This window comes from Glycomyces harbinensis, assembly GCF_900101745.1.
Classification (GTDB): domain Bacteria; phylum Actinomycetota; class Actinomycetes; order Mycobacteriales; family Micromonosporaceae; genus Glycomyces; species Glycomyces harbinensis.
In genome coordinates, this window is sequence record NZ_FNAD01000005.1 from 225670 (window position 1) to 281155 (window position 55486).

General features: G+C 71.4%; 52 protein-coding genes (2 of these 52 running past the window's edge). 32 read left to right on the top strand and 20 right to left on the bottom strand.

Translation table 11 applies throughout. The features are described 5' to 3' along the window. From BLQ63_RS10935 to BLQ63_RS10945, 3 genes are all read right to left on the bottom strand, one after another. Window positions 1-724: the 5' portion of a class I SAM-dependent methyltransferase gene (locus tag BLQ63_RS10935; protein ID WP_091033452.1), read on the bottom strand. Its footprint begins 89 nt before the window's first position; 724 of the gene's 813 nt are visible here — the first part of the coding sequence; its start codon is at window positions 722-724; its stop codon lies off the left edge, out of view. A gap of 225 nt (window positions 725-949) precedes the next feature. Next, complete coding sequence (locus tag BLQ63_RS10940) at window positions 950-2203, bottom strand: arginine deiminase (RefSeq protein WP_091033460.1); 1254 nt, start codon at window positions 2201-2203, stop codon at window positions 950-952. 52 nt (window positions 2204-2255) lie between these two features. Continuing rightward, window positions 2256-3737: a basic amino acid/polyamine antiporter gene (locus BLQ63_RS10945; protein WP_091033463.1), complete on the bottom strand. Its 1482-nt coding sequence runs from the start codon at window positions 3735-3737 to the stop codon at window positions 2256-2258. 166 nt (window positions 3738-3903) lie between these two features. Here BLQ63_RS10945 and BLQ63_RS10950 point away from each other — a divergent pair, with 166 nt between their 5' ends. The 3 genes from BLQ63_RS10950 to BLQ63_RS10960 all read left to right on the top strand — a co-directional run bounded on the left by BLQ63_RS10950 (window position 3904) and on the right by BLQ63_RS10960 (window position 5319). Continuing rightward, on the top strand, window positions 3904-4344 hold the full coding sequence (locus tag BLQ63_RS10950; protein ID WP_245680939.1) for a helix-turn-helix domain-containing protein: 441 nt from the start codon (window positions 3904-3906) through the stop codon (window positions 4342-4344). A gap of 9 nt (window positions 4345-4353) precedes the next feature. Then, window positions 4354-4761: a VOC family protein gene (locus BLQ63_RS10955; RefSeq protein ID WP_091033473.1), complete on the top strand. Its 408-nt coding sequence runs from the start codon at window positions 4354-4356 to the stop codon at window positions 4759-4761. A gap of 111 nt (window positions 4762-4872) precedes the next feature. Next, the gene (locus tag BLQ63_RS10960) at window positions 4873-5319 is read left to right on the top strand and encodes a universal stress protein (protein ID WP_091033477.1); all 447 of its coding nucleotides are present in this window, start codon (window positions 4873-4875) and stop codon (window positions 5317-5319) included. An 87-nt stretch (window positions 5320-5406) separates the two neighbouring features. On the opposite strand, the gene BLQ63_RS10965 is transcribed toward BLQ63_RS10960, so the two are convergent. After that, entirely contained in the window at window positions 5407-6867 is a 1461-nt protein-coding gene (locus BLQ63_RS10965; protein WP_218125204.1) for a glycoside hydrolase family 43 protein, read from the bottom strand. Window positions 6868-7155: 288 nt separating this feature from the next. Here BLQ63_RS10965 and BLQ63_RS10970 point away from each other — a divergent pair, with 288 nt between their 5' ends. Further along, window positions 7156-9231 (top strand): PhoX family protein, encoded by a 2076-nt coding sequence (locus BLQ63_RS10970; protein ID WP_091033481.1) that lies wholly within the window; start codon window positions 7156-7158, stop codon window positions 9229-9231. A 226-nt stretch (window positions 9232-9457) separates the two neighbouring features. Further along, entirely contained in the window at window positions 9458-10189 is a 732-nt protein-coding gene (locus BLQ63_RS10975) for a helix-turn-helix domain-containing protein (RefSeq protein WP_091033484.1), read from the top strand. A gap of 253 nt (window positions 10190-10442) precedes the next feature. Here BLQ63_RS10975 and BLQ63_RS10980 read toward each other — a convergent pair whose 3' ends face one another. Then, window positions 10443-11354, bottom strand: a complete 912-nt coding sequence (locus BLQ63_RS10980; RefSeq protein ID WP_091033488.1) for a prenyltransferase/squalene oxidase repeat-containing protein — start codon at window positions 11352-11354, stop codon at window positions 10443-10445. 248 nt (window positions 11355-11602) lie between these two features. On the opposite strand from BLQ63_RS10980, the gene BLQ63_RS10985 reads away from it, so the two are divergent. The 5 genes from BLQ63_RS10985 to helR all read left to right on the top strand — a co-directional run bounded on the left by BLQ63_RS10985 (window position 11603) and on the right by helR (window position 17422). Beyond that, window positions 11603-13552, top strand: a complete 1950-nt coding sequence (locus BLQ63_RS10985) for a potassium transporter Kup (RefSeq protein ID WP_091033491.1) — start codon at window positions 11603-11605, stop codon at window positions 13550-13552. 55 nt (window positions 13553-13607) lie between these two features. After that, window positions 13608-13943 (top strand): ArsR/SmtB family transcription factor, encoded by a 336-nt coding sequence (locus BLQ63_RS10990; RefSeq protein WP_091033494.1) that lies wholly within the window; start codon window positions 13608-13610, stop codon window positions 13941-13943. Then, window positions 13940-14404 carry an SRPBCC domain-containing protein gene (locus BLQ63_RS10995; protein ID WP_091033498.1) on the top strand — a complete coding sequence of 155 codons (465 nt, stop codon included), beginning with the start codon at window positions 13940-13942 and terminating at the stop codon, window positions 14402-14404. The genes BLQ63_RS10990 and BLQ63_RS10995 overlap by 4 nt, the downstream gene beginning before the upstream one ends. Next, complete coding sequence (locus tag BLQ63_RS11000; RefSeq protein ID WP_091033503.1) at window positions 14401-15027, top strand: dihydrofolate reductase family protein; 627 nt, start codon at window positions 14401-14403, stop codon at window positions 15025-15027. Before BLQ63_RS10995 ends, BLQ63_RS11000 begins: the two co-directional genes overlap by 4 nt. A 220-nt stretch (window positions 15028-15247) precedes the next feature. Beyond that, the gene (gene helR / locus BLQ63_RS11005) at window positions 15248-17422 is read left to right on the top strand and encodes an RNA polymerase recycling motor ATPase HelR (protein ID WP_091033507.1); all 2175 of its coding nucleotides are present in this window, start codon (window positions 15248-15250) and stop codon (window positions 17420-17422) included. A gap of 33 nt (window positions 17423-17455) precedes the next feature. Here helR and BLQ63_RS11010 read toward each other — a convergent pair whose 3' ends face one another. Further along, window positions 17456-18064, bottom strand: coding sequence for an NADPH-dependent FMN reductase (locus BLQ63_RS11010; protein ID WP_218125205.1), 609 nt, complete (start codon window positions 18062-18064; stop codon window positions 17456-17458). Window positions 18065-18149: 85 nt separating this feature from the next. Here BLQ63_RS11010 and BLQ63_RS11015 point away from each other — a divergent pair, with 85 nt between their 5' ends. Both BLQ63_RS11015 and BLQ63_RS11020 read left to right on the top strand, forming a co-directional pair. After that, on the top strand, window positions 18150-18605 hold the full coding sequence (locus BLQ63_RS11015) for a MarR family winged helix-turn-helix transcriptional regulator (RefSeq protein WP_091033510.1): 456 nt from the start codon (window positions 18150-18152) through the stop codon (window positions 18603-18605). Between the two features lie 56 nt (window positions 18606-18661). Next, window positions 18662-20083 (top strand): dihydrolipoyl dehydrogenase family protein, encoded by a 1422-nt coding sequence (locus tag BLQ63_RS11020; protein ID WP_091033513.1) that lies wholly within the window; start codon window positions 18662-18664, stop codon window positions 20081-20083. 63 nt (window positions 20084-20146) lie between these two features. Here the strand turns inward: BLQ63_RS11020 and BLQ63_RS11025 are convergent, their stop codons facing one another. Next, window positions 20147-20656 (bottom strand): mycothiol transferase, encoded by a 510-nt coding sequence (locus BLQ63_RS11025; protein ID WP_091033518.1) that lies wholly within the window; start codon window positions 20654-20656, stop codon window positions 20147-20149. A 76-nt stretch (window positions 20657-20732) separates the two neighbouring features. After that, complete coding sequence (locus tag BLQ63_RS11030; RefSeq protein ID WP_091033522.1) at window positions 20733-21218, bottom strand: AAA family ATPase; 486 nt, start codon at window positions 21216-21218, stop codon at window positions 20733-20735. 171 nt (window positions 21219-21389) lie between these two features. Here BLQ63_RS11030 and BLQ63_RS11035 point away from each other — a divergent pair, with 171 nt between their 5' ends. After that, on the top strand, window positions 21390-22226 hold the full coding sequence (locus BLQ63_RS11035) for a DUF4097 family beta strand repeat-containing protein (protein ID WP_091033525.1): 837 nt from the start codon (window positions 21390-21392) through the stop codon (window positions 22224-22226). Window positions 22227-22401: 175 nt separating this feature from the next. Here BLQ63_RS11035 and BLQ63_RS11040 read toward each other — a convergent pair whose 3' ends face one another. After that, window positions 22402-25542: a BTAD domain-containing putative transcriptional regulator gene (locus tag BLQ63_RS11040; RefSeq protein ID WP_091033528.1), complete on the bottom strand. Its 3141-nt coding sequence runs from the start codon at window positions 25540-25542 to the stop codon at window positions 22402-22404. 157 nt (window positions 25543-25699) lie between these two features. Beyond that, a complete protein-coding gene (locus BLQ63_RS11045; RefSeq protein WP_091033531.1) occupies window positions 25700-26107 on the bottom strand; it encodes a hypothetical protein in 408 nt (135 codons plus the stop codon). 585 nt (window positions 26108-26692) lie between these two features. Between BLQ63_RS11045 and BLQ63_RS11050 the strand changes: the two genes are divergently transcribed. The 4 genes from BLQ63_RS11050 to BLQ63_RS11065 are packed head-to-tail and all read left to right on the top strand — an operon-like array spanning window position 26693 to window position 31278. Further along, window positions 26693-27607: a 5'-methylthioadenosine/S-adenosylhomocysteine nucleosidase family protein gene (locus BLQ63_RS11050; RefSeq protein WP_177154880.1), complete on the top strand. Its 915-nt coding sequence runs from the start codon at window positions 26693-26695 to the stop codon at window positions 27605-27607. Further along, window positions 27597-29735 (top strand): hypothetical protein, encoded by a 2139-nt coding sequence (locus BLQ63_RS11055; protein WP_091033540.1) that lies wholly within the window; start codon window positions 27597-27599, stop codon window positions 29733-29735. Before BLQ63_RS11050 ends, BLQ63_RS11055 begins: the two co-directional genes overlap by 11 nt. Window positions 29736-29784: 49 nt before the next feature. Next, window positions 29785-30741, top strand: coding sequence for a hypothetical protein (locus BLQ63_RS11060; RefSeq protein WP_091033543.1), 957 nt, complete (start codon window positions 29785-29787; stop codon window positions 30739-30741). A gap of 9 nt (window positions 30742-30750) precedes the next feature. Next, entirely contained in the window at window positions 30751-31278 is a 528-nt protein-coding gene (locus BLQ63_RS11065; RefSeq protein WP_091033546.1) for a hypothetical protein, read from the top strand. A 66-nt stretch (window positions 31279-31344) separates the two neighbouring features. Here BLQ63_RS11065 and BLQ63_RS11070 read toward each other — a convergent pair whose 3' ends face one another. Next, a complete protein-coding gene (locus tag BLQ63_RS11070; RefSeq protein ID WP_245680940.1) occupies window positions 31345-31965 on the bottom strand; it encodes a TetR/AcrR family transcriptional regulator in 621 nt (206 codons plus the stop codon). A gap of 49 nt (window positions 31966-32014) precedes the next feature. Between BLQ63_RS11070 and BLQ63_RS11075 the strand changes: the two genes are divergently transcribed. The 9 genes from BLQ63_RS11075 to BLQ63_RS11115 all read left to right on the top strand — a co-directional run bounded on the left by BLQ63_RS11075 (window position 32015) and on the right by BLQ63_RS11115 (window position 40219). Next, on the top strand, window positions 32015-32986 hold the full coding sequence (locus BLQ63_RS11075) for a zinc-binding dehydrogenase (RefSeq protein ID WP_091033552.1): 972 nt from the start codon (window positions 32015-32017) through the stop codon (window positions 32984-32986). Window positions 32987-33135: 149 nt separating this feature from the next. Further along, window positions 33136-34131: an NADP-dependent oxidoreductase gene (locus BLQ63_RS11080; protein WP_091033557.1), complete on the top strand. Its 996-nt coding sequence runs from the start codon at window positions 33136-33138 to the stop codon at window positions 34129-34131. A gap of 203 nt (window positions 34132-34334) precedes the next feature. After that, window positions 34335-35324 (top strand): phosphoglycerate dehydrogenase, encoded by a 990-nt coding sequence (locus tag BLQ63_RS11085; RefSeq protein WP_091033561.1) that lies wholly within the window; start codon window positions 34335-34337, stop codon window positions 35322-35324. Between the two features lie 15 nt (window positions 35325-35339). Continuing rightward, window positions 35340-36128, top strand: a complete 789-nt coding sequence (locus BLQ63_RS11090; protein ID WP_091033564.1) for a hydroxypyruvate isomerase family protein — start codon at window positions 35340-35342, stop codon at window positions 36126-36128. After that, window positions 36125-36790, top strand: coding sequence for an aspartate/glutamate racemase family protein (locus tag BLQ63_RS11095; RefSeq protein WP_091033567.1), 666 nt, complete (start codon window positions 36125-36127; stop codon window positions 36788-36790). Before BLQ63_RS11090 ends, BLQ63_RS11095 begins: the two co-directional genes overlap by 4 nt. A gap of 68 nt (window positions 36791-36858) precedes the next feature. Further along, window positions 36859-37548: a molybdate ABC transporter substrate-binding protein gene (locus tag BLQ63_RS11100; RefSeq protein ID WP_091033571.1), complete on the top strand. Its 690-nt coding sequence runs from the start codon at window positions 36859-36861 to the stop codon at window positions 37546-37548. Window positions 37549-37710: 162 nt separating this feature from the next. Next, on the top strand, window positions 37711-38331 hold the full coding sequence (locus BLQ63_RS11105) for an FCD domain-containing protein (protein WP_091033936.1): 621 nt from the start codon (window positions 37711-37713) through the stop codon (window positions 38329-38331). 255 nt (window positions 38332-38586) lie between these two features. Beyond that, window positions 38587-39939, top strand: coding sequence for a TRAP transporter large permease subunit (locus tag BLQ63_RS11110; RefSeq protein WP_091033575.1), 1353 nt, complete (start codon window positions 38587-38589; stop codon window positions 39937-39939). 25 nt (window positions 39940-39964) lie between these two features. Beyond that, window positions 39965-40219, top strand: coding sequence for a hypothetical protein (locus BLQ63_RS11115; protein WP_091033580.1), 255 nt, complete (start codon window positions 39965-39967; stop codon window positions 40217-40219). Between the two features lie 104 nt (window positions 40220-40323). Here BLQ63_RS11115 and BLQ63_RS11120 read toward each other — a convergent pair whose 3' ends face one another. Then, window positions 40324-41484, bottom strand: a complete 1161-nt coding sequence (locus BLQ63_RS11120) for an ROK family transcriptional regulator (RefSeq protein WP_091033585.1) — start codon at window positions 41482-41484, stop codon at window positions 40324-40326. Window positions 41485-41727: 243 nt separating this feature from the next. Between BLQ63_RS11120 and BLQ63_RS11125 the strand changes: the two genes are divergently transcribed. The 3 genes from BLQ63_RS11125 to BLQ63_RS11135 all read left to right on the top strand — a co-directional run bounded on the left by BLQ63_RS11125 (window position 41728) and on the right by BLQ63_RS11135 (window position 45439). After that, the gene (locus BLQ63_RS11125) at window positions 41728-43428 is read left to right on the top strand and encodes a type 2 periplasmic-binding domain-containing protein (protein ID WP_091033590.1); all 1701 of its coding nucleotides are present in this window, start codon (window positions 41728-41730) and stop codon (window positions 43426-43428) included. 74 nt (window positions 43429-43502) lie between these two features. Next, window positions 43503-44498: an ABC transporter permease subunit gene (locus tag BLQ63_RS11130; RefSeq protein WP_091033941.1), complete on the top strand. Its 996-nt coding sequence runs from the start codon at window positions 43503-43505 to the stop codon at window positions 44496-44498. Then, a complete protein-coding gene (locus BLQ63_RS11135) occupies window positions 44495-45439 on the top strand; it encodes a carbohydrate ABC transporter permease (RefSeq protein WP_091033597.1) in 945 nt (314 codons plus the stop codon). Before BLQ63_RS11130 ends, BLQ63_RS11135 begins: the two co-directional genes overlap by 4 nt. A gap of 2 nt (window positions 45440-45441) precedes the next feature. Here the strand turns inward: BLQ63_RS11135 and BLQ63_RS11140 are convergent, their stop codons facing one another. Then, window positions 45442-46122 carry an alpha/beta fold hydrolase gene (locus BLQ63_RS11140; protein WP_091033601.1) on the bottom strand — a complete coding sequence of 227 codons (681 nt, stop codon included), beginning with the start codon at window positions 46120-46122 and terminating at the stop codon, window positions 45442-45444. Between the two features lie 155 nt (window positions 46123-46277). Then, window positions 46278-46991: an SDR family oxidoreductase gene (locus BLQ63_RS11145; RefSeq protein ID WP_091033606.1), complete on the bottom strand. Its 714-nt coding sequence runs from the start codon at window positions 46989-46991 to the stop codon at window positions 46278-46280. Window positions 46992-47069: 78 nt separating this feature from the next. On the opposite strand from BLQ63_RS11145, the gene BLQ63_RS11150 reads away from it, so the two are divergent. Next, complete coding sequence (locus tag BLQ63_RS11150; RefSeq protein ID WP_177154881.1) at window positions 47070-47423, top strand: MerR family transcriptional regulator; 354 nt, start codon at window positions 47070-47072, stop codon at window positions 47421-47423. Between the two features lie 38 nt (window positions 47424-47461). Here BLQ63_RS11150 and BLQ63_RS11155 read toward each other — a convergent pair whose 3' ends face one another. From BLQ63_RS11155 to BLQ63_RS11170, 4 genes are all read right to left on the bottom strand, one after another. After that, window positions 47462-48220 (bottom strand): hypothetical protein, encoded by a 759-nt coding sequence (locus tag BLQ63_RS11155; RefSeq protein WP_091033613.1) that lies wholly within the window; start codon window positions 48218-48220, stop codon window positions 47462-47464. A gap of 18 nt (window positions 48221-48238) precedes the next feature. Beyond that, window positions 48239-49123 carry a serine hydrolase domain-containing protein gene (locus BLQ63_RS11160; RefSeq protein ID WP_091033616.1) on the bottom strand — a complete coding sequence of 295 codons (885 nt, stop codon included), beginning with the start codon at window positions 49121-49123 and terminating at the stop codon, window positions 48239-48241. A 189-nt stretch (window positions 49124-49312) separates the two neighbouring features. Continuing rightward, the gene (locus BLQ63_RS11165) at window positions 49313-50074 is read right to left on the bottom strand and encodes an SDR family oxidoreductase (RefSeq protein WP_091033619.1); all 762 of its coding nucleotides are present in this window, start codon (window positions 50072-50074) and stop codon (window positions 49313-49315) included. Between the two features lie 13 nt (window positions 50075-50087). After that, on the bottom strand, window positions 50088-50582 hold the full coding sequence (locus BLQ63_RS11170) for a carboxymuconolactone decarboxylase family protein (protein ID WP_218125206.1): 495 nt from the start codon (window positions 50580-50582) through the stop codon (window positions 50088-50090). A 186-nt stretch (window positions 50583-50768) separates the two neighbouring features. Between BLQ63_RS11170 and BLQ63_RS11175 the strand changes: the two genes are divergently transcribed. Both BLQ63_RS11175 and BLQ63_RS11180 read left to right on the top strand, forming a co-directional pair. Next, a complete protein-coding gene (locus tag BLQ63_RS11175) occupies window positions 50769-51704 on the top strand; it encodes an RNA polymerase sigma-70 factor (protein WP_091033626.1) in 936 nt (311 codons plus the stop codon). A gap of 299 nt (window positions 51705-52003) precedes the next feature. Continuing rightward, on the top strand, window positions 52004-53047 hold the full coding sequence (locus BLQ63_RS11180; RefSeq protein WP_177154882.1) for a phosphotransferase enzyme family protein: 1044 nt from the start codon (window positions 52004-52006) through the stop codon (window positions 53045-53047). Here the strand turns inward: BLQ63_RS11180 and BLQ63_RS27775 are convergent. Both BLQ63_RS27775 and BLQ63_RS11185 read right to left on the bottom strand, forming a co-directional pair. Next, the gene (locus BLQ63_RS27775; protein WP_143014842.1) at window positions 52999-54108 is read right to left on the bottom strand and encodes a hypothetical protein; all 1110 of its coding nucleotides are present in this window, start codon (window positions 54106-54108) and stop codon (window positions 52999-53001) included. The genes BLQ63_RS11180 and BLQ63_RS27775 overlap by 49 nt on opposite strands. Window positions 54109-55215: 1107 nt before the next feature. Next, window positions 55216-55486: the 3' end of a transposase gene (locus BLQ63_RS11185; RefSeq protein ID WP_091033632.1), read on the bottom strand. 458 nt of this gene lie beyond the right edge of the window; the window shows 271 of its 729 coding nt (coding positions 459-729); its start codon lies beyond the right edge, outside the window — the gene reads right to left on this strand; it ends in the stop codon at window positions 55216-55218.

The window sequence follows — 55486 nt, forward strand, 5'->3', positions numbered from 1 at the left end:
CCCAGAAGCGTTCCAGGCGTTCGGGTGCGACGCCCCCCTGGACGAGTTCGGTCCGGAGCTGGCGGGTGTTGACCCGGTGCAGGGCGATGCCGTCGCCGCCGCCGCGCCAGGTCTCGGTGAACACCGAGGTCCGCAGGTCGGTGAGGCCGACCTCGCGGGCCGCGGCGAAGGACCGCTCGGCCCAGCGGATGTCGGCCCCGGCGCCGGCCATGACCCGCACGAACGCGTCGTGGACCTCAGCGAACAGCGCGGTCGACTCCGTGTCGGGGGTTTCGAGCACCGGCGCGTGCGCGAGCGCGAAGTCCTCGACGAGCAGGCCGCCTCCAGGACGCAGGGCCCTGACCATGTTCGCGAGCGCGGTGAGCCGGTCGGGCAGGTGCATCAGGACGAGGCGGGCGTGCGCGATGTCGAACTCGCCCTCGGGGAGCGGGTCGCGGACGATGTCGTGGCGCCGCACGGCGAGGTTCGCCCGGGGCGTCGTGGAGGGCGCGGGCTTGAGGTCGGTCGCGAGGACCGACCCGTCGGGGGCGACGCGGTCGGCCATCCACGCGGCGACCGATCCGGCCCCGGCGCCCACTTCGAGGCACCGCGCGCCGGGGGCGAGGCCGAGCCGGTCGAGGCAGTCGCGGGTGTGGGCGTCGTAGCGGCGCGCCAGCACCGCGAACCGGTCGGGCGCCTCGGCGCCGTCGTTGTCGAGCATGTACCGGCGTTCGGGCGTCTCCACGGGTGCTCCTCACTGCGGCCGTCCTTCGGGGGAGGGCCGGCACGGGCGCGGCCCGTGCCTTCGAATCGTAGGGACCCTGCGGCGCGAGCGCAGGCAGAAAGCGGTCAGATCGTATATGCGACACGGCGCTTGACGGGAGGCGCGGGAGGCGGGACCGTGCCCCGGCCCCGCCCGCCGCTCTGCGGACCGCGCTTGCGGCCGCCGGTGCGCTCGGCGGCCGGCCTGCTAGAAGTCGACGGGGTCGCGGACGATCGGGCAGGTCATGCAGTGGCCGCCGCCGCGCCCGCGCCCCAGTTCGGCGCCGACGATGGTGACGACCTCGATGCCGGCCTCGCGCAGCAGCGTGTTCGTCTGCGTGTTCCGGTCGTACGTCATGACGACGCCGGGTTCGAGCGCGACCGCGTTGTTCCCCGAGTCCCACTGCTGGCGTTCGGAGGCGTACTCGTCGCCGCCGGTCTCGATGACCCGCAGCCGGGGCAGGCCGAGGGCCCCGGCGACCACGTCGGTGAACGCGGCCGTGCCGTGGTCGACCAGTTCGACGCCCGGCTCGCGGTCGGCGGGCAGGAGCGAGAACGTGTGGACCGCGTCCATGATGCGCGGGTACAGGGTCACCACGTCCCGGTCGGCGAACGTGAACACCGTGTCCAGGTGCATGGCCGAACGCAGCTTCGGCATCCCCGCGACGACGACGCGCTCGGCCGCGCCGCGCGCGAACAGGGCCCGCGCGACCTGCGTGATCGCCTGGCGCGACGTGCGCTCGCTCATGCCCGCGAGGACGACGCCGTTGCCGACGGGCATGATGTCGCCGCCCTCGAACGTGGCCTGGCCCCAGGACTCGTCCGGGTCGCCCCACCAGATCTCGGACCCCGTGAAGTCCGGGTGGAACAGGTAGACCGCCTTCATCAGCAGCGTCTCGTCGTGGCGGGCCGGCCAGTACAGCGGGTTGAGCGTCAGGCCGCCGTAGAGCCAGCACGTGGTGTCCCTGGTGTACAGGGTGTTCGGCAGCGGCGGCATCAGGTACTCGCGCGCGCCGGTCGACTCCCGCGCCAGCGCGATGTAGGGCGGGCGCAGGTCCTCGGGCAGGTCGGCGGTGGACAGGCCGCCGATGAGGAACTCGGCGAGGTCGGCCGGGGCCAGCGACTCCAGGTGGGCGCGGGTCGGCTCGACGAGGCCCAGGCCGACCTCGTTCGCGGTGATCTTGCGGTCGAGGAGCCACGACCGGGCGGCCGGGTCGGACACGGTGGCGGCGAGCAGGTCGTGCAGCTCGACGACCTCGACGCCCCTGGCGCGCATCTTGTCGACGAAGTCGGCGTGGTCGCGCTGGGCGTTCTCGACCCACATGACGTCGTCGAAGAGGAGCCCGTCGGCGTTCGTCGGGGTCAGGCGCCGGTGCGCCAGGCCCGGCCTGCACACGAGCACCTTCCGCAGTCTCCCGACCTCGGAGTGGACTCCGTGGGCGGCCTGGTCCCGATCGGTCATGTCGGTTCTCCTCCGTTGCGGCGCGGTGTTCTCAAGGATCGGATCTCCCGGCTCAGATGGTGAGCCAGCCGGCGGCGAGGGCGGCGACGCCGAGGACGGCCCCGGCGATGGCGACGGCGAACAGGACCATCTCGCCGGGGGTGAAGACGCGGCGGCCCTGCTCGCGGCGGGCCATGGCGAACAGGACCGTGGCGGGCGCGTAGATGATGAACGAGACGAGCAGGAACTCCAGGCCCGCCGCGAACAGCAGGAACGCCGTGTAGGCGGAGGCCAGGAGCGCGACCGTCATCTCGCCGCCCGTTCCGCGCCCTGGCGGGCCGGCGTCCGCGGCGGCGCCCTCGAGCGCGCCGTTCACCGTGCCGCCGTACCCGAACGCGACCTTGACGGCGAACAGGGCCGCGAGCAGGAACGGGATGAGCGTCAGGGCGCTGGTCATGTCGAGCGCGAAGTTGAACGCGTCCTCGGAGAAGTAGGTGACGACCAGGAACAGCTGGCTGAGCGCGGTGGACATGACCAGCGCCGGGACCGGGACGTCGTCCTTCGTGGCGCGGGCCAGGAACCGCGGCATGTCCTTGTCCTTGGCGGCCACGAACAGGACCTCGGCGGCCATGAGCGTCCACGCCAGGTAGGCGCCGAGCACCGAGACGATCAGGCCGATCGAGACGAACACCATGCCCCAGGTGCCGACCGCGTGCTCCAGGACCCCGGCCATCGACGGCTGGCGCAGCTCGGCGATCTGCTCCATCGGCATGACGCCGTAGGACACGATCGTGACCGACGCGAAGATCGCGAACACCGAGAGGAACCCGGTGACCGTGGCCCGGCCGACGTCCTCGCGGCGCTTGGCGTGCCGCGAGTACACCGAGGCGCCCTCGATGCCCAGGAACACGAACACGGTGACGAGCATCGTGCCCTTCACCTGGCCGAACAGGGAGCCCGCGTAGTCGGCGCCGCCCCAGTTGTCGGCGAACACGCCGGGGTCGAACAGGAACAGCACCAGGAGGATGAACACGCAGATGGGGACGAGCTTGGCGACCGTGACGACCCGGTTGATCGCCGCGGCCTCCTTCACGCCCTGCTTGATGAGCAGGAAGAACCCCCACAGGCCCACCGTGGAGAGTGCGATCGCGAGGATCGTGTCGCCCTTGCCGAGCGCGGGGACGAGCGCGCCCGCGGTCGACATGATGAGGACCCAGTAGGTCACGTTGCCCACGCACGCCGACGCCCAGTAGCCGATCGCGGAGAAGAACCCGGGGTATTCGCCGAACCCGGCCTTCGCGTACGCGTACACCCCGGCGTCGAGGTCGGGGCGGCGCATCGCCAGGCGCTGGAACACGAACGCGAGCATGAGCATGCCGGTGCCCGCGATCGCCCACGAGATGAGCGCGCCCGCGACGCCGGTCTCCTGCGCGAACCGGCCCGGGAGCGAGAACACGCCCGCGCCGACCATCGAGCCGACCACCATCGCGGTGAGCGTCCAGTAGCCGAGTTTCGCGGCGGGCGGGTTCGTGATCTCGGTGTCGGAGTGCGCCATGGCGTCCTCGCAGGTCGAGCGCCCGTGGCCGGGCGGCCTCGGGCATCGCTGGCCTGAATATAACGCCGCCCGTACCGTTTTCAGGTGGTTTCGCCGCGAAGCCCGCGGGGCGCGGGCCGCGCTCGGACACCCGTGCGATCATCGGCGGGAACCCTTGGAGGAGTCCGTGGCGAAGAGCCCGACAGAGGACGAGAACCGCCGCCTGCTGCGCGCCCGCGACGCCGTGGACCGCGACTTCGCGAAACCGCTCGACGTGCCCGCGCTCGCGCGCGTCGCCCTCATGTCCCCCGCGCACTTCAGCCGCCGGTTCCGCCTCGCGTTCGGCGAGACCCCGCACCGCTACCTCCAGCGCCGCCGCATCGAGCGCGCCTGCGCGATGCTCCGCGACACCGGCGCCACCGTCACCGCGATCGCCCTCGCGGTCGGCTTCGACAGCTTCGGGACGTTCAGCCGCACGTTCACCGCGATCATCGGCCGCTCCCCCACGCGGTACCGGGCCGACACCGCCCCGTTCCACGCCCCGGTCTGCTTCGTCAAGTCCTGGACCCGGCCGGCGGGTGCCGACCGAGCAGTTTCGGATAAGCCCGGGCCCCCGCAGCGGCCATAGGCTGGGCGCATGTTCACAGGAATCAGCATTCACACCGTGTTCGTCCTCGACCAGGAGGAGGCGATCGACTTCTACGTCGGCAAGCTCGGCTTCGCGGTCGTCGAGGACGTCGACCTCGGCTTCATGCGCTGGCTCACCGTCTCGGTGCCCGGGAAGCCCGAGCAGCGCATCCTCCTCGAGGTGCCCGGCCCGCCCTCGCACGGCGAGGAGGTCGCCGCCGCGGTCCGCGACCTGCTCACCAAGGGCGCCCTGGGCGCGACCATCCTCACCACCGACGACTGCCGCGGCACCTTCAAGCGCCTCTCCGACCTCGGCGTCGAGTTCACCGAGGAGCCCGTCGAGCAGCCCTACGGCATCGACTGCGCGCTGCGGGACCCGTTCGGCAACCACCTGCGCATCACCCAGCCCGCCGGCTGACCGCCGGTCCGGACGGCCGGGCGCCCGGCGGCCCGCCGTCCGCGGCGTCCGGAAACGGTTGAACCGCCCCCTCCCGGGTACCCGACGGACCAGCGAGACAAGGGGGACGACATGGACCAGTCAGCACAGGCGCAACAGCGGATCGTCGTGGGCGTCGACGGCTCCCCGGCATCGGTCAAGGCGCTCGGATGGGCCCTGGGGCAGGCCGAGTTGACCGGCGCGAAGGTCGAGGCCGTCCAGGCCTGGGAAGTGCCCGTCATGTACGGCACCGGGATGATGGTGCTCCCCGGCGGCGAGGAGTTCGACGCGGCCGCGAAGCGGTCGCTGGAGGCGTCCATCGCCCAGGCCGCCGAAGGCCGGCCGAACGTCCAGGTCGAGGCGACCACCGTCGCGGGCCACCCGGCCAAGACCGTCATCGACCTGGCCGAAGGCGCCGACCTCCTCGTCGTCGGCAGCCGCGGGCACGGCGGGTTTGTCGGGACGCTCGTCGGCTCGGTGAGCCAGTACTGCGTCGCCCACGCGACCTGCCCCGTGGTCGTGGTCCGCGACCAGGACTAGGAAGACCAGGCACGAACACAGCGGTCGGCGTGCACCGAAGCGAAGCGGCCCCGGGGTCACCCCCGGGGCCGCTTCGGCATGGGGGCCTTACGTTCCGGGCGTGTACGCGATCCGGTGCAGCCGCGAGGAGCCGCCGACCGCGCCCGCGCCGATCACCCGGCCGGTGAAACCGGTCGCGACCTCCGTGGAGAGATAGCGCCCGTCCAGGCGCGCCAACTCCACCGCGCCCCCGGCCTCCTGCACCGAGAGCACGATGTCGTCGGGGCCGTAAGCGGTCAACGTCGCCGCGTCGCACTCGACCGCGTCGATGCGCAGCGTCGCCGGGCCCTCGGGCGCCGGCGCCGAACCGAGGTCGGCGCTCACGCCGCCGATGCGCGCGTACGCCGTGACCCGCCCGTCCGCGAAGAGCAGGCCGTACTTGTGCCGGTCGTCGATGCGGACCTCGAACCGGCCCGACCCGGTGAACTGCGCCGTCGCCGTCCAGCGGAGATCGCGCACCCGCGCGCACAGCAGCCCCGGCGACGGGTCCCCCGGCTCGCGCAGCTCCAGGCCGCCCTCCGGGTGCGGCGCCGCGACGGCCGCCGGCTCGCCCCCGGGGGAGACCCAGCGCTGATCCAGCCCGCCCGAGAAGTCGTCGGCGAACGCCGTGTCCGCCGGGGTCAGCTCGTAGCGTCCCGCGTCGAAGACCGGCCAGCCGTCGACCCAGTCGACGCCCGCCAGGAACGTCTCGCGGCCGATCACGTGGAACTGCGGCGTGAACCCGCCCGGCCGCACGCCCAGGTAGACCGCGGCCCAATCGCCCGCGGCCGTCTCGACCAGGTCGGCGTGCCCGGTGTTCTGGACCGGCAGCGCGGTCGAGCGGTGGGTGAAGACCGGGTTGGCCGGGCAGGCCTCGTACGGGCCCTCGGGGCGTTCGGCGCGCGCGATCGTGACCGTGTGGCCGCGCTCGGTCCCGCCCTCGGCGAGCATGAGATACCAGTGGCCGCCGATGCGGTACAGGTGCGGCGCTTCGGGAGCGGCCAGCCCGGTGCCCTGCCACACCGGGTACGGGTCGCCGACGAACTCGCCGGTCTTGAGGTCCAGGCGGCCCTGGTGGATTCCGTTGACCTCCTCGCCGGCGACCGTGCCCGCCCACGTCAGGTAGCACTCGCCGTCCTCGTCCCAGGCCAGGTCGGGGTCGACGCCGACCGCCTGCGGCACGAACACCGGGTCGCTCCAAGGCCCTGCGGGGTCCTCAGCGGTCACGATCGTCTGGCCCGAGCCGGCGTCGCTGCCGTTGGTCGTGACGTAGTGGAAGCGCCCGTCGTGGTGGCGCAGCGTCGGCCCGTAGATCCCTCCCGAGGCCCGCCGGTCGCCGGGCAGGAACTGCCCGCGCCGGGTCAGGATGTTCCCGATCTGCTTCCACGACACCAGGTCGCGGCTGTGGAAGATCGGGGCGCCGGGGAAGTACTCGAAGCTGGAATGGGCGAGGTAGTAGTCCTCGCCGACGCGGCAGATCGTCGGGTCGGGGTAGAAGCCCGGCATGATCGGGTACTCGGCTGCGGACACGGTCTGACGCTGCAATGCGCTGGCCTTTCCTCGGAGCGGCGGTTTTTCGCCGCCGGGGTCCGGCGGCTGACCAACGCTAAGTTGCGTCGGTAAACATTGTCAACCGGTAACACCCCCGCGCACGCCGCCTGCCCGATTCGGGGATTCGCCCGCCCGCGGCCGTTTGCCCGGAGTTCACTCGAGGTTGGTGGAACCGCGCACCTGCGGCGCATAGCTTCCACACAGGTGAGAGACAACCACAACACGAGCCGCCCCCGCTCGTTCACACCGGACTGATTTGGAGTCGCGATGCAATCCCCATCCGATCGCCGTCGACTGCCGCTGTTCGCCCCCCATGAGGGCGGACGCTCGGCGATGACCTGCGCCTACCGCTGCGGCAACGCCTGCAGCCACCCGGTGCCCAACACCTCGCAGAACCCGTACCTCGGCGACCTCATCGCCCAGGCCGTCTCGCGGCGCTCGCTCCTGCGCAGCGGCGTCGTCGCCTCCGTGGCCGCCGGTGCCGCCGGGGTCTTCGCGGCCCCCGCCGCCGCCGGCGAGAACGGGGCGGACACCGCCTCGGCGAACTGGGGCCGGGGCCCGCGCGGCCTGGACTTCGAGCCGGTCGAGCCCAACCAGGCCGACCAGGTCTCCATCCCGGACGGCTACGAGCAGCACGTCGTGATCGCCTGGGGCGACCCGATCTTCGAGGACGTCCCGGAGTTCGACCCCGAGCACCAGACCCCCGAGTCGCAGGCCGGCCAGTTCGGCTACAACAACGACTACGCCGCGCTCCTGGAGCACCCCGACAGCCGCCGCCGGAAGGTCCTCGTGGCCAACCACGAGTACACCAGCGAGTCGATGATGTTCCCGGCCTACGACGAGGTCGCCCCGACCCGCGACCAGGTCGAGACCGCTTGGGCCGCACACGGCATGACCGTGGTCGCCCTCGACGAGGACCGCCGCTCCGGCGAGCTCACGGTTCGCCTCGGCGACGACCTCAACCGCCGCGTCACCGTCACCACGCCGTTCACGGTCACCGGCCCCGCCGCCGGATCGGACCTGCTCAAGACCACCGCCGACCCCGACGGCGAGACCGTCCTGGGCACCCTCAACAACTGCGCGGGCGGCACCACCCCGTGGGGCACGATCCTCTCCGGCGAGGAGAACTTCAACCAGTACTTCGCCAACGCCGGCACCGTGACCGACCCGGACGCCAAGGCCCGCCTCGCGCGCTACGGCCTCTCCGGCGCCGCCAGCGCCCGCAAGTGGGAGCAGTTCGACCCGCGCTTCGACATCGCGCAGGAGCCCAACGAGCCCAACCGGTTCGGCTGGATCGTCGAGATCGACCCGTACGACCCCGACTGGGCGCCGCGCAAGCGCACCGCCCTGGGCCGCTTCAAGCACGAGGGCGCCGACACGCGCCTGACCCGCGACGGCCGCGTCGTCGCCTACATGGGCGACGACGAGCGCTTCGACTACATGTACAAGTTCGTCTCCGACAAGAAGATGAAGACCGGCAACAGCCGCCGCGCCCGCGAGCACAACCGCACGCTCCTGGACGAGGGCACGCTCTACGTCGCCAAGTTCACCGGCGACAGCCCGGCGTCGGAGATCGACGGCACCGGCGCGCTCCCCTCCGACGGGAAGTTCGACGGCTCGGGCGAGTGGATCAAGCTCGCCTCCGGCGACAAGTCTTTCGTGGACGGCATGACCGCCGAAGAGGTGTACGTCTTCACCCGCCAGGCCGGCGACATGGTCGGGGCGACGAAGATGGACCGCCCCGAGGACGTCCAGCCGAACCCCAAGACCGGCAAGGTCTACGTCGCGCTCACCAACAACACTGCGCGCGGCACCGGCACGAACGCGAAGGCCGACGAGGCCAACCCGCGCAGCTCGAACAAGCACGGCCAGGTCCTGGAGCTCACCGAGCGCCACGACGACCCGACCGCGCTCAAGTTCAGCTGGAACCTGCTGCTGGTCTGCGGCGACCCCGAGGACCCGTCGACCTACTTCGGCGGGTTCCCCAAGGACCAGGTCTCCCCGATCTCCTGCCCGGACAACGTCGCCTTCGACCCGTACGGGAACCTGTGGATCTCCACCGACGGCAACGCCCTGGGCACCAACGACGGCCTGTTCGCCGTCCCGCTCGAGGGCTCCCACCGCGGCCAGGTCAAGCAGTTCCTCACCGTGCCGCGCGGCGCGGAGACCTGCGGGCCGGTCGTCCAGGAGAAGCACGTGCTCGTCGCGGCCCAGCACCCGGGCGAGATCGACGGCGCGAGCTACGAGAACCCGCTCTCGGAGTGGCCCGACGGACCCGGGCGCATCCCGCGGCCCGCGGTGATCAACGTGACCCGTGAGGATTTCGGCCGCATCGGCTGCTAGAACGGCGGGTCGGCGCTCCTCCAGACGCCGGTCCGTGCTGTGAAGGCGCGAGACGAGGGAACCGCCGCCCTCGTCTCGCGCTGTTTTCACCGGCGGCCGCCAGAGCTCGGCGCGCACCGCGAACGGCCCGGGCGCCGCGAGCGCCCCGAGCGCGCGGTGCGCTCCCGGCGCTTCCCGGTTCGCGGAGGCGGGCGCTCCTGTCACACCGCGGCGCTACGTTGGAGGTGTGGCGACCGGTTCGAGCTACGAGGAGCGCGCCGTCCGGGGGGACATGGGCGCCTGGTCCCCGTGCGTGTGGACGCGCCGGGCCGGGGACGAGGCGGCCCGCATCGTCCCCGACGGGTGCGTCGACCTGATCTGGATGCGCGGGCGCCTGGAGATCGCCGGACCCGACTCGGCCCACCGCGAGGTCGCGCTCGGGCCGGGCGAGCCGATCACCGGCGTGCGGCTGCGGCCGGGCGCCGCGCGGGTCCTGCTGGGCGAGACCCCGGCGAGCGAGGTCCGCGACGCGCAGCCGGCGCTGACCGAGGTGTGGGGGACCGCCGCGAGCCGCCTCGAGGACCGGGTCGGCGGCGAGCCCGACCCGTGGCGGGTCGCCGGTCATCTCGCGCAGGCGCTGCACGCCAGGGCGGCGCGGTTCGCGCCCGACCCGGTGGCGGTCGCCGTCGCCGAAGCGCTCGACCGGCCCAGGCCGCCCGCGATCGGCGACATGGCCTGGGAGTTCGGCTACTCGGAACGCCAGCTGCGGCGTCGTGTGATCGCGGCGGTCGGCTACGGCCCCAAGACCCTCGAGCAGATCCTGCGCTTCCGCCGCACCGCCGCGCTCGCGGAGGACGGCCCGGACTGGGCCCGCCTCGCCGCCGAGCAGGGCTACGCCGATCAGGCGCACCTCAGCCGCCAGATGCGGCGCTGGTCGGGCCGGCCCCCAAGGGAACTGGTGGTCGGCGCACCCGCCTGAGCGCGCCCGGCCGGCAGGCGGGCCGAAGGCCGCCCGGGCCGCGGTGCGCGTGCAGGGTCCGCGCTGCGATCGCCCGTCCACAAACCCCCACCCACCACGAGAGGGGAAACGAAACGACTGTCGCGCCGCTCGATCCTTCCGCGGGGGTCCGACAGGATCCGGGCCCTTTCGGGCCCGGATCGCTCGCTTTCACCCGAACGTGTCGCGCCGGGGCCGCAGCGGGTACCGGTGCGCCGGCCGAGCGGCGTTGCCCTCAGACAACGCCCTCCCAGGCCTTCAGGATCTTCAGCGCCGCGATGGTCGCCCGCGGCCTCGCCTGCTGTTCGATCGCCGGGTTCCACAGCTTGTAGTGGATCGGCCAGCCGCCGTCCTCCCGCTGCTCGGAGACGAGATGGTCGAGCGCGGCCCGCATCTCGTCCCTGGTGAACCACGCCGCCGCGACGCCGTCCGGCGTCCCCGCGAAATCGCACGCGAAGGTGAACTCGTGCTCGGCGTACCCGGGCGGCGTCGCGATCCCGTCCGGGTTCGCCGGGTCGAGCAGTACGAGCGGGGCCTCGCGCACGATCGCCCCCACGCGCTTCGCCGCGGCCTCGGCCCAGGCCCGGTCCGGGCAGTGCTCCAGGAACGCGAGCACGCTGAACACCTCGTACGGGTGCGAGGTCTCGATCGCGTCGATCCTGCTGCGGCAGAACGCGGTCGCCCCCTCGACCCACGGGTGGTCGATCCGGTGCTTCAGCAGCATTCCGACCGCCCGCGCGGTCGTCAGCAGCCCTCCCTCGTCCTGCGGGGGCGCCTCGACCCACGGCGGGCGCGGGTACGCGGTGATCGTGGTCAGCAGGTCGGGCACGCCGCCGTCGGCAGCGGTGTACCGGGCCAGCCAGTCGCAGACGCCCGCGCCCGCGGTCTGGTCGAGCGCGCCGATCTCGTCGAGGATCTCCAGCGCGGTCATCGCCGTCAGCGGCTGCGGATCGGGCCCCTTCACGTCGGCTTCGAGCGCGAACGCGAAGCCGCCGTCGGTCGTGCGGTGGGCGTCGAGGGCGGCCAGCGCCGCCTCCCGACTCCCGCCGCCGCTCCAGAGCGCGTACCGGTGCTGGTCGAGAACACTGCCGGTCAGCCAGACGAACTCGGCGGACCGTTCGGTCATGGTGTCGGTGATGCGTGTCATGGCTCCACGCTATGGCCGCACCGGCGCCCCCGTCTTGAACAGAACGGACACGAGCCGTCGCCGCCGACGGGCGGGAGCGCCGATCGGGGCGGGCCGCCGCGCCCGGCCCGGGTGTGAAATGGCCCAATCGGGGAATCCGACGGCGCCCACCTGGAAGGCTTCCAGGTCAGCGGGCGTAATTCGCGAGCTATGGTCCATCGGTCGGACGGACCTCCGGCGCCCGGACAGCCCTGAGAAGGAGTACTGCAGTGACCGCTGCGAGCAGCGCGAGTGAGCCCGCACTCGCCCACTCGTCCCCCCGCGGCCCCGGCGCGCGCCGGACCGCCGGCCTCGCCGTGGCCGTCGGCGCGCTCGGCGTGGTCTTCGGCGACATCGGCACCAGCCCGATCTACGCCCTCCAGACCGTGTTCAACCCGGCCGACCCGCACCCCGTGCCCGTGGACCAGGCGAGCATCTACGGCGTCATCTCGCTCATGTTCTGGTCGATGACCATCATCGTCACGGTCACCTACGTGCTCCTGGCGATGCGCGTCGACAACGACGGCGAGGGCGGCATCATGGCCCTCATCACGCTCCTGCGCCGGTGGAAGGCCGGGCGCGGGCGCAAGGCCGCGCTGACCCTCGCGGCCCTGGGCATCTTCGGCGCCTCCCTGTTCCTGGGCGACAGCATGATCACCCCGGCGATCTCGGTCCTGTCGGCCGTCGAGGGCCTCAAGGTCGTCGAACCGTCCCTGGAGACCGCGGTCGTCCCGATCACGGCGGTCATCATCGTGGCGCTGTTCGCCGTCCAGCGCAAGGGCACCGCCGCGGTCGGGCGCCTGTTCGGACCGGTCATGATCGTCTGGTTCACCACCATCGCGGCCCTCGGCATCGGCGGCATCGGCCACCACCCCGACATTCTCAAGGCCCTGTCGCCGACGTACGCGGCCGCGTTCCTGTTCGGCCACTTCCACATCGCGTTCTTCGCCCTCGCCGCGATCGTCCTGTGCATCACCGGCGCCGAGGCCCTGTACGCCGACATGGGGCACTTCGGCCGCAAGGCCATCAGCAAGGCGTGGCTGCTCGTCGTCTTCCCCGCGTGCCTGCTCAGCTACATGGGCCAGGGCGCTTTGATCCTGGAGGACCCCGCGAACGTCTCGGGCCCGTTCTTCCTGCTCGCGCCCGAATGGGCGCGCCTGCCGCTGTCGATCCTCGCGACCGCCGCGACCGTGATCGCCGCGCAGGCGGTCATCACCGGCGCGTACTCGGTCGCCTCGCAGGCCTCGCGGCTGGGCTACCTGCCGCGGCTGCGCATCGACCACACCTCCGCGCAGCAGTACGGGCAGATCTACGTGCCGTGGATCAACTGGCTGCTCATGGTCTCGGTGCTGACCCTGGTGTTCGCGTTCCGCAGCTCGGCCTCGCTCGCGTACGCCTACGGCATGGCCGTCATGGGCACGATCGCGATCATGACCCTCCTGTTCCTGTACATCATCAAGCCGCGCTGGAACCTGCCGCTGTGGGCGGTCCTGGGCTTCGGCGGCCCGCTGCTCGCGTTCGAGCTCCTGTTCGTGGCCGCGAACTTCACCAAGCTCGTCCACGGCGCGTGGCTGCCGCTGCTCATCGGCGTCACCGCGTTCACCGTCATGGTCACCTGGCAGCACGGCCGGGTCATCGTGACCGCCGAACGCGACCGCCTCGAAGGGCCGATGCGCGGGTTCGTCAAGCGGATGCGCGCGGAGCTGCCGAAGTCCCAGTGCGTGAGCGGCACGGCCGTGTTCCTCAACCGCGGCAAGCTCACCGCGCCGCTGGCGCTGCGGGCGAACCTCGAGCACAACCACGTGCGCCACAAGCACATCGTGATCGTCTCGATCGAGACCGAGCCGGTGCCGCGCATCGCGGACACTGATCGCGTGCAGGTCAGCTACCTCGGGTACGCCGACGACGGGATCATCCACGTCACCGCCCGCTTCGGCTACATGGAGACCCAGGACGTGCCGCACGCGCTGAGCCTGCTGGAGGAGCAGGAGCACCTGCACCTCGACCAGGCCTCGTACTTCCTGTCGACGATCCAGCTGCGGTGCGGCGGCGAACCGACCATGGCGGCCTGGCGCAAGAAGCTGTTCATCGCGACCTCCCACATCACCGCCGACGCGGCCGAGCACTTCCGGCTCCCGCGCGACCGCACCGTCATCATGGGCTCCCAGATCGAGGTCTAGGAACGAGAACGGCGAGCCCTTGCGCTCACCGTCCTCCGGTGCAATACTTAGCCTCATGGCAAACTATTCGGCGGCGCTGGACGGCGTGTTCACCGCCCTGGCCGACCCGACCCGGCGCGACGTGGTCCGCCGCCTCGGCCGCGGCCCCAGGAGCGTGGGCGACCTCGCCCGCGAGTTCCCGATGACCCTCCCGTCGTTCATGAAACACGTGCGGACCCTCGAATCGTGCGGCATGATCCGCACCGTCAAGTCCGGCCGGGTGCGCACCTGCGAACTCAGGCGCGAGCGCCTCGCCGTCCTCGACGACTGGCTCGGGGAGCAGCGCCGGATCTGGGAAGAGCGCACCGACCGCCTCGAACAGCACGTCACCGACCCGAAGGAGCCGTCATGAATCCCGACCTCGACCTGACCCTCGAACGCGTCATCCGCGCGCCGCGCGCCGCCGTGTGGGACGCGTGGACCGACCCGTCCCGCTTCGAGCAGTGGTGGCTGCCGGCCCCCATGCGCTGCAAGGTCGACCGCCTGGAGGTCCGGCCCGGAGGCGCGATGGTCACGCGCATGAGCGAGGACGGCGAGACGTTCCTCCCGCACCTGGACGCGAGCTTCCTCGTCGTCGACGACCTCGAGCGGATCGTCTTCACCAACGCGATCGACAGCGCCTGGCGCCCGGTCGATCCGGCGCCGGTCGCCATGACCGCCGAGATCACCCTCGCCGACCACCCCGACGGCACCGACTACCGGGTCGTCGTGCGCCACGGCACCCCCGAATCCCGCACGCGCCACGAGGAGCTCGGCTTCTTCGAAGGCTGGGGCACGGTCACCGCGCAGCTCGCGAAGGCGGCCGAGGGATGAGGCTCTCGCTCACCGAGTTCGTCAGCCTCGACGGCGTCAGCCAGGGCCCCGGTTCGCCGGAGGAGGACACCAGCGACGGCTTCACCCGCGGCGGCTGGCTCGTGCCGTACATGGACGAGCACTTCATCCGCCGCGCCTCCGAGTGGCTCGGCCTGGCCGACGGCCTGCTGCTCGGCAGGCGCACCTACGAGGCGTTCGCCCGCGACTGGCCGCAGATCACCGACCCGGACGACCCGTTCACCGAGCGGATGAACGCGCTGCCGAAGTACGTCGTCACCGGCACGCTCGAGCAGGGCGACTGGCATCCGACCACCGTCCTGCGCGGCGACCCGGTCCGGACCGTGGGGGAGCTCAAGGCGCGGCCGGGCCGCGAACTGCAGATCCACGGCAGCGCCCGGCTGGGGAACGCGCTGCTAGCCGCGGGCCTGGTCGACGCGCTCCGCCTCGTGGTCGCGCCGACCGTGGTCGGCACGGGAAGGCGCCTGCTCGAACACCCCGGGAGCCCCGTGGGTCTGCGCCTGACCGGTCACGAGGCGACGCCGAAGGGCCTGCTGCTCCTGGAGTTCGAACGCACCGGAGCGGCGCCGGTCGCGACCTATCAGGGCGTCGGCGACTTCGTCTGACCCGGACCCGGGCCGAAGGAGGGGGACTCGGGGCCGGTGATCCATCGCGGTGCTCACGGCGCGATCCGCCCCTTTGTCTCCAGTATCTAGCACAGCGTGCGCGAAGCAGTTCGGACCGGGTCGCCCCTATGGCCCGCAACGTGGTGCACAATAGCCGATCGAGACCTCACCACCTGCGGAAACAGTGGCCCCCGGGCCGCTGCTCGATCGGAGCGATGCCGTGCAACCCGCCACTTCCAGTGCGTTCCAACTGCCCGCGAATCTCTCCGCCAAAGCCGACCCGAAACTCATCGCCGACGACGAGCGCCACTTCGCCGCCATCGGCGCGAGCCTGGAGCAGTCGATCGGCGACCTCACCGGGCGGCTCGAGGCCGCCCGCAAGGCGCCCGGCGGCCAGGGCCAGGCCGCCATGGACCGGGACCAGGAGATCCACCGCCTGACCGCCCGCCTGCGCGCGCTGCGCCGCTTCGGCCTGGACCTGTGCCTCGGCCGCACCGTCAGCGCCGACGGCACCGAAACCGTCTACATCGGACGACTCGGCCTCACCGACGGCGACGGCCGCCGGCTGCTGCTGGACTGGCGCTCCCCCGCGGCCGAGCCGTTCTTCGGGGCGACCCACGCCGACCCGATGGGCCTGGCCAGCCGCCGCCGCTACCGCTGGACCCGGGGCCGGATCGCCGACTACTGGGAAGAGGTGTTCACCGCCGAAGGGCTGCAAGGCAACGCGGCCCTGGACGACCAGTCCGCGTTCATCGCCAGCCTCGGCGCCGACCGGTCCGAGCGGATGCGCGACGTCCTCGGCACCATCCAGGCCGACCAGGACGCCGTCATCCGCGCCGGATCGCGCGGCGCGCTCGTCGTGGACGGCGGACCGGGCACCGGCAAGACCGTCGTCGCCCTCCACCGCGCCGCCTACCTGCTCTACTCCGACCCGCGCGTCGGCCACCACCGCGGCGGCGTCCTCGTCGTCGGCCCCCACCAGCCCTACCTGGCGTACGTCGCCGACGTCCTCCCCAGCCTGGGCGAGGAGGGCGTGCAGACCTGCACCGTCCGCGACCTCCTCCCCGAAGGCGCCGCGGCGGTCGAAGAGCCGGACCCCGAGGTCGCGCGCCTCAAGTCGACCGCCCGGATGGCGACGGCCATCGAACCCGCGATCGGGCTCTACGAGCGCCCGCCCAAGCAGGGCACGGACGTCGAGACGCACTGGGGCGAAGTGAAGGTCACCGCCCGCGAGTGGGCCGACGCGTTCGCGGCGGTCGCCCACGGCACGCCCCACAACGAGGCGCGCGAGCAGATCTGGGAGGAGCTGGCCGCGATCATCCTCGACAAGCTCGACGAGGACGAGGTCTCCGAAGACCTGCTGCGCCGCTCGCTGCGGGCGAACCGGGAGTTCACCGCGACCCTCAACCGGTCGTGGCCGCTCATCGAGCCGAACGACCTCGTCGGCGACCTGTGGACCGTCCCCGACTACCTGCGGATGTGCGCGCCCTGGCTCACCGAGGCGGAGGTCGCCAAGCTCCAGCGCGCCGAGGCGCAGGCCTGGACCACCGCCGACCTGCCGCTCCTGGACGCCGCCGGGCAGCGGCTCGGCGACCCCGAGACCGGGCGGCGGATGCGGCGGGAGGCCGCCGAGGAGGCCTCCCAGCGGGAGGTCATCGACCGCGTCGTCGAAGACCTCCTCGAAGCCGAGTACGACAACGAGGGCGCGATGATCATGTTGCACGGCAACGACCTCCAGGCGGCCCTGATCAACGAGGACGCGATGCCCGCCATTGACCCCGACCTCCTCGCGGGCCCGTTCGCGCACGTCGTCGTGGACGAGGCGCAGGAGCTGACCGACGCCGAGTGGCAGATGCTGCTGCGCCGGTGCCCGTCCCGCAGCTTCACCGTCGTCGGCGACCGCGCCCAGGCCCGGCACGGCTTCACCGAGTCCTGGCGCGAGCGCCTGAAGCGCATCGGCCTCGAACGGATCGAGCTGGCCTCGCTGACCATCAACTACCGGACGCCCGAGGAGGTCATGGCCGAGGCCGAGCAGGTCATCCGGGCCGCGCTCCCGGACGCCAACGTGCCGACCTCGATCCGCAGCAGCGGCGTGCCCGTCGAGCACGGGTCGACCGCGGACCTGGACGCGATCCTCGACGCCTGGCTGGCCGAGCACGCCGAGGGGACGGCCTGCGTCATCGGCACCGAGCCCGCCGCCGGAGCGTTCGAGGCCGCGTTCGACGCCGCGTCCCGGATCAGAAGGCTCACACCGGAGCTGTCGAAGGGGCTCGAGTTCGACCTGGTCGTCCTCATCGACCCCGACGGGTTCGGCGACGGCGTCGAGGGCGCGGTCGACCGGTACGTGGCGATGACCCGGGCGACCCAGCGGCTGGTCGTCCTCACCGGCGGCTGACCGGACGCGGGCGGCCGCCTTCCCGGCGGCCGCTCACGCCCGGGCCGCCAGGGCCGCCCGCGCGGCCGGGTAGCGGGTGACGGCCTCGACCACGGTGAGGTAGCCGTCGAGCACCGCGTCGAGGCGGGCGCCGTCGCCCGGGTCGGCGAGGCCGCCGGACGCGTCGAACGCCTTGTCCGCCTTGGCGAGGCTGAACATCGTAGGGTGCAGGCGCATGCCGATCCCCTCGAGGGGGACGCGCAGGGCGAGCAGGCCGCGGTGCCCGCCGACCGGTCCGGGGGAGGCGGACATGAGCAGGCCGTCGACCCCGGCGGTGGGCCAGGGCTTGATCCGCGAGACCCAGTCGAAGAGGTTCTTGAGGGAGCCGGGCATCGAGTAGTTGTACTCCGGGGAGACGATCACGAGGCCGTCGTGGTCGCGCAGCCGCTCGGCGAGCCGCACCGCGCCCTCCGGGACGCCTTCGCGCCCTTGCAGGTCGGCGTCGTAGAGCGGGACCGGGAAATCGCCGAGCCCGGTCAGGTCGGCCTCGGCGCCGGCCGCGGCGAGGCGCCGCACGACCGCCTCGGCGAGCGCGCGGTTGACCGATCCGGTCCGGGCGGAGGCGCACAGCACGAGGAGGCGCAGGGGTCGGGTCGCGGTCATGTCGGCGCTCCAAAGGTAGTTGACGTGTCAACACCGAAGGTAGCGCGGGTTTGCTGACATGTCAACTACCGGTTAGGCTGGGCCCATGCCCGAACCGCGATGGCTCACCGAGGAGGAGATGCGCGCCTGGCTGGGCTACCGGCGGATGCGCAACCTCATGGACCTCCAGATCAACCGCGACCTGGCCGCCGACGGCCTCTCCGAGCAGGACTACGACGTGCTGTCACAGCTCGCCGACCTCCCGGACGGGCGGATGCGCGTCTCGGAGCTCGGGACGCGGCTGCGCTGGTCGCGCAGCAGGCTGTCCCACCACCTCACCCGCATGGTGCAGCGCGGGCTCGTGGGGCGCGACGAGGTCCCCGGCGACGCGCGCGGCGCCGTCGCGGCGCTCACCGACGCGGGCGGCGAGGCCATCCGCGCCGCCGCACCGGGGCACGTCGCCTCGGTGCGCGAACACCTCATCGATCTCTTGACGCCCCAAGAGATCCGCGTGCTGGGCGACATCGCCGAGAAGGTCCTGGAGCGCCTCGAGGCGACGTGAGGGCGCAAAGCCCCGTTCGCGTTGCCGCACCCGCCGGGCTCTGCGATCATGGCCGTATGACTGAGCGCGAAGTGGACCTGGTCGTGATCGGCGCCGGACCGGTGGGCGAGAACGCCGCCGACCGGGCCGTCCAAGCCGGACTGGAGACCGTGATCGTCGAAAGCGAACTCGTCGGCGGCGAATGCTCGTACTGGGCGTGCATGCCCTCGAAGGCGCTGCTGCGGTCACCGCAGATCCTCAGCGCCGCAAAGGCGGTGGCCGGCGCGGCCGAGGCCGTGAAGGGCGAGCTCGACGTCGGCGCGGTCCTGAAGCGGCGCGACTCGTTCACCAGCGAATGGTCCGACGCGGGCCAGGTGGGCTGGCTCGAGAGCGCGGGCATCGACCTCATCCGCGGGCACGGCCGCATCAGCGGCGAGCGCGAGGTCACCGTGACCGCCGAGGACGGGACCACCACCGTGGTCCGCGCCCGGCACGCGGTCGTGGCCGCGACCGGCTCGGTCGCGAACACCCCCGACATCCCCGGGCTGCGGGACGCGAAGCCGTGGACGAGCCGCGAGGCCACCAGCGCGAAGACGATCCCCGAGAGCCTCGCGATCATCGGCGGCGGCGTCGTCGCCACCGAGATGGCGACCGCCTACCGGGCCTTCGGCGCCCAGGTGACCATGATCGTCAGGGGCGGGCTCCTCGGCGGCGTCGAACCGTTCGCCGCCGAACGGGTCGCGACCTCCCTTCGGGCGCAAGGCGTCACGATCCTCACCGAGACCGAGACCCTGCGCGTCGAACGCACGGGCGAGGGCGTCACCGTCGAGACGAGCGGCCCCACCGTGGACGCCGCCGAGGTGCTGGTGGCCGCCGGGCGCTCGCCCGCGACCGCCGACCTCGGGCTCGAGACGATCGGGCTCGAACCCGGCGCGAACCTCGAGGTCGACGACACGCTGCGCGTCGAGGGCTTCTCATGGCTCTACGCCGTGGGCGACGTCAACGGCCGGGCGCTGCTGACCCACCAGGGCAAGTACCAGGCGCGCGCGGCGGGCGACGTGATCGCCGCCCGCGCCGCGGGCGAGGCGGTGGACGACGCGCCGTGGGGCGCGCACGTGGCGACCGCCGACCACGCCGCCGTGCCGCAGGTCGTGTTCACCGACCCCGAGATCGCCGCGGTCGGACCCACCGCCGACCAGGCGCGCGACCAGGGCAAGAACATCCGCGTCGTGGACTACGACCTCGGCTCCGTCGCCGGGGCGAGCCTCTCGCGCGACGGCTACGCGGGCGCCGCGCGCATGATCGTGGACGAGGACCGCGGCGTGATGATCGGGGCGACCTTCGTCGGCCCCGACGTCGCCGAGCTCGTGCAGACCGCCACGACCGCGATCGTCGGCGAGGTCCCGATCGACCGCCTCTGGCACGCGGTCCCCGCCTACCCGACGGTGAGCGAGATCTGGCTGCGCCTCCTGGAGGCGTACGGGCGCCCCAAGGCCTGATCCGGACCGGACCGCGCGAAAGGCCGAGGCCCCTTGGGGCCTCGGCCTTTCGCGTCGAAGGCCTCAGCGCGATTCGAGGAGGCCGCGCGCGTAGGCGGCCTGGCCGGTGTGCTGCTGGTTGTCGTTGACGACGCTCACCAGGCGCACGCCGAGGGTCACCGGCGGGTCCCAGTGCTCGTCCACGACCCGGTCGAGGTCGTCGGCCGAGAGGGCGCCGACGTAGTCGAGCGTGGCGGCGTGGACCGCGTCGTAGTAGGCGCCCAGGTCGGCCGCGCTGACGCCGCTGACCTGCGAGACCTGCTCGCCGGTGTGCCCGTATCCGATGTCGCCGGTCGCGAGCGGCAGTCCGAACCGCTCCTGCCAGCCGCCCGCGGTCCAGGTCTGCTCGCGCCCGGCGACGCCCGCGACGTGGTCGTCCTGGACCCGCGCGATGTGCCACACGAGCCACCCGATCGAATTCGCCGCCGGTCCCGGCCGCGCGTCGAGGCGCTCCTGCGAGAGGCCGTCCAGCACGGCGTGGACCTCCTCCCGCACGCGTCCGAACGCGTCCGCGAAGACTCCGCTGACGTCCATGGAAACACCTCTCTGCCGGTCCTGCGCCGGTCCGGACGGCGCCCGGACGGGTCCATCCTCGCACCGGCCGCGGCGCTCAGCCGAGCGTCTCGGCGAGCAGGCGCGCCACGACGGCCGAGAGCGGCGCGTCCGTGTCGATCTCCAGGTCCGCGCCCGCGCGCAGCAGCGGCTCGACCTCGGCCTGGTCCCGCAGCGCCCGCTCCAGTTCGCCGGGCGCCTTGCCGTAGTCGTTGCCGGTGCGGTCCAGGAGCCTGCGGCGCACCGTCTCCGGTGCGGCGCTGAGCAGCACGACACGGTCGAAGTCCGGGTAAAAGGCGCCCTGGTTGGGGACGCAGCCGGCCACGAACAGCGCGCCGTCGCGGTCGGCCTCCAGCAGCGCCCGCATCCGCCGCTCGTTCCACACCCAGTCGGGCCGGGCGACCGGGCCCGGCGGCTCGGCGTCCGGCGTCGGCGAGCAGTAGCCGTAGTCGGTGTCGACCGCCTCGTAGCCGCGGGCGGTCAGCTCGCCGAGGACGGTCGACTTCCCGACCCCTGACACACCCGTGATGAGCACTCGCCGCATACCCGCAGGCTATCGGCACCCAGGGTCCGGCCGCGGCGGGCCGGCGCGGAGAACGCCGCACCGGTTTCCGTGTCAGGGCTGCGTCAGGGGTGTGACAGGGCGAGGGTGGACCGTAGTCGCATGACAAGCCAGCGCGGCCCCGCTGCCGCGGCACACCAGAGGAGCGCCGCCATGACCACCTTCGCCACGCCCGGTCCCATCGCCGCCACCGTGCAGGTCGCCGGCGCGCGGGTGCGGGTCAACGCGACCGATCGGGACGACACGGTGGTCACGGTCGAGCCCGTCGACCCCGCGAGCCGGTTCGACGTCAAGGTCGCCGAGAAGACCAAGGTCGCCTTCGCGGGCGGGCGGCTGTCGGTCAAGACCACCGCCTCGGGCCGGAAGGGCGCCTCGGTCGCCATCACGATCGACCTGCCCGCCCACTCGAGCCTGGTCGCGTACCTGGGGCACTCGACGGTGGACGCCGAGGGCTCGTTCGGCGAGTGCGAGCTGCACACCGCGTCGAGCACGGTCACGTTGGAGGAGGTCGCCGCGCTGCAGGCGAACTTCGGCTCGGGCGAGCTGGCGGTCGGCCGCGTCGCCGGGCGCACGAGCATCGACGGGGGCCGGGTCGCCGTGCGGATAGGGGAGGCAGGGGGACCTGTGCGGCTGGCGAACTCGGGCGGGCGGGTCTGGATCGGCCGCGCCGCGGCGGACCTGGACCTCACCAGCGGCCACGGCGCCTTCGACGTCGACCGCGCCGATGCCGGCGTCAGCGTGCAGACCGGCGACGGCGCGATCCGGGTCGGCCGGATCACGCGGGGCCGCGCGAAGCTGTGGAACGGCTCGGGGGACATCGAGATAGGCATCGGCGAGGGAAGCGGTGCGCAGGTGCACGCGGAGAGCAAGAAGGGTTCGGTGCGCAACGACATTGCGGCGCAAGACGATTCGGAGCGTGTCGGCGAACAGGTCACAGTAGACGCCCGCACCCGGTTCGGCGACATCGTGATCCGCCGCACGGCGAACTGACCGGCGGGGGCCCGGTCCGCAACGAGCACTGGCACGAGATTTGCTGCACCGCAACGGCTGTCAGGGACGATGGAACCCGTTCGGTGTTCACCGCAACACAAGCGGACCGACAGACACCCGGATTCGCGACCGCGAGGTGGACGCCGCGCCCGGTGATCGGCCGGGCGCGTCGTGATCAGGCGTCGAGCGTCGCTCTGACCAGCTCGGTCCAGTCCGCTTCCGCGCCTTCACGACTCGCCTCGGCGAACGCCGCGTCGCCGAGGCGGTCCCGCGCCTCCCGCTCGATCCGGTCCAGGTCCGGCTGGGTGCGGTCGACCAGGCCGCGAGCGGCGGTGCTCGCCGCGGTCAGGCGCGCGGCCTGCCCGTACTGCTCGCGGCGCAGCGCCAGGTCCGCGACCCCGACGAGCGCCAGCGCGACCACGGGCGCGATGCCCGCCTCGACCGCGGCCTCGCAGGCGGCCGCGTGCTGCGCACGCGCCTCGTCCAGGTCGTCGGCGAGACAGCCGTGCAGGCTGTGGGTGACCGCGCGGATGTACGACAGGTCGGCCCCGTCGCCGAGCACCGCGGACACGACGTCGATCTGCCGGGCCGCCTCCTCGGCGTCGCCGGCCCAGCGGGCGAGCTCCGCCTTCGACAGGGCCAGTTCGACCAGCGCGTCCGGCCAGACGACCCGTTCGGCGCTCCGCTCGGCCCTGCCCATCGCGGCGGCGGCGGCGTCGGGATCGCCCAGCAGCCAGTACAGCTGGGCCTGGCGCGCCCGCATCCGGATGACGTCGTCGACGGCGCCGATCTCGGAGACGGTCGCGATTGCCTGGTCGAAGTGCTCGCACGCGTCGGCGAACCCGCCGCGCGCGGCGATCCGGTCGGCCAGTTCGGACTGGGCGAAGGCGATGCCGAACCGCTCGCCGATCGTCCGGAACTCGGTGAGCGCCGCTTCGAGGTGCGCGTCCGCGTGCTCCCCGTCCATGCCGAGCATGATCCGCATCTTGCCCAGTTGCAGGCGCGCCATCGCGCGGACCCACGGGTCGGCGTCGTCCAGCAGGGACTCCCAGGCGGGCAGGATCGCGTCCGGCTCGCGCAGCATCCGCTCCATCGGGGCGACGAGCGACAGCAGCGGGTAGCGGCCCCGGCCGTGCCGGGCGGCCTCGTGGGCCTTGTGGATCCACTCCTCGGCTTCGCGCTCGTCGCCGCGCCCGGAGGTCAGGAACGTCGTCATCATGGCGTACACCATGGCCTGGACGTCGGCGTCGACGTCGCCGGGCAGTTTCGTCGCGGCGGCGGTCAGCTCGACGCCTTCGGCCTTGTTGCCGCTGAGCCACCAGTAGAAGCCGGCGCTCGCGGCGATCCGCATGGCCGACTGGGCGTCGCCGTCCGCGAGGGCGCCGCGCACGGCCGCGCTGACGTTGTCGTGGTCGGCCTTGAGCGCGGCGAGCCATCGGAGTTGATCGGCGCGGCGCAGCTGCGGCTCCGCGGATTCGACGAGTCCGGTGAAGTGGGCGAGGTGGGCGCGGCGCGCCGAGTCCGCGTCGCCCGCGTCCGCGAGCCGCCGGGCGGCGTACTCCTTGATGATGCCGAGCATCCGGTATCGCGGTGCGCCTTCGCCTTCGGCGAGAAGCAGCGACTTCTCCGACAGGAGGGTGAGCAGTTCGAGGACGTCGGCCCGGTCGACGGTGCCGGTGGCGCAGACCTCCTCGGCCGCTTCGAGGCTCGCCCCGCCGGCGAACACGGAGAGCCGCTGCAGCACGGTCCGCTCGGGTTCGGTGAGCAGCTCCCAGCTCCAGTCGACCACGGCGCGCAGGGTCTTGTGGCGGGGCAGCGCGGTGCGGCTGCCGCCGGTGAGCAGCCGGAACCGGTCGTGGAGGCCGTTGGCGAGCTGGTCGAGGGTCATGGTGCGCAGGCGGGCCGCGGCGAGTTCGATGGCGAGCGGCATGCCGTCCAGGGCCCGGCAGATGCGGACCATGGCGGCGACGGCGTGCGCGTCGTCGGCGAGGTCCTTGCGGACGGCGCTCGCGCGGTCGCGCAGCAGTCGGAAGGCCGGGGAGTCCTCGGCGTCGCCGGGGTCGGCGTCGCTCTCGGGCAGGGCGAGCGGGTCGACCAGCCAGAGGGCTTCACCGGTGATGCCGAGCGGTTCCCTGCTGGTGGCGAGGATGCGCAGCCGGCGGCATTCGCCCAGGACGCGGTCGGCGAAGACAGCGACCGCTTCGATGACGTGCTCGCAGTTGTCGAGGACCAGCAGGGCTTCGCGGTCGCGGATCGCGGCGACGAGGCGGGCGGTCGGCTCGAGGTCGGGGGCGTCGCCCAGGAGCGTGTCGCGCAGGCCGAGGGCGGTGAGGGTCGCCTGTGCGGGATCGCCGTCGGCGGTGAGGGGGGCGAGTTCGACCAGCCAGGCGCCGTCGGGGAAGCCGTCCAGGAGCGAGCGCGCGGCCTCGGTGGACAGGCGGGTCTTGCCCGCGCCGCCGGGGCCGATCAGGGTGGTGAGCCGGTGCTCGGCGACGAGTTCGCGGACGACGGCGAGGTCGTCGCCGCGGCCGACGAAGCTGGTCAGTTCGGCGCGCAGGTTGGTGTCGCGGCGCTCGGGCGCCGGCCGTCCCAGCTCGCCGCGCAGCAGCGCCACGTGCAGCGCGGACAGCTCGGGCGAGGGGTCGACGCCGAGCGCGTCGGCCAGGGCCTCGCGCGTGTTCTCGTAGACGACCAGCGCCTCGCTGCCGCGCCCGGCGGCGGCGAGCGCGCGCATGAGCGCGCCGACGAGGCGTTCGCGCATCGGTTGCGCCGCCACCAGGTCGGTCAGCTGGGGGACGAGGTCGGCGCCGTGGCCGGTGGCGATCTCGGCGTCGAAGCGGTCCTCCATCGCGCTGAGGCGCAGCGATTCGAGGCGCGTGACGGCCGCGTCGAACGCGGCGCCGTCCTGGAGGCCGACGTCCTGCATGGCGGGGCCGCGCCACAGGCCGAGGGCTTCGCGCAGCAGCCGCACCCGCCCGGCCTCGTCCTCGTTGCGGGCCTGGGCGACGAGGCGCTCGAACCGCAGGGCGTCGACGTCGTCGGGCGACACCTCGAGCCGGTAGCCGCCGGTCTGGCCCTCGATCGAGCCGTCGGGCAGCGTCTTGCGCAGGCGTGAGACCAGGCGCTGCAGCGCGTTCGCGGCGTCGGCGGGCGGGTACTCGCCCCAGATCCAGTCGACGAGCGTCGACTTCTGGACCACCCGCCGCGGTTCCAGGGCGAGCGCGATCAGCAGCGCGCGCAGCCGCGCGCCCGGCACATCGGCCAAGACGCCGTCGTCCGTACGAACCTCGAATGAGCCAAGCAACCCGATGTGCACGTTGCAGATCTTGCCACGGGTGTCGAACGCCCGTCCAACGGCGGGAGCGGCGCCCGGCGTTCTCGACGGGAGGCGGGGGCCGCGACCGGACCGGGCCCTCGGCATCCGGTCGGATGCCGGGGACCCGGCGTCGCGGGCGCGCACGCGGGCGTCCCCGCTATGCGGCGTCGAGGGCTTCGAGGATCTTGCGGGTCATCTCGGCCATGACGGGGCTGGGCGCGCCCTTGTGGGCGCGGTTGGCGGCCTCGACGGCGATGGTGACGGTGGTCTTGAAGTTCTGCGCCTCGGCCTCGTCCTGGGCCGCCAGGAGCTTGACCGAGTCGGTCAGGGCGGGCAGGACGTAGTCGGCGTAGTCGGCCGCGGACTTGCCCTTGAGTTTGAAGTCGTTCTTCTTGGAGGCCAGGACGTGTCCGACCTGCCCGGTGGCCGCGGCGAAAGCCAGGGTGCCCTCGGTGGCGACCTTGTGGGCCGAGCCGGCGATGCCGGCGAAGGACAGGAGGGTCACGGCGCCGAACGCGGCGGTGCGGATGGTGGTCTGGTCGGCGGCGGCGATGGTGATGCTCATGATGTGTTCCTCTTCGGTGTCAGTCGTTCTTGCTCGATGAGGCAACTATGGGGGCCTCGACTGACACCGCCCTGTCACGAGCCTGACGCCGCCCCTGACACGGGAATCGGGTCCGAGCCGCGAGCGTGCGGCGAGCGGATCACCTGCGCCAGTAGCCGGTCCGCCACCAGTAGAGCGCGGTCCGGCTGGCGGGCCACGGGCCGGGGTCGTCGGGCGATTCGAGGTTGTCCGTGTCGGGGTCGACCGGGCGGAAGCCGGGATCGACCTACCTCGGTTCCCGGCCGTCGCCTGTAGCAGTCTGCCGGGCGTCGACCGCCCTCGGCGCCAGGTCTTCTCCGCGGTGCTCGATCGGGTGATGGCGCCCATCATGGGAACGCGATTCCACCGGGCGTCGCGCCTGGTGGGGGCGCAGGGGCGGCCGCAGCCGCCGCTTATTGGCGGCTTGACAATAAATGAGGGCCTGACTAGGCTTGCGCTGTAATATTAGTCATTATGACAATAAACATCGGACGGCACCGCCTGGCAACGTCGCCGCGGTCCCGCACCGGCGCCCCCAACGGACCGACGGACCCCTGGAGTCCCCACGTGAACACGACCGACGCCCCCTGGGCGGTCTTCTGTATGCCCCTCCAACTCGAGTACGACGAGGTGCGCAACCTCCTGCGCGGCGGCGACTTCGGCACCCGCAAGGAGCGCGACACGCACTACGCGACCACCGCCCTCCAAGGCCGCCATACCGGTTGGAACGTGGCCCTGACGGTCTCCGACCACCAGAACGAGGCCGCGGCCGTCGCCGTCGAGCGGGCCGTCGCCGCCTTCTCCCCCCAGGTCCTGTTCATGGTCGGGATCGCCGGAGGCCGGCGCGACTCGGCGATCGGGGACGTCATCGCCGCCACCGAGGTCTACGGCTACGAGTCCGGCAAGGAGACCGACGAAGAGGTCCTCACGCGGATCAAGACCCTCCCGTCCTCCTACCGGCTCACCCAGGAGGCCCGCGAGGTCGACCGCGAAGGCGCGTGGCTCGACCGCCTCGCCCTCCCCGCCCGCTCCGCGCCGCCGCGCGTCCACCACCGGCCCCTGGCGGCCGGGAACCGCGTCATCGCCGGGAACGCCTCCCTCACCGCGGCCCTGCTCCACCGCGAATGCGGTGACGCCCAAGGCATCGAGATGGAGGGCTACGGCGCCCTCGCCGCCGCGTGGCGCAACAGCGACGTCGACGTCATGGTCGTCCGCGGCGTCTCGGACCTCGTCGGCGGCAAGGACGACGCGTCCGACGCCGCCAACCAGCCGGTCGCGGCCCGCAACGCCGGCGCCTTCGCCCTGGCGCTGCTGGAGCAGCTCGAGCCCCGCACCGGCCGCGGCACCGCCTGGGAGCCGCCCCGGCAGCCGCGGCACTCCGCCGCCGACCCCGTCGCCGACCGGCGCCGGTCCAGCATCCGGGTCGAGGGCCGGGACTTCAACGGGGCCAACATCGTCGGAGGCGACCAATATGGCCGATGAGAAGGACGAACCCGAAGCGCCCGAAGGCGAACCGCCGAAGAAGGAGGAGCCGCCCAAGCCTTCCGAAGAGGACGCGAAGGAGGCCGAGGAGCCGGACGACTCGGACCCCGTCGGCGGCCTCGGCGACGAGCGGCACTTCGAGCAGGTCGAGGAGTACGCCCGGGCGCGCGGCCTCGGCCACCGCATCTTCGACGGGCGCAGCTCGCTCCAGGTCGTCTTCGCCGACAGCATCCAGGGCAACATCGTCGGCGGCGACCAGCGCAACCGCGAAGGCGAATCCGCCACCGGGCTGTACGCCGAGCGCGTCCCGCGCACGGGCCTCGACGAACTCGCCCGCGTCCTCGTCAGACCCCCCGACTGGGAGCAGATGCGGACCGCCCTGGACGAGCGCCACCTGCTGGTCCTGCGCGGGCGGCGCGGCTGGGGGCGCACCGCCACCGCGATCGCCCTGCTCTCCGGCCTCGACGCCGTCCACAAGGCCACCGTCCGCGGCGACCTCGCCGAGCTGCCCGTCGGATCGCTGCCCGAGCGGTCCGGATTCGTCATCGACGACCCCGGCGGCCGCCTCGCCGGGCTCGAAGCGCTCGACGCCGAGATGTTCGCCGACCGGCTGAAGAAGCGCGGCTCGAAGGCCGTGATCGTGGTCGACTCCCGCTCCCGCCCTTCGGGAAAGGGCACCGGCCGGTTCACCGTGGAGATGACCGGCCCGCCCGACCCGGGCGAACTCGTCGAAGCCCACCTGACCGAGCGGCTCGGAACCCTCGCCGCCGCCCGCGCCGCCCTCGACCCCGAATCCGCCGAACTGCTGCGCGCGGTCACCCCCGACACGTTCGAGGCCCAGATCCTGGCCGAGTTCGCACAGGACCTCGCCGACGCCGAGCACGGCCCGCGCACCGCCGCCGACGCCCGCGACGACTACCACGAGCGCATGAAGACCGATGTCGGCGACTGGCTCGACAAGGTCGCCGAGGACGGCGGACTCCTGGCCCTGGCCTGCTCCATGGCCGTGTTCGACGGCCTCAACTGCGAAGCGGTCCAGCGCGGCGCCGAGGCCCTCGAGAAGATCAGGGCGCCCAGGCGGACCGAGACCGGGACCGAGGCCCCCGGCATCGTGAAGCGGGACGACCTCTTCGGGAAGATCCGGGCGCGCACCGTCGCCGAGACCCGCACCGGCCGCTACGGGGAGATGGACGTCGAACTCGCCGGGTTCGTCAACGAGCGCTACCCGCCCCAGGTCCTGGAGCACGTCTGGAAGCAGTACAACCTGAAGCAGCCGCTGCTCCAATGGCTCACGCAGATGTCCGAGGACCTCGAGCTGTCCGTCGCCGTGCGCGCCGCCTCCGCCGTCGGCTACTTCGCGAGGTTCTCGTTCCCGCTGGTGCGCAGGGAGGTCATCGCCCCGTGGGCGCGCAGCAGGCGGGCCAACGAACGCGAGTTCGCCGTCGTGGCCCTCGAAATGCTCGCGCAGGACCCCGCGCGGGTGCCGCAGGCGCTCAACCTGGTGTCCGAGTGGGCCGCCGCGAACGGCGGGATGCAGCGCCTCACCGCCGCGCGGGCGCTCGGGTCCGGCGTCGGCACCGTCCTGCCCGGCGGGCCCGACCGCGACCTCGCCGCGCTCGCCGAGGGAGCCGACGACGCCCTGGCGCTGTCGGTGGCCCGGAGCATGCGGGAGCTGTTCGCCGTCGCCGACCCCGAGCGCGGCGCGGCACTGCTGTCGGTCATGGAGCGGTGGGCGGGCGAGACCCGCAAGGGCCGGCGCATCGCCGCCGTCGCGGGATTCCTCGAATGCGCCGACCTGCGCGTGCGCACCGAGTACCGCGGCGAGCGGACCGTCTGCCCGGCCCTGCTCTGGCTCGCCAGCACCAGCGGCGGCTTCGCGAACGCCGAGGACGCCGACCCCGAAACGGCCGAACGGATCGCCAAGTCCACCGCCGCGCTGCTGGCCGCGTCCCTCGTCACCCCGCAGCTGAGCGCCGAGACCGGCGCGATGCTCCGGTCCTGGGTGGCGACCGCGCGGCGCTTCCCCGCGCTCGGCGGCGAGCTGTTCGCCCTGCTCGAACGCGCCGCGCCCACGCACCGGCACGAGAACCTCATGAAACACCACCTCAACCGCCTGGCGCGGCGATGACGCCGTGCCCGAACACCGACCGCTTCGACCCCCCGAAGGACGATCCCGCATGAGCAACCCGATCATCGACCAGGGCCACATATCCGGCTTCCCCCTGCCGAAACGGCCCGACATCGAGTCCGGCCGACCCGTCTACCGCAAGACCAACGGGCAGTACGTCGCCCCCGACTCGCCCCTGACCGCCGGCGAGCTGCTGCACCAGCGCGTCAAGCGCTACTACGTCGTCGACGTCTCGCCGCACGGCGCGGTGTTCACCGGCCAGGTCCGGACCGACTCCGAGGTCCTCAAGTTCGACTTCACCGCCCGGTACGACTGGCAGGTCCTCGACCCGCTGGCGATCGTCGAGCACACCGTCACCGACGTGCCGGCCCGCTGCGAGGACCACCTGCTCGGCCTGATGCACGAGGTCACCCGCCAGTACCCGCCGAACGAGCCGGCCGCGGCCGAGCGCGCCCTCGTCCAGGTCCTCGGGGGGCGCGACTTCGACGTGTTCGCCAAGGGCATCAGGATCTCCCGTTTCCGCGCGGAACTGGAGGCGCCCGCGAGGCTCAAGGACCCGCTCCACGACCTCGCGTCCATCGACACCGAGGCCGAGATCCAGCGGCAGCGCAAGAAACTCGAGAACGAGATCGAGACCCTCACCCAGCAGGGCGAACTGGGGCGCCAGGCGCAGCGGTTCAAGGAGTTCCGCACCCTCGTCGACGGCGGGCGGGCCTCGGTGCTCGCGTTCTGGCTCGCCGAGAACCCCACCGACGCCGCGCAAGTGGTGGACGTGCTCGCCAACCAGGCCAACGAGGACAACCGGGTCGTCCTCGAGACGATCAAGTACACCCTCGAGAGCGAGCACATCTCCCCCGACCAGGCCGACGGTCTCGCCGACGCCCTGATCAAGCGCATCGGAACCAAGATCGGCCTGACCGAGGGCGCCGAGGCGATGAACCTGACCGACTACCTCCGGCAGATCACCTCCGACGAGGAGTCCGCGCCGGAGCGGGCGACCGAGTGAGGGCGGGCCATGAATGAATCCCGACTGGACCCGGTCACCACCGCGTTCCGGGGCGAGATCGCCCAACTGCTCACGCCGGGCGCCGCCGAATGGCTCTGGTTCCCGGCGGCCTTCCTGATCGCCTACCTGCTCGTGAGGTTCCTCGGCGTCGGCTTCGGGTTCCCGCTGCTGCTCAAGGGCATCGGACTCCTCGTGCAGGGCGCGGTCATCGCCGCGTCGTGGCTGCTGCTGATGCTCGACTGGGGCGCCGCGCGGGTGTACCGGTCGATCACGCCGGTCCTGGTGAACCACGTCTACGTCTACGGCGACGGGATCGCCGCCGCCGGAACGGCCGTATGCGAGCGGACCGGTTCGTTCACCGCGTGGGCGGGCGAGTCGATGCGGGGCGAGCCCCGCCGATGGGCCTGGGCGCTGTTCGGCGTCCTGTTCCTCGCCTGGAACCTGCTCGCGCACGGCATGGGCACCGACGGGGAGCCGACCTGGCCGTCCCTGGCCTGGCTCCAGTGGATCTTCGCGCAGATGAAGGCCGCCGCCTGAGCGGCGCGGGACCGTGACGCCGATCCGGTCGCCGGCCCCGTACGCGGGGCCGGCGACCGGATCGGGCTATGCCGCGACGAACGCCAGGCGCGCCGCGGGCGGCAGCGGCGCGGCGTCCGGGGAGGCCCGGAACGCCTGGACCGCGAGCGCGGCGAAGCGGCGCGAGGCCGCGACCCGTGCCGCGGGCGAGGGCGCCTGGATGCCGCCGTTCGCCATCAGCACGAGGATCAGGTCGTCCAGGGTGAAGTCGGCGCGCAGGCGGCCGGCCTCCTTGGCCCGGCGCGCCAGCGCGGCGAACGAGCCCAGCGCGTGCCCGCGGTCCGCCGCGAAGTCCATCGCGCCGGGATAGGACGACATGAACGCCGCGGTGAAGCCCCGGTCGCGCGACTGCAGCTCGCAGAGCCGCTCGATCACCGTGGAGAAGCCGCGCCACGGATCAGGGTCGGCGAGCCCCTCGTCGACGACCACGTAGCAGGCGCGCATGCGTTCGGAGAACGCCTCGGTGACGAGCTCCTGCTTGGTCGGGAAGTGGCGGTACAGGGTCGCGGGGCCGACCGCCGCGGTGCGGGCGATCTTGCGCATGGGCGCGTCCAGCCCGTCGGCGGCGAACACCGCGCGGGCCGCCTCGAGGATGCGTTCGCGGTTGTCCCTGGCGTCGGAGCGGAGATGAGTCAAACGGTCGGTCACCGCTCTCATTCTAGTCAAACGGACGGTGGCGTCCGTTAGCGTTGCCGACATGAGAGCAGTTGCGATTCAAGCGTTCGGAGGCCCTGAGGGGCTCGCGGTCATCGACCTTCCCGACCCGGAGCCCGGCGAGGGGCAGGTGCTGGTCAACGTCGAGGCGATCGGCGTGGGCGGCGTCGACGCCGTGATCCGCAGCGGCCTGCTGGGGGACTGGGGCTTCCGGGAGGGCCACGTCCTCGGCAGCGAGGTCGCGGGCACGGTGGCCGCGGTCGGCGGCGGCGTCGACGCGTCGTGGACCGGCCGGCGGGTCTGGGCGTTCACGGGCACCGGCGGCGGCTACGCCGAGCGCGTGGTCGTGGACGCCGCGGCGCTCGTCGCCCTCCCGGCGGACCTGCCGGGCGCCGACGCGGTCACGCTCGGGAGCTCGGGGATGGTGGCCCGGTTCGGCCTGCGCCACGCCCGGTTCGCCCCCGGCGAGTCGGTGCTGGTGCGCGGCGCGGCCGGCGGCATCGGCGCCATGGCGGTGCAGCTCGCCGCGCGCGGCGGCGCCGGCGCGGTGGCGGTCACGACCTCGTCGGACGAGCGCGGGCGCCGCCTGCGCGAACTCGGCGCGACCCACGTGCTCGACCGCGCGGGCGAGGCCGCGGGTGACGCCCCGGCGGGCTACGACGTCATCATCGACGTCGTCGCGGGCGCGGACCTGCCGTCGTTCTTCTCCAGGCTCGAGCCGAACGGCCGCATGGTGGCCGTCGGCGCGGTCGCGGGCTTCCCGCCGCCGGACTTCGCCGCGGCGATGATCCCGGCGTTCCAGAAGTCCCTGTCGTTCGCCACGTTCAGCGCCGACACGGTGCCCGAGTCCGAGCGGCGCGCCGCTACCGCCGACCTGTTCACCGAGGCGGCTGACGGCGGGCTGCGGGCGGTCGTGCACGAGGTCCTTCCGCTGCGCGAGGCCGCGCTGGCCCACCGGAAGATGGAGGCCGGCGAGGTGTTCGGCAGGATCGTGCTCTCGCCGACCGGGGACTGACCGCGGTCCGCGCTCGCCCTCGGCACCGCCTGCGAACGCGGCATGAGCCCGGGTCGGTACGGAACCGTGCGCCGTGCCAGTTTATTGAGTACACTCATAATAGAGTCGACTCAAAATGAGCGGACGCGTCGGAGAAGGAGCGCAGGGCCATGAAGGCATTCGTCGTCAGCAGGTACAAGGCGCCCGTGGAGCTCGCGGAGGTGGCCGAACCGCGGGTGGGCGAGCGGGACGTGCTCGTGCGGGTGCAGGCCGCCGGCCTCAATCAGCTGGACGAGAAGATCCGGGCGGGCGAGTTCAAGCAGATCCTGCCGTACCGGCCGCCGTTCACCCTCGGCCACGACGTCGCCGGCACCGTCGTCGAGGTCGGCACCGGCGTCCGCGGGTTCAAGCCCGGGGACGAGGTGTACGCCCGGCCCCGCGACCGCCGCATCGGCACGTTCGCCGAGCGCATCGCCGTCGACGAGGACGACCTGGCGCTCAAGCCCGCGTCGATCGGCATGACGGCGGCGGGATCGCTGCCGCTGGTCGCCCTGACCGCCTGGCAGGCCCTGGTCGAGAAGGGGAACGTCGAGGCCGGACAGCAGGTCCTCGTCCACGCCGGGGCCGGCGGCGTCGGATCGATCGCGATCCAGCTCGCCAAGCACCTCGGCGCCGCCGTCGCCACCACGGCGAGCGCCGCGAACGCGGACTTCGTGCGCGGCCTCGGCGCCGACGTCGTCATCGACTACCGCAGCCAGGACTTCGAGAAGCTGCTGTCCGGATACGACCTGGTGCTCGACAGCCTCGGCGGCGAGAACCTCGAGAAGTCCCTGCGCGTCCTGCGCCCCGGCGGCAAGGCGATCGGCATCACCGGGCCCCCGGACCCCGCGTTCGCGCGCGAGATCGGCGCCGGTCCGGTGCTGCGCCTCGCGGTGGCCGCTTTGAGCAGCGGGGTCCGGCGCCGGGCCCGCAGGCTCGGCGTGCGGTACGAGTTCCTGTTCATGCGCTCCAGCGGCGCGCAGCTCCAGCGGATCGCGACCCTCGTCGACTCGGGCGCGCTGCGCCCCGTCGTCGGCAAGACCGCCCCGTTCGACCAGACCCCGGAAGCCCTGGGCGCACTCGAGAAGGGCGGCATCCGGGGCAAGGCCGTCATCACCAACCCCTGACCTCGGCCGGGGCCGCCGACCCGCTGAGCGTGAACGTACGGAATCGAGGGGATCACACGATCGCCTCGTATTCGTGTACGATTTCTGCGAGTACTATAGTATTTTATTTGCCTGGGTCTGCTCAGGGCGTTCACCGGTGCGCGCACTATGGGGCGCGTGCCGGGACGCGCAGCGAATCGGCTCCGCAGAGAGGATCAATGAGGATGACCAGTGGACGCGTGCTCGTCACCACGGCGTGGCTCCGACCGGGAGACGCGGTGGACCGGTACCTGCGCGAGGCCGGACTGGAGGTGTCGCACAGCTCCTTCAAGGACCGGGCCGAGACCGGCGAGCGCCTGGCCGACCTCGTCGGCCCGTTCGACGCGATCGTCGCGGGCACCGACCCCTTCGACCGCGAAGTCCTCGCCGCCGCCCCCCGCCTGCGCGTCATCGGCAGGACCGGCGTCGGCTACGACAACATCGACGTCGCCGCCGCGACCGAGCGGGGCGTCGCCGTCTGCCCCACCCCGGGCGTCAACCGCCAGTCCGTCGCCGAGCACACCATCGGCCTGCTCCTGTCCGCCGCGCGGACGATCCCCCAGAACGTCGCCGGCGTGCGCGCCGGCGCCTGGGACCAGGTCTCCGGCCGCGAACTCGGCGGGGCCGTCCTCGGCGTCGTCGGCCTGGGCGCGATCGGCCGACTCGTCGCGACCATGGCCCAGGGCCTGGGCATGAGCGTCGTCGCCTACGACCCCTACTTCGACCACGCCTTCGCCGAGGAGCACGGCATCCGCGAGGCGGGCCTGGACGAACTGCTCGCCGAAGCCGACTTCGTCAGCCTGCACCTGTTCCTCACCCCCGAGACGCACCGCCTCATCGACGCCGCGGCGATCGACGGGATGAAGGACGGCGCGTTCCTCGTCAACGCCGCCCGCGGCGGCGTCGTGGACGAGGACGCCCTCGCCGACGCCCTGACCTCGGGCAAACTCGCCGGCGCCGCCCTCGACACCGTCGAAGTCGAACCGCTGCCGGCCGACAGCCGCCTCCGCGGCATCGACAACCTCCTCATCACCGCCCACATCGGCGCCGCCACCGTCGAATCGCGCGCCCGATCGGGCAAGATGGCCGCCCGGTCCGTGGTCGACGGACTCCAGGGCCGCATCCCGCCGCAGACCGTCAACCCCGAATGCGCCGCCGCGCGCACCGCGGCCTGAGAAGGAGGCCGAGCCATGACGACACTCCGCTTCGACGCCAACCTCAAATGGCTGTTCACCGAGCACGAGTTCGAAGCCCGCTTCGCGGCCGCCGCCAACGCGGGGTTCACCGCCGTCGAGTACCCCTCGCCCTACGGGCACGACGCCGCGCACCTGCGGCGGCTCCTCGCCGACAACGGCCTCGAGCAGATCCTCGTCAACACGCCCATGGGCCCCGCCGGCTCGCCCACCCGGCAGGGCCTCGCCTGCATCCCGGGCCTGGTCGGGGAGTACCGCGACGGCGTCCTGCGCGGCCTCGAGTACGCCACCGCGCTCGGGGCCCCGTTCCTGCACGTCGTCGGCGGGCTCGTGCCCGAAGGCGTCTCCCGCGACCGGGCCTTCGCCCGGTACGTCGCCAACATCGCCTGGGCCGCGGAGCAGACCGAGGGCACCGGCGTCCGCCTGCTGCTCGAAGCCCAGAACAAGCGGGACGCGCCCGGGTTCATCCTCGAGACCCAGGAGCAGGCCGCCGCCGTCGTGGAGGCCGTCGGACCCGACCGGGTCGGACTCCTCCTGGACTTCTACCACGCGCAGATCGACGAAGGCGACCTCATCCGCACCTACCAGCGCTTCCAGGACCTGGTCCTCCACCTCCAGATCGCCGACCCGCCCTCGCGGCACGAGCCGGGCACCGGCGAGATCGGATGGCCCGCCCTGTTCGCGGCCGTCGCCGCATCCGGCTACACCGGCTGGATCGGCTGCGAGTACGCGCCGCGGACCGATACGGTCGCGGGCCTCGCCTGGATGAAGGGGTACACCGCATGAGCTCGGCACCGAAGATCGCGCTGATCAGCGCCGTCACCGCCGCGATCGGCCCGGCGCAGGACGCGCTCGCCGCGGCGTTCCCGCAGGCGCAGGTGTGGAACCTGCTCGACGACCGCCTCCTGTCCGACGCGGACGCCCGCGGCGGCCTCGACGCGGACCTGCGCTCGCGCATGAACGGCCTGATCGGGTACGCGCTCGCCGGGGGCGCCGACGGCGTGCTGCTCACCTGCTCGCTCTACGGCCCCGTGGCGCAGGCGTTCGCGGCGGACCTGCCGGTCCTGGCCCCGGACGAGGCCGCGTTCGCCGACCTCGCGGAGGCCGGCCACCGGCGGATCCTCGTGGTGGCCTCGTTCGCGGCCGCGAAGGACGACTCGGCCGCCCGCCTGCGGGACGCGCTCGGCGCGGACGGCGCCGAGGTCACCGGGATCGCGGTGCCGGAGGCCATGGCGGCGACGAAGGCCGGGGACGCCGAGGGCCTGGTCACCGCGCTCATCGGCGCGTGCCGCCCGCTCGCCGCCGAAGTGGACGCCGTCTTCCTCGCGCAGTACTCGCTGGCCCCGGCCGGCGACCGGCTCCAGGAGGCCCTCGGCGTCCCGGTCGTCTCCGGACCGGCGAGTTCCGCTGCGGCCCTGCGGCGATCGATCGCACCGGAGCCGTCCTGACCACCGGCGGCGCGCCCCGCGCCGCGCCCCGCACCGCCCCGACCGCCAACCGCCAGAAGGAAACCGCCATGACCGGCTCCATCACGCTGTTCTCCACCCTCGCCGTCCGCAAGGCCCTCGACGACGTCGTCCTCGCGGCGTTCACCGCCGACACCGGCATCGCCGTTCACACGGTGTTCGACCCGACGGTCCAGCTCGTCCGCCGCATCGACGCGGGCGAGGCGTTCGACGTGATGATCGGGGTGACCGGCTCCTTCGACCCGCTCGCCGAACGCGGCATCGTCGACCTCGCCACCCGCACCCCCATCGCCCGCAGCGGCATCGGCCTGGCCGTGCCGCCCGGCGCGCCCCTGCCGGACATCGCCGACAAGGACGCCTTCGTGCGGACCCTCCTGGGCGCCCGCAGCGTGGCCTACTCCGTCACCGGCGCCAGCGGCATCTACTTCGCACGGCTCATTCAGGACCTGGGCATCGCCGACCGCCTCAACGAGCGGGCCACGATCATCGAGAAGGGCTTCATCGCCGAGGCCGTCGTGGACGGGCGCGCCGACGTCGCGATCCAGCAGCTGAGCGAACTCCTCTTCGTCCCCGAGGCGCGGATCGTCGGCCCGTTCCCCGCGGAGGTCCAGCACTACACCGAGTTCTCCGCGACCCTCGCCGCCGGCGCCGCGTCCGAGGAGGCGCGGGCGTTCGTGGACTACCTGACCGGTCCGGGCGCCGCCGCGGCCTACCGGCGGACCAACCTCGAAACGGCGTGACCCGTTGCGGAGGCCGCCCGGCGGCCTCCGCGGCGCTCGGGGATCCGCGCCACTGGTATCGAATCGGACCCGATCCTGTATGGCAGAATCAAGGTCCGTACGAGAAGGAGCGTTCCAGTGATCACGAGCAGGCGGTCGACTCGCGAACCGGTCGCGGACCGGATGTACAGCGTCCTCCTTCGCCAGCTCCTCGACGGCCGCCGCACCGCCGGCGAGCCGCTCAACATCGGCGCCCTCGCCCGCGAACTCGAAGTGAGCCAGACGCCGCTGCGCGAAGCGCTCGCGCGCCTCGAGCACACCGGCCTCGTCCGCCGCGAGGCCCTCAAGGGGTACCAGGTCGCCGACGCCCTGAGCGACCGCGAGGTCGCCAAGCTCATGGACGCGCGCATGGTCATCGAACCCGAACTGGCGCTCCAGGCGGGCCTGCGCACCACCCCCGAGTTCCTCGACGAGCTGCGCGCCACCGTCGAGGACCTCGACGCGACCGTCCCGCACGCCGACGACGACCCCGAGGGCTTCCGGCACTACTGGACCTCCGACGACGCCTTCCACCAGCTGATCGCCGCGCAGAGCGACAACCCCTTCCTCGAGCACGCCCTGCACTCCCTCGACGGCCAGATGCAGCGGTTCCGCCTGTTCACCAAGCGCGGGCGCACCGGCGCCGGCAACGCCGCCCGCGAGCACCGCCTCATCCTCGACGCCCTCCAGGCGCGCGACGCCGACCTCGCGGCCTCCCTCATGCGCGGCCACATCGAGGGCGCGAAGGCCCGCGTCCTGAAGTAGCCCGACCGGGTCCGCTCCGGCCCGTCCGTTCCGCACACCGCTCACCGGCCCTTGCTCCGCACCGGGCCGGTGCTCGGCGTGCGCAGCGCAGGGACGGGCGCTGGAATCGCGCGCTCTATACTGTTGGATCTTGAGTTAAACTATAGTATTGTCATCCGGGCAGTAGCCCACACGGTTTCAAAGAGGAGGCCAGACCATGTCGTATCCCCTTACCCCTCGGCCCGCCCCGCGCAAGTCCGCGGCGGAGGGCACCCCATGAGCGACTACATATCGGTCATCGCCCTGGCCGCCTTCATCGGCACGATCGTCGTCTGGAACGTGCTGTTCAAGCGCAACATCGGCGAGTCCATGTTCGTCGGCTTCATCGTCAGCGCCCTCTTCGCGGGAACGGACTTCCCCTCGGCCCTGTGGACCGGGCTGACGGAGGGGTTCATGAACGAGGTGACCTACGCGGCCCTCGCCTTCGTGATCGTCGGCGAACTCCTGGTGCGCGTCGGCATCGTGCAGCGCATCGTCGACGTCCTCAGCTCGATGATCGGGCGCTTCCGCGGCGGCTCGATCTACGCCGCGACGCTCGGATCGGCGCTGTTCGGCGCGGTCGCCCACAACGGCGCGGCCACCGCGGCCACCGTCGGATCGATCACGATCCCGTGGATCAAGCGGTCCAACGCCAGCGGCGAGACCGCCGCGACGGTCCTGGGCGGCAACGCCGGCATCGGCGCGGTGTTCCCGTTCAGCGGCGCGTTCTTCCTGCTGCTGGCCTTCCCCACCGTCGTCGGGGACCTGTCCTCGAACGACGTCATCCTGACCGCGTTCGTCGCGGCCCTGTGGTTCCTCGCCTCCCGCGTGATCGCCGCGTACGTCATGATCCGCGCCCGAGGCGTCGGCGCCATGAACCCCGAGGACCTCCAGCCGCTGCGGCGCACCGTCAGGGCCGGCTGGTCCTCGTTCATCGTGCTCGCCGCGATCGCCGTCCCGATCCTCGCCACCAACGGCGCCTCCGGCGAGGCCGTCACCGAGCACATCGGCGCCGAGGCCGCCGACACGATCCCGGTGCTGTTCTGGCTGCCCGTCGCGATGCTCATCCCCGGGCTCATCGTCGGGCGCAGGCTCCTGCCGAAGACCGGCAGGGCGTGGTGGGGCTTCCTCGGCGACGTCAGCCCCAAACTCGGACTGGTCGCGGTCACCATGATCGCGGCGTTCTCCGCCTCCGAGGTCATCTCGAACCTCGGCCTGGGCGAGCAGCTCGCGCCGATCCTCGAGCAGCTCGGCGCCGTCCCGGCCGTGCTCGCGGCGATCGTCGTCGGGGCCCTCATCATCGTCATCGCGGGCCCGCTGAGCACCACCGGGACCATCGCGGCCGTCGGCGGCGTCGGCTACGCCGCGCTGACGGCCGTCGGGGTCGCGCCCGCCGCGGCCTACGCGTCCGTGCTGGTCTGGGCCGCTTCGGAGAGCGCCTCGCCGCCGGGCGCCGCGCCGCTGTACGTCGCGGCCGGCATCGCCGACGTGAACCCGGTCAAGACGTTCAAGCCGGTGATCTTGTACTACCTCATCCCGACGTTCGTACTCGGCGTGCTCATGGCCGTCGGTATCGCGTGGGTCCCGTGAGCTCGACAGACAGGAGAACGGAACGATGAGCAGCCTACTGTCCGCCGCGTCGCGGATCTGCATCGTCATCCTCGTCATCGGAGGCTTCGTCGTCACCTTCACGCAGGTGGTCGGCATCCTCCTCGGCAACGCCGACATGGTGGTCTTCGGGGGCACGACCCTCTTCCAGCCGGTGTGCGTCGTCGCCGGCCTCGCGGGGGTCTTCGCCTTCCTGCGGATGTACACGAGGGACGGCAGGGCCGACGTCGCCCGCGACGACATCGACACCGACGAGGCCTGACCCGGCACTCGAGGCCGACAAGGGCCCTGCCGGCTTCCCGTGAGGGAGGCCCGGCAGGGCCCGTTCGCGCCTCTGCTTTGTCAATGAATGAAACTAATCGGTCCTCAGAACTGGAGGCAGGAGCGGATCGCCAGCACGGCCCCGGCCCGGGCCCACTCCACGAACTCGAACGGCTGGATGTCGAGGGTGACGGGGCCGCCGGTGGGGTGGCGGTGCGCCTCGATCGCGGACTCCATCTCGGTGCGCGCGATCTCGGTGACCGCGATGCCGTCGCCGGTGATCACGATCTTCTCGGGGTCCATGGTGTTCGCGACCATCGCCACCAGCGTCCCGAGCGCGCGCCCGGCGTCGCCGAAGGCGGCCATGGCGGCGTGGTCGCGGCCGCGGGCGAGCGCCACCGCCCCCGGGTAGTCGAGGCCGGGCGTGCGCAGCGAGGCGACGATGGACCCGTTGGGGAGGTAGACGCTGACGCACCCGCGGTGCCCGTGCCCGCACATGGGCCCGTTCGAGTCGACCAGCTGGTGGTCGACGCGGGCGCTCTTGCCGTGGGCGCCGGTGACGACCTTCCCGTCCGCGACCAGGCCGAGGCCGACGCCGGCGCCGACGGTGAGCAGCGCCATCGAGTCGAAGCCGGCGCCCACGCCGAACCAGTGCTCGGCGGCCGTCAGGGACCGCACGTCGTTCTCGGTGGCGACCGGTACGCCGATGCGCTCGCGGACGAGGTCGGCGAGGTGGACCCGGTACCAGCCCAGGAACAGCGACTCCACGATGATCTGGTGCCCGTCGGCGTCGGTGACGTCCCCGGCGAGGCAGATCCCCGCCGCCGCGATGTCCGGATGGGCGGCCCTGAGGCGGTCGTGGACCTCGCCGATCTGCGCGACGACGTCGTCGACGGCCTTGGAGCGCAGCGGTTCGTCATGGGAGGCGAGGACCTTCGCGGTGAGGTCGGTGACCACGGCGAACAGGTCCTCGCCGGTGAGCTTGACGCCGAGGAAGCTCCGCGCGCCGGGGCGGACGTGGAGCAGTTCGCTGGGCCGGCCGGTGGTGCCGCGCAGCTGCGAGGCGCCTTCGGCGACGAAGCCGTGGTCGACCAGCGTGCGGGTGACGCGGGTGAGGCTCGCGCGGGACATGCCGAGCTCCCGGGCGATCTCGGCCCGCGACTTCGGGCCGTGGATCAGCAGTTCGCGCAGGGCCTGGCGCTCGACGCCGCCGAGTGCCGGCCACGGTTCGGACTCCTCGCCGGGGAGGGCCGTGAAACTCGTCATTCGAAGCTCCTTGCTTTGTTGCCTGACGAACTCGTCCACTGTGCCTGTGAAGGCATATTAGGCGATATATCCGAAATTTATACGACTGGAACTCGGTTCGTACACCGACTTGATTTCATACATTGACAAAGTAAGCGGTGGCTGTGTACCGTACTGCGCACCGGGCGTGCCATGCAAATACATCGATCTTGGCGTGGTCGGGCCGGCAGCTCCCATCCCCTTCTCAAGGACGAGGACGACAACATGGCTACTCCCTCTGGCGGCTCGCCGGTCCGGCGCCGCTCCCTGTTCAAGGCGGCCGGCGTCGGCACGGCCGGCGCCGCCGGCGTCCCGCTGGCGTCCGCCTGCGGCGAGGTCAGCGGCGGCGAGGGCAATGTACAGGAGGTCGACCCGACGCTCGGCATCCTGCCCGAGTACAAGGAGTGGCCGCTGCCGATCGAGCCGGACCTGCTCGGCGACCCGCCCGACCACCCCAGCGGATACCTCGCGTACCCGAACCCGCCCGCCCGGGCGATCACCACCCCGCCGGGCAACTCCGGCTCCTACCAGGTGTACGTCCCCAACTGGGGCCCCGCTCTGACCGCGGACGACCCGTACCTCCTCGCCATGCAGGAGGCCACCGGCGGCACGAAGATCGAGTTCGTCCAGAGCGACGGCGAGGCGTTCGCCGAGGCGTCGACGCAGTGGATCCAGGCCGAGGAGTTCGGCGACGCGATCTTCATGTTCGGGTGGATGACCAACTCCCACGCGAACTTCAACGAGACCGTCGTCAACCGGTTCGCCGACATCACCGACATCGTATCGGGCGACATCGCCGAGCGGTGGCCGCTGCTGGCCGGTCGCGGCGACGCCGCCTGGGCCGACTCGGTCTGGTCGGCCGACCCCGAGGACCCCGCCGGGACCGCCGGGATCTACGGCGTCCCCTGGACCCTGCTGGGCGGACCCGGCAACGCCTTCTTCCACCGCGCCGACCTGCTGGCGGAGGGCGGCTTCGCCGTGCCGACCACCGTCGAGGAGCTGCTGGAGACCGCCCGCGCCTGGTCGGACGACTCGGCCGGCAGGTGGGCGATCGGCGGGTCCGACTACATGTCCAAGGCGTGGTTCCGCCTCGAAGCCACCGGCTGGCTGTGGGACGGCTCGGGCCTGGTCCACAACAACGAGCGCTCCGAGTTCAAGGAGTGGGTCCGGTTCCAGCGCACGCTGACCGACGAGAAGCTGCGCCACCCCAGCGTCGGCAGCGCCGACTTCGACGGCAAGACCCTGCACCGGACCGGCGAGATCCTGTTCGACCAGGACGGCTGGAGCCGCTGGTGGCAGATGACGCAGGAGGTCCGGGCGACCGGCGAGAACCCCGCGTTCGCACTCGGCCCGGTCGGCGCGCTCACCTACGAGGGCCGCGAGCCGATGTACCACGCCGCGCGCGGCGTCGGCGGATGGCTGTTCTTCCGCAAGGACCTCGGCGAGGACGCGATCGCCGAACTGCTCGACGTGTCCAACTACGCGGCCGCCCCCTACGGGACCAAGGAGTACGAGACGACCTTCTTCGGCTTCGAAGGGCAGCAGTTCACCTACGACGCCGACGGCAGGCCCGCGTTCACCGAGGCGGGCGTCAAGGGGTTCCAGGACTCCCTGGCGTACACCGCGATGAGCGGCGCCACCGAGTACCTGCTCGAAGGGCCCGCCGACATCGTCGAGGCCCGCTTCGCGTTCGACGAGGCCATCCAGCCGTACCTGGACGAGAACCCCTTCCAAGGACTGCGCCTGACCGGCCCCGAGGCCGGGAACAACGCCGGAGCGGTCTTCGACGAGAAGGTCAACGACATCGTCTACGGCCGCGCCGAACTGAGCGAACTGGACGCGGCGGTCGAGACCTGGAGGGCCGACGGCGGCGACGAGGCCCGGGAGTTCTACGAGAAGGCCTACAAGCAGCTGCACGGCGAGTGACGGGCACGGGCGGGGCCCCGGTCCCGCCCGCGCTCCCCGGTCCGGCGATCCCCATCGGAGATGACGAGAGCGACATGGCAGTGACAACGGAACCGGCCGGGCGCGCCGCCGAGACCCCGCCGAAGACCCGGAAAGCCAAGGCGCCCAAGGCGAGGCGCCGGCCGCTGCGCCACCGCCTGCGGCGGGACTGGGCGCTCATCGTGCTCACGGCGCCCGCGATGGTCCAGCTCGCGGTCTTCTTCTACGCGCCTTCCGCGTACAGCGTCATCGCGTTCATGGACTACAGCCCGTACCGGTCGCTGTGGGAGAACCCGATCATCGGGTTCACGCACTTCCAGATCCTGTTCCAGGACCCGTACTTCGTCGACGCGCTGCTCAACACGCTGAAGTTCGCGTTCGCGCAGCTGCTGTTCGTCTTCCCGTTCTCGATCGTGCTCGCGCTCGTCATGCACTCGGTCGTCTCGACGAAGCTCCGCAGCACCTTCCAGTCGATCGTCTACCTCCCCTACTTCTTCTCCTGGGTCCTGGTCGTCTCGGTCTTCACCCAGGTGCTCGGCCAGGACGGCCTGTTCAGCCGGTGGCTGGTGGGCATGGGCGGCGAACGGCTCGACATCACCCGCGACCCCGACACGTTCATGTTCCTGGCCTGGATGCAGTGGACCTGGAAGGACGCCGGCTGGGGCATGATCATCTTCCTGGCCGCCCTGGCGGCGATCAACCCCGCGCTGTACGAGGCGGCGGCGGTCGACGGCGCGAACCGCTGGCGGCGGCTGTGGCACATCACGCTGCCGAGCATCCGCCCGGTGATCGTCCTCCTGCTCATCCTCCAGCTCGGCGGCATCCTCTCGGTCGGCTTCGAGCAGTACCAGCTCCAGCGGGCCGCGGTCGGATGGGGCGCTTCCGAAGTACTCGACACGTTCGTCTACTACCGGACGATCCTGTCGTCCAACGGCGAATCGCTCGGCACCGCGGCGGGACTGTTCAAGGGCCTCATCGGGCTCCTGCTCATCCTCGCCGCCAACAACATCGCCCACCGCTTCGGAGAGCAAGGGATCTACCAGAAGTCATGAGTGCCACCGCCGCCACCCGCACCCGCCGCCGCGACAGGCGCCCCGTCTGGGACGAGGAGCCGTCGTTCCTCGGCAAGTCCGCCAAGGCGCTGTTCCTGGTCTGCTACGGCGCCGCGATCATCGTCCCGCTGTGGGCCGTGCTCGCCACCAGCCTCGCCACCGAGGAGGCGCTCGCCGGCTCGGGCGGCGACATGATCTTCTTCCCGACCGACGTGAGCTTCCAGGCCTACCGCGAGATCCTGTCCGGCGGCGCGGTCACCAGGTCGCTGCTGTTCACGCTCATGCTCACGGCCGTGGGCACCGCCATCAGCCTGGTGCTCACGGTCGGCGCGGCCTACGGGCTGTCGCGGCCGGGGTCGACGTGGCACCGCAAGTTCCTCACGGCCATCCTCATCACGCTCCTGTTCGCCCCCGGCATGTACCCGTCGTACCTGGTGGTCCAGGACCTGGGCCTGCTGAACAACATGTGGTCGCTGATCCTGCCGGTGTGCTTCAGCGCCTGGAACCTCATCGTCCTGCGCACCTTCTTCATGACGAGCGTCCCCGGCGAGCTGATCGACGCCGCGAAGATCGACGGCGCCGGGGAGTTCCGGACCATGTTCAAGGTCGTGCTGCCGATGTCGAAGGCGATCCTGGCGGTCATCGGCCTGTTCTACGCCGTGGGGTACTGGAACACCTACTTCCTCTCCGTGCTCTACACGCCCGGACTGGAGACCAAGCCGATCCAGGTGCTGATCCAGCAGTGGCTCATCGCGTCCACCGGGCCGGCGGGCCAGGACGCGGCCGCGGCGGCCGCGATCTCCTCCGGCATGGACAACGCCCCGGCCGCTTCGCTCAAGATGGCCGCGGTCGTGTGCACGATCATCCCGATCGTCGTCATGTACCCGTTCATCCAGAAGCACTTCACCAAGGCGGTCATCACCGGCGCCGTCAAGGGCTGACGTCAGGCCCGCTCCGTCCAGTACCGGTGGAGCCGGTCGGCCAGTTCCGCAGGGCGGCTGAGCATCACGCTGTGGGCGCCGTCGATCTCGTCGGGGACGATGCCGAGGCGGTCGGCGACGACGGGCCGCATGAACTCCGGCGGGAAGAAGCGGTCGTCGCGGCACAGCAGGAACCGGGTCGGCACGTCGGGCCAGGCCTCGAGCGGGGACGGCTCGTCCCACTTCCCGCCCCCCTGGTCGCGTCCGTGCCGCAGCGCCTCCTGCGCGAGCTCGACCGGCAGATCGTGCATGAACAGGTCGATGACCTGCTTCTTGGTGTCCATCGCGAGGCCGAGTTCACTGTGGCCGGTGGCGGACCACCACGCGCCCATGGACTCACCGGGCAGCGGGACCATGGCGGTCACCAGCACCATGAGTTCGACGGGCGTGCGCGAGCACGCGATCGGCGCGGTCAGGCCGCCGAGCGAGTGCGCCACGACCACGACGTTCGGTCGCCCCGCCGCGGCCTCGACCACGGCGTCGGCGTACTCGCTGAGGCCGTTCGCGTCGTCCTCGATGGGCAGGTCCACCGCGATCGCCTCGTGTCCGCGCTCGCGCAGCAGCGGGGCGACCAGGTGCCAGTCCCATGAGCTCGAACCGCCGCCGTGGATGAGGACGAACGTGGCCGGTTCACCGTGTCGCATGCGGGAGCTCCTTCGGACGGGGAGTACGGGCTCCGACCGTATCCCCGGGGACTGACAGCGCCCCCGCGGCGACCGGAGTCGCCACGGGGGCGGGGGTCGTCGCCGCCGAACGGCTTCGCACCACCCCTCGATACGGTGCGCCGCGGGTGCGAACCCTAGGACCGGGTCGCGGCCAGCTCCGGGTAGAGGACGCTCGGGTCGGCGTTCAGGATCGCCTTGAGATCCGCCGTGACCTGGTCGGCCAGGATCTCCAGGGCGCCCGCCTCGATGCCGTCGAGTCCGATCCGCGCGATGTCCGCGGGGTCGCTCTTCTCCGCCTCGACGCCGGCGAGCATGTCGGTGTCGACCCCGGCGACGTGCAGTCCGACCACCTGCGTCCCCTGCGCGGCGAGTTCGAGCCGGGCCCCGTTGGTGAGGCTCCACGAGGCGGCCTTGGCCGCGGAGTAGGCGTGCCCCATGCCGGCCGAGCGCCACGAGAGCGCCGACAGCATGTTGAGGATCGCCCCGCCGCCGTTCGCCCCGAGCACCGGCGCGAAGGCCCGGACCATGTTCAACGTGCCGAAGAAGTTGGTCTCCATCTCCCGCCGGGTCGCGTCCTCGGAGCCGTCGAGGAGGTTCGCGAACGTCGTGATCCCCGCGTTGTTGATGAGGAGGGTCGCATCGGAGGCGGTCTTCGCGGCCGCCGCGACCGACGCCGGGTCGGTGATGTCGAGCTGCACCGCCTCGACACCGGGGAAATCGATGGATTCGACCCGGCGGGAGGCGGCATAGACCTTGGCGGCGCCGCGTTCTAGGAGTTGATGCGCGAAATGGCGGCCCATGCCGCGGTTGGCGCCGGTGACGATTGCGATCGATCCTTGGATGTCCATGTGGTCGAAGCTAAGACCTCACGTCGGCGTCAGGGGCAAGCAACGGTGGCGGACGCCACAAGATCGAGGAGGCCGCGGATGCGGATCGGGGAACTGGCCGGGGCGACGGGGGCGACCGTGCGCGCCATCAGGTACTACGAGGAGCAGGGCCTCCTGCGGCCCGAGCGGACCGCGAGCGGCCAGCGGATCTACACCGAGGACGCCGTCGACCAGGTCCTCTGGGTGCGGACCCTGCTGCGCAACGGCTTCCCCAGCAGGGCGATCGCGAAGCTCCGCAGGTGCACGAGCGCCGAGGAGATCACCCCCGAGCAGCGGGCCGTCATCTACGAGGAGCACGCCCGCATCGAAGCCGAATACCGCGCCATAGCCGCCACGAGAGACCGCTTCGAATCGGTACTCGCCTTCATAGGCGACGCCCCGAAACCGATCTGAACCATCGAACACGGCCGGATGCGCACGGTATTTTCCTGTCAGGTGGTGCGTTGGGCGTCGATCGCGGTCTCGGAGCCGGTGACGGTCATCAGGTCGTCCTGGAAGGTCACCGAGATTGCCGCGTCACCGATGATGGGGTCGGCCGGGCGGTATTCGCCTTGGCTAGTGGGAACCAGCGTGAACGCGGGAGGGTCGGCGCCGTACTCGACGGCGCCGATCTGGCCCTGCTCATCGAGGGCGTACCAGACCAGCATGTCGCCGTCTTGGCCGCTGACGCGCACGTAGGTGTGCAGTTCGCCGTCCTCGTCGGCGGTTCCGGCGAGCTCGATGTCGGTGAGGGGGCCGAGGTCGGTCTCGATCGCGGCGCGTTCGGCGCGGCCGACGGCGGAGTCGCTGTCCAGGAGTGTGAGGACGGCGTCCTCGTGGGCGGCGACGTCCTCGGCTGCGAAGTCGTCGGAGCCGAACATGGCGGCCACGGCGTCGGCGCCGTCGGCGGTGACGACGAGGCCGTCGTCGTCGGCGGCGACGGTGAGGGTCGAGCCCGAGTCGAGCGTGTAGACGCCTTCGCGCGCCTGGAGTTCGGCCGGGTCGACGTCGGCCCGCTCGTCCGGGACCTGGATCGGCTCGCCCGCGGCGAGAGCCGGAAGGACCACTTCCAGCAGCTCCTCCGGCAGGACGTCGTCGGTGTTGCTCGCGATCGTGATCGTCGTGCCGGTCTCGGGCAGCCAGGTCGTGACCGCGCTGTGCCCGGTGTCGCCGCCGCTTCCGGAGGCGCCCACGACCGGGACGCCGAGCATCTCCGGGCCGATCCAGACTCAGCCGGGGATCTCGGAGGAGCCCTCGCCGTGGTCGAAACCGGTGCCCAGCAGCAGGTCCACCGCCTCAGGGGAGATGATCTCGCCCGCGAACAGGGCCGTGGTCCAGTCGGCCAGTTCGCCGGCGGTCATCGCCAGGTCGCCGTTGCCCGCCATGGCCCAGTGCGGTCCGGCGAAGCCGCCCGACTCGGACGCGGGCTCGCCGTCCGTGTAGCCGACGGCGCGCGGCCCGGACGGGACCGGTTCGCCGTCCCAGAACCCGCCGATGCGCCCGCCGGGGAGGGTGAGGACCTCCTCGGTCATGTACTCCCTATAGGACGATCCGGACTGCTCGTCCACAATGAGCGCCAGGAGCGAGTAGCCGGCGTTCGAGTAGAGGTACTCGCCGCCGGGCGGGAACGCCGACTCCAGGCCTCTGATGGCCGCTATCGCCTCCTCGCGGTCCAGCGGCCGGTGGTCGGCGCCGTGACCGCCTTCGAGGCCGCCCGTGTGCAGCAGCAGCTGCTCCACGGTGACGTCGGCGGCCGGTCCGCCCAGGCCGGGTAGGAGCGCGCCCGCCCGGTCGCCGAGCGCGAACACGCCCCGGTCCACGAGGTCCAGGACCGCCGCGGCGGTGAACGCCTTGCTGACCGACCCGATCCCGTACACGGTCGCGTCGGTGTTCGCGGTCCCGGCCGCGACGTCGGCCAGGCCGAACGCGGCCCGGCAGTCGAGGCCGCCGCCGTCGATCGCCACGGTCCCGCTGAAACCGGCGTCGGCCCAGGCGCTCAGCGCGGCGGCCAGGTCGGGGTCGCACGCGGCCTCCGCCGCCGGATTGGTATCCGAATTCGCGGTGCAGGCGGCCGCGAGCATCGCGACCGCCAGGATGGGAGAGATGCGCTTCATGGGCCGAACGGTAGGGGCGGGGCCGTGAACCGGATGTAAACGAGCGGCACGCCTCCGCGAGGCCGGAGCCCGGAAGTACGCGGCACGGTTGTCGGGCCGTTGCACTCGGCCCTGATCGTGGCCGGCGTACCGCGGGCGTCGAGCCGTTCTCGGCCCGGGAACGCGGCCGCGTTCCCGGGCACGATGCCGTCAGCCTTGGCCGTCGAGCCATTCGTGGAATTCGGGGCCGGCGAGTTTTGCGTGCGGACTGGGCAGGAAGGCGCCCGCGGCGGCGAGGGCGGCGTCCGGCATGTCGGGGTCGTCGACACCGACGACCTTGACGCCCCGGCGGGCGCCGAGGAGCGCGGCCGCCTCGGGCATGGTCTCCCTGCGCGGACCGGCGATCTCGGGGATCGGTGTCCCGGAGGGGTGCCGGGTCAGCGCGTCGGCGGCGAGGGCGATCAGTTCCTCGGCCACGGTGCGGGCGGCCACCAGTTGGGTCGGCAAGTTCGGGACGTAGGCGCAATCGCCTTGCCGCCAGTCCAAGAGCTGCTCGACGAACTCGTGGAACTGCGCGGCCCGCAGCAAGCGGGCGGGCAGCGGCCCAGACAAGTGGGTCTCCTCGTGAACTTGCTGCGCGGCGATGAAGCCACCGGTGGCCTTGTCGGCACCGATGATGGAGGCGGCCACGATCCGGCCGACTCCGGCCCGCCGCCCGGCCTCGTGGAGGTTTCGGGTCGCGGTGCGGAAGAACTCGGCGGCAGCCTCCTGGTCGGAGGCGTGCCACGACGCGACATCGACGATGGCGTCGACCCCGGTCAGGGCCTCGTCGAGGCCTGCGCCGGTGATGACGTCCACGCCGGTGGCCCGGGACATCGGAACGACCTGGTGCCCTTGCTCGGTGAGGACGTCGACGACGTGGCGTCCCAGGCGCCCCGTCGCCCCTGCGACGGCGATCTTGTTGGTGCTCATGGCCGCTGCCTTTCTATTCGCTGTAGTTCTGACCGGGAGGCATGCCGGGGATCGGTTTTGCGATGAGCGCGACGGGAGTGAAGAAGCCGATGTGGGCGAGCGCCATGACCAGGTCCCAAAGCCCCTTGTCGTCGTAGTGCGCGGCGGCTCTGGCGTGCATCTCGTCGGGGACCCGTTCGCCGATCGGGTTCGGGGACAGCACGGCTTCCACGAGCTCGAGCGCGACCCGCTCGGCGTCGGTGAAGCACGAAGCGGTCCGCCAGGTCGCGACGGCGGCGATCCGCTCTGCTCGTTCGCCGGCCGCTCGGAGGTTCGCCGAGTCGCGGACGGCGAAGTACGTGCTGCCGAGGATCTGGCCCGCGCGCAGCTCCATCAGTCGGACGGTGGACCGCGGGACACTGCTCTCCTCGACCATCGCGTGCAGCCCCCCGGCGAGGTCGGCCATGCCGGGGAGGAGCGGGAGGGGATTGGGCATGCGCGAGCGTGCTGGCGTGGCGGGTGTGTCCATGGGTGGTCTCCTGTTCTGGTTTCCGGCCGGTGCCGGTGGCGTCCTTCTGGCCACGAGACGCCGGCAGCCCGGCTGCTGTGACAGCGGCGGCACTGTGACGAGGACCGCCGCCCGGGGCTGTCACAAAGCGATGGCGGTCGGCGTCACGTGCGTGTGACAGTGCAGAGGACGAGGCGGGAGTCCGGAATGAACCTGGGCGGCGAACGGGCTGGGGACGCGCGTGATGCCGCGACCGAGGTGTTCGTGGACCATCGGAACCTGCTGTTCACCGTCGCTTACGAAATGCTCGGTTCGGCCGCCGACGCCGAAGACGTCCTGCAGGAGACCTGGCTGCGGTGGGTGGGAATCGACCACGCGGCCGTCGGCGAGCAGCGCGCCTACCTGGTGCGGATCGCCACCCGGCTGGCGCTCGACCGGCTGCGGCAGCTCAGCCGCCGCCGGGAGACGTACATCGGGCCGTGGCTGCCCGAGCCTTTGCTGACCGCACCTGACGTCGCCGAGGACGTCGAGCTCGCTGAGAGCGTCTCGATGGCGATGCTGCTGGTCCTGGAGACCCTCGGGCCGATCGAACGGGCGGTGTTCGTGCTGCGCGAGGTGTTCGGCCTGGGCTATGGCGAGATCGCCGAGGCCGTCGACAAGACCCCCGCCGCGGTCCGCCAGATCGCCCACCGGGCGCGGGCGCACGTCGCCGATCGCCGACCGCGCGGCACTGCCTCTCCGGCCGACACCCGGATCGCGCTCCAGGCCTTCCAGCGCGCGGTCGAGACCGGCGAGCTCCAGCAGCTCCTCGACATCCTCGCTCCCGACGTCGTCGCCCTGAGCGACGGCGGCGGTCTCCGGCACGCGCTACCACACCCCGTGGTAGGCGCGGACGAAGTGGCCGGTCTCCTGGCGGTCGGCTGGTGGCGCCGCGATGCGGAACGTACGGTCGAGCAGGTGCAGGTGAACGGCGCCCCGGGACTCCTCGTCCGAATCGACGGGAAGATCGATGGCGTAGTCGCGGTTCGGATCGAGCACGGCCTCGTCACCGGTGCCTACCACGTCCGCAATCCCGAGAAGCTCTCCCGTATGGAATCGGAAACCGACGTGCGCCGCTCGACCGGTTCACGCGCTCGGCGATAAAGCACGGTGCCCTCGAACACCACCGTCGAAGTCATAGACGAAGTCCTCGAAAACTCGCACCAACCTCTGCATCGCTCAATCATGCTGAACTGGACCCGGAGCAGCCGACGCGATTTCGCCTGATGCGATCGAGGGGTACGCAGCCTCAAGGTCGCTCCTCCGAAGACTCATCACCTTGCTCGGGTGATGGCAACTCCCTGAACGACGAAACGCCCCAAATCCGCTTGCCGCACAGGCATGCCTCTGATGGGATGGCACGCACGGCGCCGCTACCAGCGCGAGCCCGAGACGGAGTCGCCATGTCGGAGAACAACCCCGCCCAGACCATACTCGAATCCACCGCAACGACGGCGCTGGCCGAATACGACCTCCCCGGGCCGCTTTACGTGGCGCCGATCCGCGTCCTGAACAACAGCGTCCACGAGGTGATCGCAGGCGACGGAAGTCGATACGCACTGCGCGTCCACCGGCCCGGGGCCCGGTGCAGTGACCACACACTCGCCGAACTGACCTTCCTTGCCGATGTCCACGCGCGATTGGCGTCCGAGCGCATCACGGTCCCCACACCAGTACCCGCCGCCGACGGCAGGCTCCTCGTATCCCTCACGTTGCCGCAGGAAACGACCAGTGACGCACACGTTGAAGCACACTGCGATCTCCTCACCTGGGTCGACGGCAAAGTGCGCCGACCGGGCAGCGGACTCGGCGCTCGCGGTGTCTATCAGCTTGGCCGGGCTCTCGCCCAGCTCCACCACGTTGCCGAAAACTATGCGCCCGCAATGGGGTTCACCTTGCCGACCTGGGATGCCGCAGGCATGTTCACTGCTGAGCGCTCGCCCTACAACTCCGGGCCGATCGGCGAGTTCCTGCGCGGCGAGGACCTGGCCCTGTTCCAAGAGGTCGCCGAACAGACAGCCGCCGTCTTCTCTGCACTCGGCAACGGCGGCGAGTCATTCGGCCTGATCCACAACGACTTCATCCTCGGCAACTGCCACACTGTTCGCCGCCGCCCTTACAGCTGGGACGTGGGAGTCCTGGACTTCGACGACTGCGGCTGGGGCCACTACCTCTACGACCTCGCGCCCGTCATGGGCAACCTGAGCGACTACGCCCATTTCGAAGAGCTCAAGCGGGCCTTCCTCACCGGGTACCGCATTGTCCGACCCCTGCCCGAAGACCTCGAGACCCATCTGCCGGTCCTCATGGCCGCACGCCATGCGAGCCAATGCCTGTGGGCCGCCGGGCTAGCTCGCCGCCCCGGAGTCCAGGAACTCGACACCACCGCCCACATCACCTACCGCATGGCCGAAGTCCGCCGCTGCCTCGCCCTCGGCCGACGATAGTTCGTGCCGCACGGCTGCAGGCGGATTCGGCACGCGACCGATAATTCTCGCAGCTGCATGAGCATCGCTGAATCGAATCCAGAGTACTCGTCTATCCACCAGGGCAGATCGACTCCCCGAGGGGGTTTCTCGAGGTCGATGCCATGGAACTCTACCCAGCCCTTGTTTCCTCCGGAAAGCTCAAACTTAAGTACTCCTCCGCTGAATTCCGAGCCCCTGAAATGGAAGTCGACCTTCTTGCAGAGTGAATTCACCCTGAATGTCCCGCCGTGGAACTCTGCTCCCCATGCGGAGAAGTGCCCGCTCTCAATACTGCCCTGATCAAAATCGACTAGGCCACCGTAAAGCTCGAGCGCATCAAACGCGAACGTGACACCTCTGGTTCTCACGGATTTGAATCTGATCTCAGAGCTATGTATCTTCGCGCCCGAGAACGAGATTTTTCCGCCAGGCAAGCCAAAGGTCTCATCAAATTCAATTACCGTCCTCGAAAGTTTGCAATGTGAAAAATCAATCACGGATTCACGGGCGGGACTATTTCTGAATATCAATTGCGAGTCGATCAAGTTTGCATGAGAGAGATTTAGCTTGTCGATATGTGAAATAGAGAACTCGTATCTGAGGCCCGTCCAGTTTTCGGTGGCGCCGGCGAGGGGATCTAGTCTTTTTCGAATTTCCGCAATTGCGAACTTTTGAAGTCGATAGGAGGAGTTGGATTCCAAATCAGTATCCGTACTGGTCGGATTTATATCGCCTTCCGAGGGAGCGGCGCTGGTGCGCAAGGGCTTCTGAATGAATGCGCACAACAGGTCGACGCACATCTGTCGCTGCTCCGGCCAATCATCTGCCAAAGCCGCGAGTGCGATGATGCCCGCGGTCTGCGACATCTCGGCTTCTTCCCCCAGCTGCGCGCTTGCTTCCCTAAACCGGTCGTGCATCAGTCTTACGTCTTCGCGCCGCTCTTCTCGCTCACCAAGCTGCTGGCGACGGTACGTCACAACAAGCGCAACTACTCCACCGATCCCACCGGTAACGAGAAGGGAGACCTTGATCAATTCCAAGCGAGCAGACTCACCTGAGATCGGAGGTAGCGAAGGTCCGCCCGCCACAGACCACAAGATTCCTCCGGCAACTACTGCACTCCCAGCAGCGAGGGCCAATACGAGCAGCACGTGGGCCAGCAAGGGGCGTTGGGTCCACTGAGCGTTGATCCATCGCAAGGAAGCCCTCGCCCACTTGAGGAGTGAATTCGGCTCATGCTTTCCCATATGCAATGTTTACAGCACCAGCAGGAGGATTCACTGGCCAGGGATGAAAGATTTACTCAGCGAGGTCGGTCGCTCCAGACCTTGGCCGCTGGACCGCCGTCCACCCACGCCGTCACTGTGAGGCGCACCAGACAAGCGCATGCGAGAGGCCGTTGCAGAGAGGCAGGGCCTCGACCTCGGACCGGCCCCGGCTCGATGAAGCGGTCGCGACGGTGGCACCGTTCCTGGAACTGCTCGCACGGCCCCGTGCACTCTACGAGTCGTTCTCCGAGGACGAGCGGAAAACCTCAACACGATCTGCTTTACCTGCCTCCACCTGGACACCGACGCTGACCGACGGGCCAGGGTGATCAGGGGTGGGGTTTCGGAGTCCATCGCGCCGCTCATCGCGTTCAGGGACCGGGAACGCCGAAACGGCACCTGCCCGGAGGCTGGTGCCGCTTTCTCTAAGGGTCAGCGTTCAAGTCTGAACCCTGTGGTGGAGGTACTTAACGCTTATTCGCACACGTTTCCGCAGTTCAGGGCCCTGCGATCCGACCTGGCGAACCATGCGAAACCCAACACGAAAAGCCAGAGATGCAGTTCGGGTGCCGTAACTCCGGTGCGGCCGGCACCGCGTCCGCTCCGCAAACGCCTGGCCCCGCAGGACCGGCAACGAGCCATCGAAACTACTTCGCCGAGGCACTCCAGAAGGACCTCGCCACGCGGTATGAGCTCGGCCTTTCGAGTGTGAAGACCATCCTCCGCGAGGCTGGGGCTCGGAAGTACACGCTGCGGACATGACCGAGCGTTATCGCCGCCCGGTCCCGGCCGACCGGGTGGCGAGAGCCTGCGCCGGCAGCGCCGGGCCTCGCGAGACCCGTCATATCGGTGCTGGTACGGCGGCGGAAGTTCGTGATGTCATGACGGCTGGTGGTCGCCGCGTCGCTGGTAGTGGGATCGGCGGGCTTGCTCGTTGTGGTCGCATATCCACTCGGACCAGTGATTGTGAAAGTCGTCGTGGTGGACGGCGCGGGTGATCTCGCCGTAGAGGCAGGCGAGGCCGGTCAGTGTCAAGCGGCTGCCGGCGGCCTGGGCCCGTTGGTGGGCGATCGCGGTCGCGCAGGCCGCGACGAGGGCGAGGGTGATCCAGCGGCGGACCGAGATCCAAGTGCGCATTTGGTGCTCGTCG

What these genes read in the sequence shown, in the direction of transcription:
- BLQ63_RS10940 (WP_091033460.1), bottom strand. Translation starts at nt 2,203, where the DNA reads ATGACCGATCGGGACCAGGCCGCCCACGGAGTCCACTCCGAGGTCGGG.
- BLQ63_RS10945 (WP_091033463.1), bottom strand. Translation starts at nt 3,737, where the DNA reads ATGGCGCACTCCGACACCGAGATCACGAACCCGCCCGCCGCGAAACTC.
- BLQ63_RS10955 (WP_091033473.1), top strand. Translation starts at nt 4,354, where the DNA reads ATGTTCACAGGAATCAGCATTCACACCGTGTTCGTCCTCGACCAGGAG.
- BLQ63_RS10960 (WP_091033477.1), top strand. Translation starts at nt 4,873, where the DNA reads ATGGACCAGTCAGCACAGGCGCAACAGCGGATCGTCGTGGGCGTCGAC.
- BLQ63_RS10970 (WP_091033481.1), top strand. Translation starts at nt 7,156, where the DNA reads ATGCAATCCCCATCCGATCGCCGTCGACTGCCGCTGTTCGCCCCCCAT.
- BLQ63_RS10980 (WP_091033488.1), bottom strand. Translation starts at nt 11,354, where the DNA reads ATGACACGCATCACCGACACCATGACCGAACGGTCCGCCGAGTTCGTC.
- BLQ63_RS10990 (WP_091033494.1), top strand. Translation starts at nt 13,608, where the DNA reads ATGGCAAACTATTCGGCGGCGCTGGACGGCGTGTTCACCGCCCTGGCC.
- BLQ63_RS10995 (WP_091033498.1), top strand. Translation starts at nt 13,940, where the DNA reads ATGAATCCCGACCTCGACCTGACCCTCGAACGCGTCATCCGCGCGCCG.
- BLQ63_RS11000 (WP_091033503.1), top strand. Translation starts at nt 14,401, where the DNA reads ATGAGGCTCTCGCTCACCGAGTTCGTCAGCCTCGACGGCGTCAGCCAG.
- BLQ63_RS11010 (WP_218125205.1), bottom strand. Translation starts at nt 18,064, where the DNA reads ATGACCGCGACCCGACCCCTGCGCCTCCTCGTGCTGTGCGCCTCCGCC.
- BLQ63_RS11015 (WP_091033510.1), top strand. Translation starts at nt 18,150, where the DNA reads ATGCCCGAACCGCGATGGCTCACCGAGGAGGAGATGCGCGCCTGGCTG.
- BLQ63_RS11020 (WP_091033513.1), top strand. Translation starts at nt 18,662, where the DNA reads ATGACTGAGCGCGAAGTGGACCTGGTCGTGATCGGCGCCGGACCGGTG.
- BLQ63_RS11025 (WP_091033518.1), bottom strand. Translation starts at nt 20,656, where the DNA reads ATGGACGTCAGCGGAGTCTTCGCGGACGCGTTCGGACGCGTGCGGGAG.
- BLQ63_RS11030 (WP_091033522.1), bottom strand. Translation starts at nt 21,218, where the DNA reads ATGCGGCGAGTGCTCATCACGGGTGTGTCAGGGGTCGGGAAGTCGACC.
- BLQ63_RS11035 (WP_091033525.1), top strand. Translation starts at nt 21,390, where the DNA reads ATGACCACCTTCGCCACGCCCGGTCCCATCGCCGCCACCGTGCAGGTC.
- BLQ63_RS11045 (WP_091033531.1), bottom strand. Translation starts at nt 26,107, where the DNA reads ATGAGCATCACCATCGCCGCCGCCGACCAGACCACCATCCGCACCGCC.
- BLQ63_RS11055 (WP_091033540.1), top strand. Translation starts at nt 27,597, where the DNA reads ATGGCCGATGAGAAGGACGAACCCGAAGCGCCCGAAGGCGAACCGCCG.
- BLQ63_RS11060 (WP_091033543.1), top strand. Translation starts at nt 29,785, where the DNA reads ATGAGCAACCCGATCATCGACCAGGGCCACATATCCGGCTTCCCCCTG.
- BLQ63_RS11065 (WP_091033546.1), top strand. Translation starts at nt 30,751, where the DNA reads ATGAATGAATCCCGACTGGACCCGGTCACCACCGCGTTCCGGGGCGAG.
- BLQ63_RS11075 (WP_091033552.1), top strand. Translation starts at nt 32,015, where the DNA reads ATGAGAGCAGTTGCGATTCAAGCGTTCGGAGGCCCTGAGGGGCTCGCG.
- BLQ63_RS11080 (WP_091033557.1), top strand. Translation starts at nt 33,136, where the DNA reads ATGAAGGCATTCGTCGTCAGCAGGTACAAGGCGCCCGTGGAGCTCGCG.
- BLQ63_RS11085 (WP_091033561.1), top strand. Translation starts at nt 34,335, where the DNA reads ATGACCAGTGGACGCGTGCTCGTCACCACGGCGTGGCTCCGACCGGGA.
- BLQ63_RS11090 (WP_091033564.1), top strand. Translation starts at nt 35,340, where the DNA reads ATGACGACACTCCGCTTCGACGCCAACCTCAAATGGCTGTTCACCGAG.
- BLQ63_RS11095 (WP_091033567.1), top strand. Translation starts at nt 36,125, where the DNA reads ATGAGCTCGGCACCGAAGATCGCGCTGATCAGCGCCGTCACCGCCGCG.
- BLQ63_RS11100 (WP_091033571.1), top strand. Translation starts at nt 36,859, where the DNA reads ATGACCGGCTCCATCACGCTGTTCTCCACCCTCGCCGTCCGCAAGGCC.
- BLQ63_RS11105 (WP_091033936.1), top strand. Translation starts at nt 37,711, where the DNA reads ATGTACAGCGTCCTCCTTCGCCAGCTCCTCGACGGCCGCCGCACCGCC.
- BLQ63_RS11110 (WP_091033575.1), top strand. Translation starts at nt 38,587, where the DNA reads ATGAGCGACTACATATCGGTCATCGCCCTGGCCGCCTTCATCGGCACG.
- BLQ63_RS11115 (WP_091033580.1), top strand. Translation starts at nt 39,965, where the DNA reads ATGAGCAGCCTACTGTCCGCCGCGTCGCGGATCTGCATCGTCATCCTC.
- BLQ63_RS11120 (WP_091033585.1), bottom strand. Translation starts at nt 41,484, where the DNA reads ATGACGAGTTTCACGGCCCTCCCCGGCGAGGAGTCCGAACCGTGGCCG.
- BLQ63_RS11125 (WP_091033590.1), top strand. Translation starts at nt 41,728, where the DNA reads ATGGCTACTCCCTCTGGCGGCTCGCCGGTCCGGCGCCGCTCCCTGTTC.
- BLQ63_RS11130 (WP_091033941.1), top strand. Translation starts at nt 43,503, where the DNA reads ATGGCAGTGACAACGGAACCGGCCGGGCGCGCCGCCGAGACCCCGCCG.
- BLQ63_RS11135 (WP_091033597.1), top strand. Translation starts at nt 44,495, where the DNA reads ATGAGTGCCACCGCCGCCACCCGCACCCGCCGCCGCGACAGGCGCCCC.
- BLQ63_RS11140 (WP_091033601.1), bottom strand. Translation starts at nt 46,122, where the DNA reads ATGCGACACGGTGAACCGGCCACGTTCGTCCTCATCCACGGCGGCGGT.
- BLQ63_RS11145 (WP_091033606.1), bottom strand. Translation starts at nt 46,991, where the DNA reads ATGGACATCCAAGGATCGATCGCAATCGTCACCGGCGCCAACCGCGGC.
- BLQ63_RS11150 (WP_177154881.1), top strand. Translation starts at nt 47,070, where the DNA reads ATGCGGATCGGGGAACTGGCCGGGGCGACGGGGGCGACCGTGCGCGCC.
- BLQ63_RS11155 (WP_091033613.1), bottom strand. Translation starts at nt 48,220, where the DNA reads ATGCTCGGCGTCCCGGTCGTGGGCGCCTCCGGAAGCGGCGGCGACACC.
- BLQ63_RS11160 (WP_091033616.1), bottom strand. Translation starts at nt 49,123, where the DNA reads ATGAAGCGCATCTCTCCCATCCTGGCGGTCGCGATGCTCGCGGCCGCC.
- BLQ63_RS11165 (WP_091033619.1), bottom strand. Translation starts at nt 50,074, where the DNA reads ATGAGCACCAACAAGATCGCCGTCGCAGGGGCGACGGGGCGCCTGGGA.
- BLQ63_RS11170 (WP_218125206.1), bottom strand. Translation starts at nt 50,582, where the DNA reads ATGGACACACCCGCCACGCCAGCACGCTCGCGCATGCCCAATCCCCTC.
- BLQ63_RS11175 (WP_091033626.1), top strand. Translation starts at nt 50,769, where the DNA reads ATGAACCTGGGCGGCGAACGGGCTGGGGACGCGCGTGATGCCGCGACC.
- BLQ63_RS11180 (WP_177154882.1), top strand. Translation starts at nt 52,004, where the DNA reads ATGTCGGAGAACAACCCCGCCCAGACCATACTCGAATCCACCGCAACG.